This window comes from Streptomyces endocoffeicus, assembly GCF_016741935.1.
Classification (GTDB): domain Bacteria; phylum Actinomycetota; class Actinomycetes; order Streptomycetales; family Streptomycetaceae; genus Streptomyces; species Streptomyces endocoffeicus.
Genome location: NZ_JAERRG010000009.1, coordinates 1 through 54,545, shown reverse-complemented (window position 1 = coordinate 54,545; position 54,545 = coordinate 1). Strand labels below are relative to the sequence as shown.

Genomic DNA, 54,545 nt, shown 5'->3' with positions numbered 1-54,545 from the left:
CCGGGACACCACGAGCGCGGAGACGCGTGAGCGGGAGTCGCTCGACGAGCGGTTGGCCGATGAGGAGCCGGAGGCGGGGGAGCCGGTCGGCACGGTGGCGGAACCGGCGGGGCTGCTGTACGACGAGCCGGACCCCGATCTCCCGCGTGAGCAGGATGTCTACTCTCAGGATGTCTACTCTCAGGAGGGCTCGACCAGCGGGCTGTCCGCCGAGGAGGAGGCGGTCCGGATCAAGAGCGATGAGCTCCGGGATGTGGACGATCTCTACGAGGAGGTCGACGACGAGGAGGTCATCGTGGATCCGGGACCGCCCTCCTGACGGGTCTGCCGGACGGTGAATTCACGGGCGGGTCACGCCGGATTCCGGTCGACATACTCGAAGATCGAGCCGTCGGGGTGGCGGGCCACCAGGGTGCGGCCCACGGGGGCGGGCAGTGGACCGGCGACGATCTGCCCGCCGACCGCCGTGAGATCGGCGATCGTCTCGTCCACGTCCTTCACCGCGATCGTCGCCGTGATCTTGCGGAGAATCGACATCTCCGACTCCGGTCCGCTCATCAGGAAGAAGCAGCCGACCGCCGCGACCGTGACGGGGCCGCGCTGGAAGCGCACCGCCTCGGCTCCCGTCAGCTTCTCGTAGACGGCGATCGCCGAGTCCAGGTCGTCGACGCACACGCGGAGTGAAGTCCCCAGAATATCCATGCGGGCGAGCCTAGTTGAACTGCTCAGACGCGGCAGAGGATCTCACCGTGCAGGACGGCGAACCAACCGTCCGGGGCCTCGCCCCACGTCCGCCACGCCTCCGCGATCGACCGCAGCTCCTCCTCCGTGGCATGGCCGCCGTCCACCGCGAGCCGGGCGTAGGAGGAGGCGACCGTGCGGTCCGCCCACAGACCGCTCCACCACGCCCGCTCCTCCTCGGTGGCGTAGCACCACGCCGTGGCGGTCGAGGTGATGTCGGTGAACCCCGCCTCCAGGGCCCAGGAGCGCAGCCTGCGACCGGCGTCCGGCTCACCGCCGTTGGCCCGCGCGACCCGGCGGTAGAGGTCCAGCCAGCCGTCCAGCCCGGGGACGGACGGGTACCAGGTCATGGCGGCGTAGTCGGAATCGCGCACCGCCACGATGCCGCCCGGCGCGCACACCCGGCGCATCTCGCGCAGCGCCCCCACCGGGTCGCCGACATGCTGCAGCACCTGATGGGCGTGGACCACGCAGAAGGAGTCGTCGGGGTGGTCCAGCGCGTGGACGTCGGCGACCGCGAAGGAGACGTTGGCCAGCCCGCGCTCGTCGGCCACCGCGCGGGCCCGCTCCAGGATGGCGCCCTCGGCGTCGACGCCCGTGACCTGCCCCTGGGGGACCAGCTCCGCCAGGTCCGCGGTGATGGTGCCGGGGCCGCAGCCGATGTCCAGGATCCGCATATGGGGCCTCAGATGGCCGGTGAGATACGCGGCGGAGTTGGCCGCCGTGCGCCAGGTGTGCGAGCGCAGCACCGACTCATGGTGGCCGTGGGTGTAGACGGCGGCGTCCTTCGGCATGGTGGAACTCCCCCTTCGGGACCGGTGAACGGGTGGCTCCACCGTAGAAGGCATCTCGCATCACGAGAAGAACCGTCTCAGTATGCGAGCGATGCGCGAGCGTTTCCGTAGAGCAGCGAAGGGGCGGTGGGGAGACGAAACCCCACCGCCCCTTCGGCGGAATGTGCCGCGTCAGACAGGCGGCTCCGTCACATCGCCCCGGCTGATCACGCCCAGTGCGCGCCCCGCCTCGACCACCGGGAGCCGCCCCACCGCATGCCGCCGCATCAGCGCGGCCGCCTCGGCCACCTCCTCGTCCGGCCCGATCGTCACCGGGTCCGGGGTCCATACGGCATGGCAGGTGACGGCGAGAGGGTCTACGCCCTCGGCGACCGCGCGGAGGGTGATGTCGCGGTCGGTGAGGACGCCGAGTACCTCCCCGTCGCTGGCGACCAGCACATCGCCGATGTCCTGTGCGCGCATCAGTTGCGCGGCCTCCACCAGCGAGGCATCGGGGCGCACCCAGATCGCGGGCCGCGTCATGGCCTCCCGGACGGGGCGCGTCGGATCGCGCGGTGGGTCCTGGGACACCTGTCCACCTCCCCTTCCTGGGTGATGTGCTGCCCGCAGTACCCACGTGCGTCGGGGCTATGCGCGGCGGATATGCGCCGTCCGCGATCCCTGGGCGATCCCCTACGTGCTCGGGTGCGGCCCCGGCTACGTACTCGGGTGCGGCCCCAGCTTCGTGCTCGGGCGCGGCACCAGCTACGTACTCGGGCGCAGCCCCAGTGCCGAGACCACCTCCTGCACCGTGTGGAACGTCCGGTCCGTGGGCAGTTCCTCGGCCAGAGCGATCAGCCCGTCCGGTGTGTGCCGGTCCTCCAGGACGCGCAGCAGCCCCTCACGATCCGCCGGGAACGACGTACGTCCCAGCCGGCGGCCGAACTCGAACCGCACCGCCTCGGCCTCACCGGTCGTCCCCCGCGCCGGGACCGGCCCCAGGGCGACGTCCGGGTCGTCGTCGGCGGCCGGCTCCGGGTCGTGCCACTCCTCGGCCCGGGTCGGATGCCCGGAGCGGATCAGCCCCTGGAGCTCGTGCTTCATCTCGTCGTCCTTGTGGACGCTCAGCCGGTCGCTGCCTCGCTGCATGTCGGTCCCCTTCCTCAGCGGGTCCGGGTGTCTCCCGGGTCGGTCATCTCCCGGGATATGCCAATCGGTTCCGGGACGGTCGAATCCGCTCCCGGGATGTTCGGTCCGCGGATGTTCAATCCGCGGGCGCGGGCGCGGGCCGTCCCCGGCCCGCGCCGGGCGGCGGCGCGGCCGGCCTCGCGTACATCGCACGGCAGGTGGTCTGGTCGGCGCCCTGCCCTTCCAGGCGGCGGCTCGCCTCGCGGGCGGCGCGTTCCTGCTCCTCGGCCGCTGACTCGTCCGGGTGCGTGGTGTCGACATGGACGCCGGCCCAGGGGCCCGGACGGTCATAGAGCGGTTGGAGATGTCCGAGTCGCATGTACTCCCTCCAGATTTCGCGTCCCCCACGCGTACCCATGACGACGGCATCGACACGAGGTCGTCGGGACGATTGGGGGGTGAGGTTCCGAAGCCGACGTTTGGGGCTCGTGGGGGAGGGGGACCCGTTGGCCGGCCGAGCGGCCCGTAGGGAGTGAGGAGCGGCGCCGGACGCGGGACATCAGGGGCCGGGTCCGGCGCCGTGCCCTGTCCAGATGCCCTGCGGAAGTGCCCGCGTACCCGTGGTCCGCTCGCGTTGACGAGAATTCCTGAGGACTCCCGAGGACTCCTGAGGACTGTTAACGAGCGTGGGGCACGGGTACCCGGCGGCGCATGACTGATAAATCGGCCTATCCGAAGGCGGGCATACCCGCGGCCGGGGACCTGGCGGAGCCGGTCGCACGAGCCGTCCGCGAAGAGGTCCGCCGGGAGCTGCGCGAGCAGTCCGGGCGGCGCGCGGTCCGCCTCTACGGTGGCGCGGCGGCGGCCGCGCTCTATGCGGGGGGTGCGCTGACGGCGTGCCTTGTGCTGCTGTTCGCGTTGGCGCTTCCGGGGTGGGCGGCGGCGCTGGTCGTCTTCGCGCTGTTGCTGGTGGTGGCGGGGTGGCTGAAGAACGCGGCGGGGCAGGGGGCGGGGCGACGGCCCGGCGCGCCTTCTTCGGCGCCTTCCGCCCCTGCGGCCCCTTCCGCGCCTGCCGCGCCTTCCGCCCCTTCGGGGCCCGTGGCTCCTCCCGGTCCTTCTGGCGGCCCCGCCGGTCCTGAAGGGCCCACCGGTCCTGGCAGCCCCACCGGTCCTGGCGGGCCCGTCCCCGGTCCTGGCGGGCCCGTCGCGCCTCCGACGCCCCCGGGGACGCCGGGGCCGGGGGCGCCCCCTCAGCCCCCTCATCCTCCTCATACGGGGTGATCGCCCATGGCGGAGAATCCGCTGCTGACCAGGCACGGCGAGGCGCTGGACCTCTTCACCGAACGGGTGCACGCGATCCGGCCCGATCAGTGGGACGACCCGACGCCCTGCACCGAGTGGACCGTACGCGACCTGGTGAACCATCTCGCGGTCGAGCAGATGTGGGTGCCGCCGCTGGTCCGGGAGGGGGCGAGCGCCGGCGACCAGAGCGATGCGCTGGAGGGCGATCTGCTCGGTGATGACCCCGTCGCCACGTGGGACGTGGTGGCGACCGCGGCGCGGGACGCGTTCCGCGAGCCGGGGGCGCTCGACCGGATGGTCGGCCTCTCGTACGGGGAGAGCCCCGCGACGCATTACTGCGCGCAGATGACGGCTGATGCGGCGGTGCACGCGTGGGATCTGGCTCGGGCCATTGGGGCGGACGAGCGCATTCCCAAGCCGCTGGTGGACTTTTCGGTGCGGGAGGTCGCGCCGTATGCGGCGGATTTGGAGGAGAGCGGGCTGTTCGCGGCGCCGGTTGAGCCTCCGGCGGGGGCGGATGCGCAGGCCCGGCTGCTGGCCCTGCTGGGCCGCGAGCCGTAGGCAGATTCCCCACCCCGCCCCTTCCCGAAAGAGGAGGCTCCGCCCCCTCACCCCCACCGGGGCTCCGCCCCGGACCCCGCTCCTCAAACGCCGGAGGGGCTGATTCGGGCGGGGGTGTGGGCGTCGCCCACACCCCCGCCCGCATACCGGCCCACCGCGCCCCGCGGAATTCAGCAGCGGACCCGGGGCCGGTCCCAGTGGCGGTGGGCGGATATGGCTTCGGTGAAGGCTTGGGTGAATTCCTCGCTTGCCCTGCCCGTCGTGGTGTCCGTGACGACGCCGCGGTCGGTGCAGACGTGGCCGTGGCCGGAGGCTATGTGGAGGCCTTCCGGGGCGAGGGAGGAGAGGATGCCGACGCCGGAGCCGAGGGCGCCGATGGGTTTGCCGTGGCGGTAGGCGTCGCGGACGAAGCGCATGGCCTCGTTGTCGGAGGCCAGGCCGGGGGTGCCGGTGGGGCCGCCGGGGAGGAGGACGGCGTCGTAGAGGACGGAGGCGACCGTGGGGAGGGCGCGGTCCACCGCGTAGCCGTTGCCGTCGGCGCCGAGGACCTTGCCGTCGTGCGGGGCGAGGGCCTCGACGATGGCGCCCTGGGCGGTGAGCGCCTCCTGGGCCTGGGTGAGCTGGCCGGTGTCCACACCGTCCATGACCAGTACCGCGATCTGGCGGGTGCGGATCGAGCCGTCGCCGTGGAGGTTCTCGATGCTCAGCGCGGGCGAGGCCTGGGGTTTGTGGTTGTTGGCGCCGGGTTCCGGCAGTGCCACGCCGATGCCCTGGGCCACCTGCGAGGCCAGGTCGTAGTCGACCTGGGCCAGTTGCTCGACCGTGCGTTCCCGCACATGCACCGCGCCGACCTTGCCCAGCTCGAAGCGGAAGGCGTCGACGATATGGCGCCTCTCCCAGTCGCTCATGCTGTTCCAGAACAGCGCGGCCTGGCTGTAGAAGTCCTTGAAGGACTCGCTCCGCTTGCGGATCTTGTGGCCCTCGACCCGCTCCGCGTAGTGGGAGAAGGCGTAGCCGTCCGCTCCGGCGAGGGCCGGGCAGCCGCCGCCGAGCGAGTTGGGGGAGTAGTTGGTGCCGCGGTGGATCGCGGTCTGGTGGTAGCCGTCCCGCTGGTTGGTCCGGGCGGGGGTGACCGGCTGATTGACCGGGAGCTGCGCGAAGTTGGGCCCGCCCAGCCGGATCAGCTGGGTGTCCAGATACGAGAAGTTGCGGGCCTGCAGCAGCGGGTCATTGGTGAAGTCGATGCCGGGGACCACGTTGGCGGTGTGGAAGGCCACCTGCTCGGTCTCCGCGAAGAAGTTGTCCGGGTTGCGGTTCAGGATCATGTGGCCGATCGGCCGCACCGGCACCTGCTCCTCCGGAATGATCTTCGTGGCGTCGAGCAGATCGACCTCGAAGTTGAACTCGTCCTCCTCCGGGATCAGCTGCACCCCCAGCTCGTACTCGGGGTACTGACCCGCCTCGATCGCCTCCCACAGATCGCGCCGGTTGAAGTCCGGGTCGCGGCCCGCGCACTCCTGCGCCTCGTCCCACACCAGCGAGTGGACGCCCAGCTTCGGCTTCCAATGGAACTTCACGAAGGTGCCGCGGCCCTGGGCGTCCACGAAGCGGAAGGTGTGCACCCCGAAGCCCTGCATCATCCGGTAGCTGCGCGGAATCGCCCGGTCCGACATCAGCCACATCATCATGTGCATGGTCTCGGGCTGGAGCGACACGAAGTCCCACAGGGTGTCATGGGCGGAGGCGCCGGTCGGGATGTCGTTCTGCGGCTCCGGCTTGAGCGCGTGCACGAAGTCGGGGAACTTGATCCCGTCCTGGATGAAGAAGACCGGCATGTTGTTGCCGACCAGGTCGTAGTTGCCCTCCGAGGTGTAGAACTTCGTCGCGAAGCCCCGTACGTCCCGCACCGTGTCCGCCGACCCCCGGGGCCCCTGCACGGTGGAGAACCGCACGAAGACCGGGGTGCGCACGGACGGATCCTGGAGGAAGGCGGCGCGGGTGAACTCCGCGCAGGACTCGTACGGCTCGAAGTAGCCGTACGCGCCCGCGCCCCGCGCGTGCACCACCCGCTCCGGGATGCGCTCATGGTCGAAATGGGTCAGCTTCTCGCGGAAGTGGAAGTCCTCCATCAGGGTCGGGCCGCGCTCGCCCACGGTGAGGGAGTCATCGGTGTGGTCGACGGCCACGCCCTGGTCGGTGGTCAGCGGCCCTTCGGCGGGGTCGGGCGCGCGGTACATGTCGCGCTGCCGCTCCTTGCGGTCCTCCGTCATCGTGCCGATCCCTTCGTCGTCTTCGCGAACTCCTCCAGGAACGCCTCGCGGAACGCCTTGAGGTCATCCGGCTTACGGCTGGTGATCAGGGTGTTGGGGCCGCCGGTGCAGATCTTGACCTGCTCGTCCACCCAGGTCCCGCCGGCGTTGGTGATGTCGGTGCGCAGACTCGGCCAGGAGGTCAGGGTGCGGCCGCGTACGACATCGGCCTCCACCAGCGTCCAGGGGGCGTGGCAGATCGCGGCCACCGGCTTGCCCGCGTCGAAGAAGCCCTTGGCGAAGGCGACGGCCTTGCGGTCCAGGCGCAGGAAGTCGGGGTTGGCCACTCCGCCGGGCAGCACCAGGGCGTCGTACTCCTCGACCGTCGCGTCCTTCACGACCTGGTCGACCTCGAAGGTGTCCGCCTTGTCGAGATGGTCGAACGCCTGGATACGGCCGGGCTTGGTGGACACCAGACGCGGGGTGCCCCCGGCGTCCCGGACCGCCTGCCAGGGGTCGGTCAGCTCGACCTGCTCCACGCCTTCCGGGGCGACGAGAAAGGCGACCTTCATTGCTGCTCACGTCCTTCCGGTCTCTACCTTCCGGCCTCTTCCGGTCCGGTTCCGGTCTCTTCCGGTCCGGGTATCGCATCCGTCCGGTGCGGCGGGTAGCCAGCGCGGACGGGGTCGAAACGGGAACATCACGCGCGTCAGGCGTCGTCCGGCGTCTTCTTCCGGTGCGGCAGGAACTCCCGCGCCTTCGCCTTCAGGCCCTGGCGGACCATGCCCGCCCGGTCCGGGTCGCCCTTGATGATCGACTCGGCCGTGGCCGCCATCTGCTCCCGGGTGGCGTGCGGCGGGATCGGGGGGACGTCCGGGTCGGTGAGGAACTCCACGACCGCCGGGCCGTCCGCGCTCAGCGCCTCCCGCCACGCCCGCTCGACCTGCTCGGGCTTCTCCACCCGGATGCCGGTCATGCCGAGCGATTCGGCGAACCGCGCGTAGGAGACATCGGGGATCGCCTGCGAGGGCGGGAACTGCGGTGCCCCGCCCATCGCCCGCATCTCCCAGGTGACCTGGTTGAGATCCTGGTTGTTCCAGATGGCGACCACCAGCTGGGGGTCCTCCCACAGCCGGCGGTACTTGGCCACCGTGATCAGCTCGGCCAGGCCGTTCATCTGCATCGCGCCGTCCCCGACCAGCGCCACCGCCAGCCGGTCCGGGCGGGCGAACTTGGCGCCGATCGCGTACGGCACCCCGCAGCCCATCGTGGCCAGCGTGCCCGACAGCGAGCCGCGCATCTCGCCGCGCATCCGCAGATGGCGGGCGTACCAGTTGGCGACGGAGCCGGAGTCGCAGGTGATGATGGCGTCGGAGGGCAGCAGCGGGTCCAGGCAGTGGGCCACGTACTCGGGGTTGATCGGGTCGGCGGACACCTCCGCGCGGGAGCCCATCACCTCGCGCCAGCGCCGTACGCCCGCGACGATCTCCTCCTGCCAGTCCCGCGCCTCCTTGCGCTGCAGCAGCGGCAGCAGCCGCAGCAGGGTCTCGCGCGCGTCACCGACCAGATTGACCTCATACGGATAGCGCATCCCGATCATGTGCGGATCGAGATCGATCTGGACCCCGCGGGCCTTGCCGAACTCCGGCAGGAACTGGCTGTACGGAAAGCTGGAGCCGATGGTCAGCAGGGTGTCGCAGTCCCGCATCAGCTCGTACGAGGGCCGGGTGCCCAGCAGCCCGGTGGACCCGGTGACATAGGGCAGTTCATCGCTGAGCACATCCAGGCCGAGCAGCGCCTTGGCGACCCCGGCGCCGAGGGTCTCGGCCGTCCGCTGGACCTCCTTGCGCGCCCCGGCGGCGCCCTGGCCGACCAGGATCGCCACCCGCTCGCCCGCGTTCAGCACCTCCGCGGCCCGCTCCACCGCGCTGTTGGAGGGCACCGCGGACCAGCCGCTGCGGTCCAGGCTGGAGGGCACCATCTTGAACTCATGGGTGGGCGCGGAGTAGTCGAGGTCCTGCACATCCGCCGGGATGATCACGGCGGTGGGGGCGCGGCGGGCGTAGGCGGTGCGGATGGCCCGGTCCAGGACGTTGGGCAGCTGCTCGGGGACGGTGACCGTCTCCAGGAAGTCGGAGGCCACGTCCTTGAAGAGGCTGTGCAGATCCACCTCCTGCTGGTACGAGCCGCCCATCGCGCTGCGGTGGGTCTGGCCGACCAGGGCCACCACCGGGACGTGGTCCATCTTGGCGTCGTACAGCCCGTTCAGCAGGTGGATCGCGCCGGGCCCCGAGGTCGCCGCGCAGACGCCGAGGCGGCCGCTGAACTTGGCGTAGCCGACGGCCTGGAACGCGGCCATCTCCTCGTGCCGGGCCTGGATGAACCGGGGCTCGTTCTCGGCCCGCCCCCATGCGGCGAGCAGGCCGTTGATTCCGTCCCCCGGGTAGCCGAACACATGCTCGACACCCCACTCCGACAGTCGGGCGAGGATGTAGTCGGCCACTTTCATGGTCATGGTGGGTCATCGCTCCTCTCGGCGATCGCTGTCAACCGGCGACCTGCGGCAGCACCTTGGTGCGGTAGAAGTCGAAGAATCCGCGCTGGTCGGGGCCGATCTGATTGACGTAGACGGTGTCGAACCCGGCCTCCGCGTACGCGTTCAGCGCGGCCACGTGCGCCTCCGCGTCATCCCCGCAGACCACTTCCCCGGCCACCCGCTCGGGGGTGACGAGCCGGGCGGCCTGCTCGAACTGGCCCGGGGTGGTCAGCGTCGACAGCACCTCGCCGGGCAGCCCCTCGGTCGGCCACAGCCGGTGGGCGGTGCGCAGCGCCTCGTCGGGGTCCGGGCCGTAAGCCACCTTCAGGCCGCCGCGGGCCGGTTTGCTGTTGCCCCCGGCGCCGCTGCCGCGCCGGAACCGCGCCACCAGCTCCGCGTCCGGGGTCATGGTGATGAAGCCGTCGCCGACCCGGCCGGCCAGCGCGGCGGCGGCCGATCCGAAGGCCGCGATGTCGATGGGCACCGGCTCCTCGGGCACGGTGTACAGCCGCGCGTTCTCCACCGTGTAGTGCTTGCCGTGATGGATGACGCGGCGCCCCTCGAACAGCTGGCGCATCACCATCACGGCCTCCTCCAGCATCTCCAGCCGGATCGGCGCGGGCGGCCAGCGGTCGCCCAGCACATGCTCGTTCAGCGCCTCGCCGCTGCCCACACCCAGCCGGAAGCGGCCCTCCAGCAGCACCGCGCTGGTCGCGGCGGCCTGGGCCACGATGGCGGGGTGGATACGGATGGTGGGGCAGGTCACCGCGGTCTGCACGGGCAGGCTGGTGGCCTGGGCGAGGGCGCCGATCACCGACCAGACGAATGAGCTCTGGCCCTGGGCGTCGTTCCAGGGGTGGTAGTGGTCCGAGATCCACAGATGACTGAAACCGGCCTGCTCCGCCATCCGGGCCTGCTCGACCAGGTCCGCGGGCCCGTGTTCTTCGGCGGCCAGGAAGTAGCCGTACTCGGTCATGGGCCCTCCTCGAGCGCGGACACCGGCGGATGCGACGAGTAACCGGGGCCAGGGGAAGGAAACCTCGTTTGATCCGGGCCGGGACGGGCACGCGCCCTGTGTGCCGGATGGACCGTCGAAGGAGGCCCCGCGCCGGGACGTCGTCCGCGCCTGGACGCCCATGGCCGAGCGGCTCGCCGGCCAGTTCCGCGACCGCGGCGAGGTCACCGAGGATCTGCGGCAGGTCGCCATGGTCGGCTTGGCCAAGGCCGTCTCCGCGGCGAGCCCCAGAGCCGGATCGCCGGCCGGCTCGGCATCTCCCGGACGCGGGTCTCCCGCCTGCTCAGCGACACCCGCGCCCGGCTGGGCAGACCGGCACGGCCCGGTGCGGCCTGAGCGGGGGCCGGTGCGGCCCGAGCGGGTGCCGCGGCCGGCTCACGCCCCGGGGGCCGGGGCGCGCTCGGCCGTGCGCGCCATGGCCAGGGCGACATGGCGGGAAATCCGGTCCGCCACGCCCGCCTCCGCCATCTCGAAGGCACCCCGCCCGCCCGTACGGAAGAGCGTGAGCGACCCCAGGACCGGGCCCGCGCCCGCGCGCAGGGGTATGCACAGCAGCGAGGTGACCTCCTCCCGCACCAGCACCGGAGCTCCCGTCGCGTCCCGGCCGAAGGCGTCGGCGTCGACCGGGCTCACCCACAGCGTGGAGGCCCCGTCGTACAGCGCGTCCACCACCAGGGGGCAGTCGGCCGGATCCTGCTCGGCCAGGGACGCCGTACGGTCGCCCACCGCGTCCCGCGGGCCGAGGGCCGCCACCCGGCGCGGGTTGCCGGGACCGGCCTCCGGGGCCAGATCGGCGATCACCCAGTCCGCGAACCGGCCGTGCAGCACCTCCGCGGCCGCGGTCAGCGCCGCCTCCGGGCCGTCCCCGGCCGGGTCCACCCGCAGCAGCGCCGCCGTCATGTCGTCCACCAGGTCCAGCAGCTCGGCATGGCGGGACACCTCGCCCAGATCCGGCCGGGACTCCTGGGCCCACACCCCGGCCGCCCCCTCGTCCGCCGACGGGCCGGCCACCCCGGGCTGGAACGCCGCCAGCACCGCCGGATGGGGCTCGCCCGGCGGCCGCAGCGCGGCCAGGGTCACCCGCACCTCACCGTGGACGGGCGGCTGCGACAGCCACACCGTCAGACTGCGGTCGCCCTCGCCGCGCGCGACCGCGGCGACCTGCGAGCGCAGCGCCGCCTGCCCGTCGCGCCGCAGCGCGGCGGTGAGCGGGCGGCCGGTGGCGTATCCGGCCCGGGTGTGGAACAACTGGGTGGCGGTGAAGTTCATGCGCCGCACCACGGCGTCGCGGTCCAGCAGCACCGTGGCGATCGGCAGCCGCTGGAACAGCGCCCGCAGCAGCTGCTGTTCCTGCGGGTCGCCCCGGCCGCCGCCGGGGCCGCGGGGTGAGGCGGCCGTCAGTTCCTCGTACCGTGGCCACAGCACGTCCACCACATGCTGGAGTTCGAAGAGGGCGGCGTCCAGCAGGGAAGGCCGCTCCTGGGAGGGCAGCGCCCGCGCGGTCCGCAACTCTTCCACCCGTCTGCGGAAGTCCGCGAGCTCCGCACCAAACTCCTGCGCCTCTGGCATGGGCACACCGTAGCCTGACCGCACTCACCGGGCCGCACGGGTGGTGTTTTCCACTCAAGTGCGGGGAGACCCGAAGAAATCGGGGCCCCGGAAGGACGGGGCCGGACAGCACATCGCACCGGAGCGAAAGGAGTGAACTCGGCGATGACCGACCGTACGCACATCCGCGCGGCCTTCCAGCCCGACGCACCCTCCCTCGGGCGCGGTCTGGCCGAACTGGCGGAGCAGGCCGCCGCGGGCACACCCGAGAGCTGCGGGGCCACCGCCACCGCCGTACTCGCCGAGGAGCCCCCCGGCGGCGTGGACGCCGACCGGACCACGGCGGCCACCCACCCCGATCTGTCCGCGCTGGTGTCGGTCCAGCTGCGGGTCGGGGAGGGCCCGATCCTCGCGGCGCTGAACACCGGCCGCCCGGCGGGCGCCGACGACCTGCTCCACGACGACCGCTGGCCGCGCTACCGGGCGCGGGCGCTGGACGCGGGCATCCGGTCCTCCGCCGCCCTGCCCTTCGCCTGCGACGGACTCACCGTGACCGTCTCGGTCTACGGGCTGCGCCCGGGGCCCCTGCGGAGGGCCGCTCAGGGCGCCACCGGGCTGCTCGGCGACCTGGCCACCGAGAGCATGGCCCGCGACCGGCTCTACCGGGCCGCCCTGGTCCAGGTCGACCAGCTGGACACGGCGCTGCGCAGCCGGCCGGTGGTGGACCAGGCGTGCGGAATCGTCATGTACGTCCTGGGCTGCGACCCGGACCAGGCGTTCGACCTGCTGCGCCGGCTCTCCCAGCGGACCAACCGCAAGCTGGCGGAGCTCGCCGAGACCGTGGTGCGCACCCGCGGCCGCGGTCTGGAGCGGAACCTCATCGAGTTCGGCCGGTCAGCCGCTCCCGGACCCGATCGGCCAGCGTCCGGCCCGGACCGGGACCTTCCGGGCTGACCGGGGGCACCCCTTGCGCCGCGGCCGCCGCCTCGCCGACCCGCAGGCCCAGCGCCATCCGCTCCTCGGGGGTGAGCCGCTCCCGCAGCTCGGGGAAGACCAGGTCCTCCTCGCCGCGGATATGCATGGACACCACGTCCATCAGCTCCCGGACCAGCGGGTCGAACCGCCGGTCCCGGGGGTCCACGGCGTCCAGGTCGGACAGGATCCGCTCGGCCTCGGTCAGCTCCTCGATCTCCTCGTCGGCGATCCGGTCGCCGTTCGGCAGCGCCTTGCGGACCGTGGGGTACAGATGGACCTCCTCGGTCACGGAGTGCCGCACCACCGCCACCGTCATCCGGTCGACCAGCTGCCGCCGCCGCTCCGGGTCGGTGGCGGCGCGGTACCCCTCGAAGAGGTCGCGCACCGTGCGGTGGTCCGCGGTGAGCAGGGCCACCACATCGTGTTGTTCCGGCGTCGCTGTCATGGCGCCCGGGTCCCCCGGGCCCCTTCCGCGAAACGGCGCCGGAGATCTGCGAAGGTGGACATACGTGGGCGGTGACCCGCCGGACACGGGCGGAGGTGTGGACGGAATGCAGCGGCAGTGGACCGCTCCGGCACCGGCGGACCGGGACGACGGCGGACTGCCGGTCCTCCCGGAGCTGCTCGACAGCTTCGTCGCGGCGGCCGGTCACACCGCGCCGGGCCCGGTCGGCGGCTCGGCCGGGCTGCGCTCGGCGGCCTGTGGCTACTGGTCGCGGCGCGGGCTGTGGACCGACCCCGAGCATGTCGTGGTCGCCCCCGGCGCCGAACCGCTGCTGCTGGCGCTGCTCGCCTCGGCCCCCGGCGGCGATGTGCTGCTGCCCCGCCCCTGCGCCGCCTGGTACGCGCCGCTGGTGCGGCTGGTGGACCGGCGCGCCCACCACGCGCCCGTCCCGGCCGAATGCGGTGGGCTGCCCGATCCGTTCGCGCTGCTGGAGATCGTGCGCAGGATCCGCGCCGAGGGCGGGGTGCCCAGGGTCCTGCTGCTGTCGGCGGCCGACGACCCCACCGGCACCGTGGCCCCGCCCGAGCTGCTGCACGAGGTGTGCGAGGCGGCCGTGGCCGAGGGGCTGCTGATCGTCAGCGACGAGACCTGGCGGGACACCGTCCACCATCCGCGGGGCACGGTGCTGCTCAGCCCGGCCGAGATGTCCCCCGAGAACGTGATCGTGCTCTCCGATCTGGCGGGCGCCTTCACCCCGGCGGGCTGGCCCGCCGCGATCGCCCGGTTCCCCGCGACCGAGCGCGGGGCGGAGCTGCGCGGCCGGGTGCTGTCGCTGCTCACCGCCGTACGGTCCGGGCTGCCCGCGCCCATCGCGGCGGCCGCCGCGTACGCCCTCGACGAGCCCGAGCCGGTACGGGACCGGCTGGCGGCCGCCGTCCGGGCGCACGGGGCCGTGGCCGCGGCCGCCTACCGCGCGCTGACCGCCGTCGGGGCGCTGGCCCGCCCGCCGCAGGCCGGCCGGCATCTCTACGCCGACCTCGACGAGCTGCGCGGGGTGCTCGCCGCCCGTGGCATCACCGACTCGGTGGAGCTGGAGCGCGAGCTGGTGCGGCGGATCGGCCGGAGCGTGGCCGGGGGCCACCGCTTCGGCGACCCTCCGCACACCCTGCGGCTCCGGCTGGCGACCCTGCCGCTGCTCGGCGCGGCGGAGGAGTCGCGGCTACGGGCGCTCCGGACGCCGGATCCGCTGGAACTGCCCCATGTGGCCACGGCGTTGGGCGCCTTCGAGGCGGCCTTCCGCGACCTGATCGAAAGCAGTCCGGTGAGCTGAGCCGCCCCGGACCCCAGCCACGGACCTCCGAGGCGCGCCGGCACCGAGGGGCCGGCCCGGACACGGCCCGGATAGATACGGAAGACGGCCCAGATACGGAAGGGAGCCAGGCCATGACGGACCACGCCGAGCAGGCGGAACCGGCGGAGCCGACGGAGCCCGCGGAACCGGCCGAACCGGCCGGGCGGCGCCGCGCCCGGCCCGGCGCCACCCGGCCCCGGCTGGCCCCGGCCGTCCCTGAGCCGGGCGGCCTGGAGCCGGGCGGCCTGGAGCCGGGTGGCCCCCAGCCGGGCGGCCTGGAGCCCACCGTCCCCGCGCCGGGCGCCCCGCGTCCGCCGGGTGAGATCCGCAGTTGGCCGCCGTCGTTCGCCGACCGGCTCACCTCCCCGCTGCCGGGGGTGCGGGCGCTGGCCCGGCTGGCCCGGGAGGGGTGGCTCAGACCGTCCGTGGAGACGCTCCGCGACATCCCCGAGCTGCCCTTCGAACCGGGCCCGCTGCCGCTCATCGGCCCCGGCTTGACCGCGCTCACCTGGGCCGGGCACGCCAGCTGGGTGGTGCGGATCGGCGGGCTCACCGTGCTCACCGACCCGGTCTGGGCCCGCAAGATCCTCGGCACCCCGGCCCGGGTCACTCCGGTGGGGGTCCGCTGGGAGGACCTGCCGCCCGTGGACGCGGTCGTCATCAGCCACAACCACTACGACCATCTGGACGCGCCCACGGTCAAACGGCTGCCGAAGGCGACGCCGGTCTTCGTGCCCGCCGGGCTCGCCCGCTGGTTCCGGGTGCGCGGATTCACCCGGGTGACCGAGCTGGACTGGTGGGAGGCGGCCGAACTGCCCGGCGAGGACGGCCCGGTCCGCTTCGACTTCGTCCCGGCCCACCACTGGAGCAAGCGCACCCTCACCGACACCTGCCGCTCGCTGTGGGGCGGATGGGTCATCACCGCGCCCGACGGACAGCGGGTGTACTTCGCCGGGGACACCGGTTACGGCCACTGGTTCCGGCAGATCGGCCGCCGCTACCCGGGCATCGATGTCGCGCTGCTGCCCATCGGCGCGTACGAGCCGCGCTGGATGCTGACCGGGGTGCACACCGATCCGGAGGAGGCCGTACAGGCGCATCTGGACCTGGGGGCGCGGGTGCTGGCGCCCATGCACTGGTCCACCTTCCTGCTCGCGGCCGAGCCGCCCCTGGAGCCGCTGCACCGGATCCGCGCGGCCTGGGAGGCCACCGGGCGGCCGCGCGAGGAGCTGTGGGATCTGCCGATCGGGGCATCCCGCGTACTCGGATAAGGCGGCCAAGTGGGTTAATCCAGGGCATAAGTGACGGGTAGCACATAAGTGGCGAGTGATGCGGAGCGCACCTAACTTCCTTTTCATGCGCACACCTAAACTTCGCCACCTCGCCGGCCTCACGGCCGTCCTCGTCATCGAACTCGCCCAGCTCCCCGGAGCCCACGCCGCCCCCGTCGACCAGGCCGCGACCCGTCATGTGGTCCAGCCCGGCCAGTCCATCCAGGCCGCCGTGGACGCCGCCGCGCCCGGCGACACCATCGAGATCAGGCCCGGCACCTACCGGGAGAACCTCCAGATCACCACCGACCGGCTGACCCTGGTCGGCGCGGGCGAGTCCACCGTGCTCTCCCCGGCCGAGGAGCCCTCGGACAACGCCTGTGGCGAGGCCGGCCACGGCATCTGTGTCACCGGGACGGCCGAAGACCCCGTCTCGGATGTGCGGATCGCCTCACTGAAGGTCACCGGCTTCGCGAAGAACGGCATCTGGGGCTCCGGCACCGACCGGATGACCGTACGGAACACCACCACCGAGGACAACGGCCAGCAGGGCATGGGCCAGGAGATGTCCACCCGCGGCACCTTCGTCGACAACGTCTCCCGGAACAACAAGCAGTCCGGCGTCTTCCTGGCCAACACCATGGACGCCGAGGGCGGCGCCACCGACGCCCTGGGCACCGTGGTGGCCGGAAACCAGCTCAGCGGCAACCGGACCGGGGCCGTGGTCCGCCGGCTGCGCGACCTCTCGGTCGAGGGGAACACCATCACCGCCAACTGCGCCGGGGTGTTCATCGTCGGCGACGAGTCGACCCCGCGCGCCGGGGACCTGAACGTCCGCAACAACTCCGTCTACGAGAACAACGCCTACTGCGAGGCCACCGACCGGCTCCCGTTCATCCAGGGCGCCGGCATCGTGCTCACCGGCACCGAGGGCACCCGGGTGACGGGCAACCAGGTGAACGACAACGTGGGCACCTCGCCCATGTCCGGCGGGATCGTGCTCTTCACCAGCAGCGTCGGCGCCCCCAACGCCAAGAACGCCATCAGCCGGAACGTGATGAGCGGCAACAAGCCCGCCGACCTCGCCGACCGGGACAACGGCCCCGACAACACCTTCACCGACAACGTGTGTGAGCTGTCCGCGCCCACGGGCCGGTGCTGAGAGGCGGCGACATGACCACTGTGGACACCGACAGAGCCGCCGCGGCACAGCCCCCACCGGCCGCGCTCCCCCCGCCCATGCGGCTGCGCGAAATCGTCTTCGGCGCCGCACGGGCGGCCTCGGTGCGTGCCGCGGTCCGGCTGCGCGTCGCCGACGCGCTGGGCGACCGGCCCGTCTCCATCGGCGAGCTGGCCTCCGCCGTGGACGTCGAGCCCGATCCGCTGCGCCGGCTGCTGCGCTCCCTGGCCTGCTGTCAGATCTTCGCCGAGACCGAGGACGGCCGCTTCCGGCACACCGAGATGTCCCGGCTGCTGCGCGAGGACACCCCGGGCAGCCTGCGCAACATCGCCCTGTGGTGCACCGAGCCATGGACCTGGGAGGCGTGGCCGCTGCTGGACCGGGCGGTGCGCACCGGCGGCTGCGTCGTCAACGAGATCTACGGCAAGGACTTCTTCGCCTATCTCCATGAGGACGCGCCCGAGTCGGCCCGGGTGTTCGACGCCGCGATGACCACCTCCAGCCGGCAGTCCGCCACCGACGTCGCCGCCTTCCTCGACCTCGACGGGGTCAAGGAAGTGGTGGACATCGGCGGCGGCCAGGGGCATGTGCTGGCCGGCCTGCTGGAGAAGCATCCGGCGCTGCACGGCGCGCTGCTGGACCTGCCGCAGGTGGTGGCGCACGCCGACCCGCGGCTGCGGGACGGCGGGGCGCTGGCCTCGCGGGCCACGCTCGTGCCCGGCGACTGCCGCCGCGAGGTCCCCGTCGAGGCCGACCTCTACATCATCAAGAACATCCTCGAATGGAACGACGAGAGCACCCGCCGGACACTCGCCAACGTGGTCGCGGCGGCGCGCCCCGGCGCCAGGGTGGTCGTCATCGAGAACCTCGTCGACAACAGCCCCAGCTCCTTCACCACGGCGATGGACCTGTTCCTGCTGCTCAATGTGGGCGGCCGGAAGCACACCGAGGAGAGCATGGTGGCGCGGATGACCGAGGCCGGTCTGAACGTGACCGACATCCGGCCCGTCAACGGCGCACTGCACGCCTTCGACTCCACGGTGCCCACCAAGGCCCGCCGCTAGGGGCGCGTCGATAAGGGGCTCCGCCCCTGGACCCCGGGGTCCAGGGGCGGAGCCCCTGGCATTGCGACAAGCTCAGCTGTAGCGGTACGAGGAGAGGTGTGCGAACACCACCACATTGGCCGTGTAGTCCTTGGCCGTGTGGTCATAGGCCCCGCCACAGGTGATCAGCCGCAGCTGGGCGTTGGGGGTGTCCCCGTAGACCTGCTTGTCCGGGAAGGCGTTCTTCTTGAACGTCTTGACCTTGTCCACCACGAAGGTCGCCACGATCCCGTCCTCGCGGGTGATGGCCACCTTGCTCTTCGGCTTGAGCTGGCCGAGGGGGTAGAACACCGCCGGGCCGATCTTGGTGTCCACATGCCCGGCCACGATGGCGTTGCCGCGCTCACCGGGCGAGGGGCCGCCCTCGTACCAGCCCACCAGGTTCTGGTCGGTGTCCGGGGGCGGGACCAGCACGCCCCCGGCGTCCAGCGACAGCGGGATGAAGGGCGCGCTCACGCCGATCGAGGGGATGTCCAGATGGGAGGCGGGGGAGCGCGGCAGCGCGGGTCCCGGACGGGACTCGGGGGCGGTCGTCGACTCCGGGGAATCCGCGTACGCGTCCTCGTTGGAGGTGTCGCTCTCCGGTTCGGAGATGGACGCGGGGGCGCTGGCCGCGGGCCGGGCCGACTGGGTGTTCTGGGAGGAGGCGGCGTCGACGGAGTTGTAGATGAGGAATACGCCGATGAGGGCCGACGCGGCGGCCCAGCGGAGAATGCGGGTGTTGCCATCGGCAGCGCCCTGCTTGGCCGGCTTTCCCATGGGGGTGTTCGCCTTTCTTACAGCGCCTTGTCTCATGGCGCCTCAGCTCAAGGCGCCTTTCTCACGGCCGCTTTTCTCGCAGCGCTCGTGGAACTGCCGTGGCACCACCGCTGGGCGGAGGTGCCACGGCAGCACGGAATACGAAGAGTCAGGCTCAGATCGCGGTGCCGGTCGGCTTGCGGCGACGCAGGGCGTAGGCACCGGCGCCGAGGCCACCGAGGAGCAGGACCGAGCCGGCGGCCATGCCACTGCCCGTGGTGGCCATGCCGCCACCACCGGTGTGGACGCCACCGCGCGGCTTCTCGCCCTTCTCGTGGTCCTTCCAGTCGCCACCCGACCAGTCGTGGTCCTTCTTGCCGGACCAGTCGCGGTCTTCGTGCTCCCGGCCGAAGTCGTGCTCCCGGCCCTCTTCCTTGCCCTCCTCCTTGCCCTCTTCCTTACCCTCTTCCTTGCCGTGGGAGGAGGACCAGTCGCGCTCGCCGCCCTCGTCCTTGCCCTTCATCTCCTCCTTGCCGTGCTCTTCTTCCCTGCCGTGGTCTTCCCGGCCTTCCTCGCGGCCGTGGTCGTCCTTGTCCTTCCAGGAGCTGCCGCCCTGGCCGTAGCCCTCCTCGGAGGACTCCTGGCTGCTCGAGTACCCGCCGTGACCGCCCGGGTCCGAGACGTCGGCGGCGAACGCGGCGGCGGGGGCGCCAAGGGTCAGGGTGGCGGCAATCGCCGCCCCGGTGAAGAGTGCGCGAGTAGATCGCATGAGCCATTCCTTCCGGCGCCGTCGCGATACTGACTATTTGCCAGATAAAGGGATCGCAGCGGCGTCTTGTCCACCGTCAGCGAAGAGGGCTCCCCCTGCCACTCGGCGCGGCCTGCGATCTGCTGGGTTGTAAGCCCTCTGGGTGGAGATAAGCGCAATGATCACTCATTTGCCGCGCGAATGGACTGATGCCCTTTCACCTTTTCGGCAGACATCATTCCGATGAGCCCAGTAGTGTGAGATTTTCGCGCCCGGTGCATAACCGGTTCACGATGCCATACGAAAGACGCCATACGAAAAGGGCCGCCGGGAGTCGGACTCCGTCGGCGGCCCCGTGCGGCGCGATGCGTGCGCTAGCCCTGGTCGCGGTCCCAGCGGTAGAACTCGTGGGCCATGGCGTCCTTGGGCTCGCGCCAGGTCTCCGGGTCGTACGCCTGCATATACGGCTGGAGACGGGCGCTGACGTCGCGGAACTCCGGGTGCTTGGAGTACCTGGTGACCTCCGTGGCCGGCGGCCGCTCCGCCTCGATCAGATGCAGATACACATCGCCGAACTGGAAGAGGCTGCGGCCGGTGACGCCGATCAGCTTGGGCAGTTCGCCGCGGTCGGAATCCGCGAAGATCTTGGCGACCTGCGGCGCCGCGTCCCGCTGCATCTTGGCGACGATCATGGTGCGGTACATGGTCATGCCCCCACCGTCTCCCGGGCCCGCTGCTCGATCTTGTCGCGGATCAGATCCATCTGGATACGGGAGTTGCGGTTGATGTGGTCCGTCATTGTCGGGTCGTCGACCGGCGCGTCGGGCCGCATCTCGAAGTCCTGGGTCCAGCGCATGCGGGTGCCCTCGGACTCCTCCTCGTACTCCCAGCGGATGTTCATGTAGGCGAAGGGGCCGGGCTCCACGCGGCGCGCCCAGACCGTGCGCACATCGCGGGCCGTCTCCCGCTCGGAGACCCAGGACCAGACCTTGCCGTCCTCGTCGGGGTGCATGGTCAGCCGGAAGGTGGTGGTGTCCCCGGTCCGCTGGAGCACCTCGACCGAGGCGTACTCGCTGAACAGCTGCGGCCAGTTCTCCAGGTCGTTGGTCATGTTCCAGACGAGGTCGAACGGCGCCTTGATCATGACCTCGTTGTCGGTGTGGCCTGCCATCTTCATGCTCCTGAGGTAAGTGAGGTGTTGATGACGTCGAGGAAGTCGCAGGGGGTCTTGCAGCTCTCGGCCCCCGGTTCGATGGGGGTGCCGTACCGGTTCTCCAGCTCGCCGACGATGGCGAGCAGACCGAGCGAGTCCAGGCCGTACTCCTCGAAGGTGGAGTCCGGCCGGGTCCGCATCATGTCCGGGTCGACGGTGAGTCCGGCGCACCGCTTCATCAGCGTGGCCAGTTCTCCGTAGGACAGTTGACTGGACATCAGTAATCTCCTTCCGGTCCGCGGAGCACGAGCGCCGCGTTGCAACCCATGAGTCCTCTGCTGAGCACCAGCGCCGTCCGCGGCTCGGCGGGGCGGGAGCTGCGGGTGACGAGGTCGAGGTCATGGCAGACGTCGGTGACGTACGGGGTCGGGGGGACCACCCGGTGCTCCATGGAGAGCAGCGCGGCCGCCACGTCCAGCGTGGGAGCCGCGCAGTGCACCCGGCCGAAGCCGGTCTTCGGCGCGGTCACCGGGACCCGGGTGCCGTGCGGCCCGAGGGCGTCGGCGATCGCCAGCGCCTCGGCGCGGTCCGCCTCGGGCACCCCGAGCGCGTCGGCGAAGACCACGTCGATCTCCTCCGGTGCGCATTCCGCGTCCTCCAGGGCCACGCGGATGGCCTGGGCGAGCCCCTCCCGGGACCGCTCCCACCGGGACGGCCCGGTGAAGGTCGAGCCGTAGCCGGCGATGAAGCCCCGGATCCGCACCCCGCGGCGCCGGGCGGCCCCCTCCTCCTCCACGACCAGCATCGCCCCGCCCTCCCCGGGCGCGAATCCGCAGGCGTCCTCGGTGAACGGCAGATAGGCCCGGCCCGCGTCACGGGCCTGGCTGAGCTCGTCCCAGCCGAGCATGCAGACGATGGAGTACGGCGCCAGCGATGCCTCGGAAGCGCCCGCCACCACCGCGTCCGCCCCCCGCCGGATGGACCGGCGGGCGTGCGCCAGCGCGTCCAGACCGCCGGCCTCGTCGTTCGCCACCACCCCGCAGGGGCCCTTGAACCCGCCGCGGATGGAGACCTGGCCGGTGCTGGCCGCGTAGAACCAGGCGATGGACTGGTACGGGCCCACATAGCGCGGCCCCTTGCTGTACAGCTGCTGCAGCTCGCGCTGGCCGAACTCACCGCCCCCGGAACCGGCGGCGGTCACCACGCCCACGGCGAACGGCGACATGTCGTCCACCGGCAACTTGGCGTCGTCCAGCGCGAGATCGGCCGAGGCCATCGCGAAGTGGGTGAAGCGGTCGGTCTGGACGAGGAACCGCTCCTCGATCATCGAGCCCGGATCGAAGCCGCGTACCTGGCCGCCGATCCGGACCGGGAAGTGATCACTGCCCTCCCGGGAGATCCGGTCCAGGAAGGTGATCCCCTCCCGGGTGGCCTTCCAGAAGGCGTCGGTGCCCACTCCGTTGGGGGCGATCACACCGAGGCCCGTGACGGCCGCGCCCCGGTTCCGGGTGCTCTTCGCGGATGTCATGCCGCACTCCCGTCCGCCCGGCTCAGCACCACCGCGGACTGGAAGCCGCCGAATCCGCTGCCGACCGACAGCACATTGCGCAGCGGGAGGGCGCGGGCGGTGCGCGGGACATAGTCGAGGTCGCATTCGGGGTCGGGGGTCTCGTAGTTGGCCGTCGGCGGCACCACGCCATGGGCGAGGGCCATGGCGCAGGCGACCACCTCGATGGCGCCGATCGCCCCCAGGGAATGGCCCACCATGGACTTGATCGAGCTCATGGGGGTCTTGTACGCGTGCTCGCCCAGGGACCGCTTCACGGCCGCCGTCTCATGCCGGTCGTTCTGCTTGGTGCCCGAGCCATGGGCGTTGACGTAGTCGACGTCGGAGCTGTTGACGCGGGCGTGGCCGAGGGCGTGGTCGATCGCCTCGGACATCTCCAGACCCTCACGGGTCAGACCGGTCATGTGGTAGGCGTTGCCGTAGGTGGCGAACCCCCGGAACTCGCAGTAGACCCGCGCTCCCCGGGCCCGGGCGTGCTCCAGCTCCTCCAGGACCAGCACGGCGGAGCCCTCGCCGAGGACGAAGCCGTCCCGGTGGGCGTCGAACGGCCGGGACGCGGTGGCCGCGTTGTCGTTGTTCGCCGAGGTCGCCTTGATCGAGTCGAAGCAGGACACGGTCAGCGGGGTGATCGGCGAGTCCGCGGCCCCGGCGATGCACACATCGGCCCGCCGCTCCTCGATCGCCTGGAAGGCGTACCCGATCGCGTCCAGACCGGAGGTGCAGCCGGTCGAGACGGACTGCACCGGGCCCTGCGCCCCGGTCAGCTCCGCCACCCCGGAGGACAGCGCGCTCGGCGAGAACGCGTGCTGAAGGTGCGGGCCCGCCTTGCGGTGGTCCACGGCCCAGTGCTCACCGGCGTCGCTGACCTTGACGTAGTCCTGCTCCAGCCGGGTGGACGCGGCGACGGCGCTGCCCAGCGAAACCCCTATCCGCCAGGGGTTGAGTGCCTGGAGGTCGAGACCGGAGTCCCGTACCGCCTCCTGGGCCGCCACCAGCGCGAACTGCACATAGCGGTCGGAGCGTTCGATCTGCTCGAAGCTCAGACCGCCGGCCAGCGGGTCGAAGTCGCATTCGGCGGCGATCCGGGAGCGGAACCGCTCCGCGTCGAAGAGCGTGATGTTGCGGGTGGCCGTACGGCCCGCGGTGAGCATGTCCCAGAACGCCGGGACGCCCAGCCCCCCGGGGGCGACGACACCGAGCCCGGTGACCACCACCCGTCGGGTCACGACGTCGCCTCGGCGGGTTCGGCGGCCTCCGTGTCCACGTGACCGAGCTCGGGGCGCGGTGCCAGCGGCCCGAGGTGGAAGACCATCCGGGCCTCGGTGCTCCCCACGTTGCGGAATCGGTGCCGCATGTTGATGGGGATCAGGATCGCCTGGTCGGGGCGGAGCGGATGCGCCTCGCCGTCCAGGTCCACCTCCATGTCGCCGCTGACGACGTACACGAACTCCTCGGAGTACGGGTGGTAGTGCTCGGCGACCCGTTCACCGGGCCCCACGATGGCCATCCCCATGAAGCCGCTCGTGGCGCCCACCAGAGGCGGGGTGAGCATGGCGCGCACATCGCCACCGCGCCGGCGGTTGGGGGCGACCGCGGCGAGGTCGACGACGAGAGGGGACTGCGTGGTCATGATGAGTTCCTCCAGGTAGCGTTGCGCGGTCCGCGCCACGGGGGGTGGAATGGTGCGAAGGGGGAGAGACGCCGTCAGTGGTCCGCGTCAGGGGTCCGCGTCAGTGGTCCGCCGACTCGCGGTCGGTGATCGGGGTCATGTCGCAGTCGGCGAGGAAGCGGCGCTGCCCGATGTCCATGGACAGGTCGATCACCGCACCGTCCGCTCCGAGGTCCAGCAGACGGCCCAGCACGGCGGCGGCCCGGCGGCCGCTCACACCGGCCGCCATGGCGGGGTTCCGGTCCAGCGGCACGGCCAGGTCCACCAGCCGCACCACGATGTCGTCACGCTGGAAGATGGTGCTGCTCAGCAAGGTCTTGGGGGTCTGCTCCGCGGCCATCTCCTTGTTCACCGCCAGCTCGTCCTGCCGGGCCAGCAGACTGGCCACCGCCGGGCCGCAGCCGGTCTTGACCGGGTAGAGCAGGGCGTGCCGGTGGACGCCCTGGGCGGGGCGCGGCCCGCCGGCCGTCATGTGGTGGACCACCGGAAGGGAGGCGCGGGCGAAGAACTCCCGTGCCGAGCTGGGGTCGTCGAGGTTGCGGTCCTCCTCCAGATACGGATTGAGGGATTCCTCGGCCGCCCTGATCTCCGGCTGCCGGGCCACGTAGCGCAGCGCCGCGGTCAGATCGCCCTTGACCTCCACGGCCCGCACCACCCGGTTGCCGCTCATGAACACCGAGGTGCGGGAGAGCCGGGTGGTCTCGTCGACCCGGGCCTGGGGCGAGGCGTAATCGGCGAGGATCTTGGCGACGGCGTCCTCGCTGCCGGACTTCACGGTGAAGGTGAGCGCCTGCCGGACCAGCCCGTCGCCGACCCGTAGCGCGGCGTCGACGCCCCGGGTGGTGACATCGACCGGCGCGGACCCGGCGGTCAGGGTCTCCCGCAGAATGCTGAACCGCAGTGAGCGGGTGTCCTCCACACAGCCGTGGAAGGGCTTGACCATCTCCCGGTGCGCGGGGGAGTCCACCCAGGCGAGGAACGGAGGGGCGCTTTCCCATTCGCTGGTGATCAGCCACTGCGAAGGGTTCTCGATCGACTGGCACAGCTGGTCGCTGATGTGCCCGGGCACCGCGGCCACCTGCTGGGACAGCTGATCGTAGGCACGCAGAAAGCGCTGCTCGGCACCGCTGTTGACCTGCACCAGCAACACGACGCGCAATCTGGTGTCGGTGAGAGCGGATTCCACGGTCGTCGGCGACTGGGCCACCGTGGTCTCCGGCGACCCGCTCACCGTGGTCTCCGGAACGTCGGACAGGGTGCTCATATTCCACTCCTCATCTCGCGGACGCGTCCTTCCGGGCATCGAGGACACCCGCCCGTTAGACGATCGTGAAGTGCTCCCACCAATGGCGCGAGATATGTGAGCCATCCGAGCGAACGCCTGGTCAGCGCCCCGGAGCAGCCCGGAAACACCGGGCATAGCAGCACAATGAACCGTCTTGCCGACAATGCTGAGCGTGTGCCCGTCCTCATCGCGGGCGGCTCCCTGGTGGGCCTGTCCGCCTCACTGTTCCTGGGCCGACTGGGGATCGGTCATCTACTGGTCGAAAAACACCCGCGCACCTCGCACCACCCGCGCGGACGGGGGAACAACATCCGGACGATGGAACTGTTCCGCACCGCCGGAGTGGAGTCCGCGATCCGCGAGGCCGCGTCCGTCCTGGCCGACAACCACGGAATCCTGCAGACTCCGTCCCTCACCGGTACCGAGGGCAACTGGCTCTTCCGGGAGATGGATCCGGGTGGCAAGGCCGCCCGGATCAGCCCTGCCGGATGGTGCCTGTGCAGCCAGAACGACCTGGAGCCGGTGCTGCTGAGCGCGGCCCAGGGGCTCGGTGGCGAGCTACGGTTCTCCACCGAGCTGATCTCCTTCGAGCAGGACCCGGACGGGGTCACCGCCACCCTCCTGGACCGCAGGTCCGAGCGGCGCTCCACGGTCCGCGCCGACTACCTCATCGCCGCCGACGGCCCCCGCAGCCCGGTGCGCGAGGCCCTTGGCATCGGGCAGAGCGGACGCGGAGAGCTGTTCCACAACGTGTCCATCACCTTCCGCGCCAAGCGGCTCGCGGACGCGGTCGGGGACCGCCACTTCATCGCCTGCTACCTCACCAACCCCGAGGCCGACGGGGCGCTGCTGCCCGTCGACAACCAGGAGAGCTGGGTCTTCCACGCCCCCTGGCACCCGGAGCACGGCGAACCGCTGGAGGCGTTCGACGACGAGCGCTGCGCCCAGCACATCCGCACCGCCGTCGGCATGCCCGACCTGGAGGTCGAGGTCACCGGAAAGGCGCCCTGGCACGCGGCCGAGCGGGTGGCGGACCACTACTCCGACGGCCGGGTCTTCCTCGCCGGGGACTCCGCGCACGAGATGTCGCCCACCGGCGCCTTCGGCTCCAACACCGGAATCCAGGACGCCCACAACCTGGCGTGGAAGCTCGCCGCCGTCATGGGCGGCTGGGCGGGCCCCGCGCTGCTGGAGACCTACGGCATGGAGCGGCGGCCGGTCGCCCAGGCCACCAGCGCCCGCGCCGCCGCCCGTTCGGCCGAGCACAGCCACCCCGGCTACTCGGCACCGGCCACCGAGGGCCGGGGCCCGCAGTCCAACGTCATGGCCGTCGCCATGGGCTACCGCTATGTGCGGGGCGCGGTCGCGGGCGCCGACCCCTCCGCCCCCGCGGTGCCCGACCGCTTCATGGTCTCGGCCGAGCCCGGCAGCCGCGCCCCCCATATGTGGGTGCACCGCTGCGGGGTGCGGCTGTCCACCCTCGATCTGTACGAGCGCACCTGTGTGCTGCTCACCGGGCCGGGCGGCGCCGCCTGGCACGAGGCCGGCCGCCGCGCCGCCGACGCCCTCGGCGTCCCCCTGGACTGCTACCGGGTGGGCGAAGGACCGGACCACGAACTCGCCCCCGAACCGGGCACGGACTGGGCCGAACTCCACGGCACCGCCCCCGACGGAGCGGTCCTGGTCCGCCCCGACGGCTTCGTCGCCTGGCGGGCGGAGCGCTCGGTCCCCGACCCGGAGGCGGCGATGGCGCGAGCGCTGCGAGAGGTGCTGCGGCTGGACGGCTGATCCCGCTTTTCCCGGAGGCCATCGGCGTCCGGACGCCACCCCGCTTCCGGGTACCACCCGCCCGGGGTCGCGGGACGCGGCGCCGGGCGCCGGGCAGGGGTGTCCTCCTCGTCCGCCGGGGGCGGCTGTTCATCGGGCTCGCCCTGGTCCCCGACTGAGGACGCCTGGACGCGCTATTTTCGTGATCGTGGACTTTCTGACGGGCACCGCCACCGACCAGGCGCCGGCCGATCCGGCCGCCACCGACGACATGCTGGCCAGCCAGCCCATCGGCTACTGGAGTGGTCAGGCGCACGCGGTCGTTACCCGCCAGCTGCGTGACGCCATGGCTGGGATCGACGTCACGCAGCCGCAGTACTGGGTACTCAACAGCGTCAAGTACGGGCCCGCGGCGCCGAGCCGCGACGAGATAGCCGCCCAGCTGCTACCCCTCGCGGACGGGCAACACGAGATCCCCCGTGTCGTCGCCCAGTTGCTCCACCGCGGCTGGCTGCGGACCGACGCCGGACATCGTCTGTACCTCACCGACGCAGGAGAAGCCGCCAGGATGCGGCTGCGCGAACTGGTCACCGAACTTCGTGCCGTGGTCCACGACGGCATCAGCGACGAGGAGTACGTGGCCGCCCTCAAGGTGCTGCGCAGGATGATCTCCAACGTCGAGGGCGCCAGGAACCCGTAGGTCGTCCGAGGTCGTGGCTGCGGTTCGTCCGCTGACGGCGATGCTGGACCGCGAGCCGGAAGCGGTCACCGGGTGGCCTGGTCTGCTACTGACTGCCGAAGAGAGCTTCGCCTCCAACCGGCCTTCGTCAAAACATCACTGAGCCCCGCGCCTAACAGTTGGGGCGGGGCTCAGTGGCAGGTCAGTCGACGTCTGCTCCTTTCAGGAGGAGTTCGTCCCCGGCGGGGAAGCGGGCCGTGCCGCCCTCCTCCCAGGTGACCACGACGGCTAACCCGCCCATTGGCCCCTGGGCGGTCGATGCCTCCTTGACCGTGCGCCATTCGCCGTCGTAGCCGATCACGTCACCCGGACTGATCAGGGCAGCGCGCTTGGTGGGCAGGCTTAACCGTTCTTGTCGGCGGGCCTGATGCGGTCCAAAGGGGCTTCCCATTCGAGGCCACCTCCCTTCGGTCGCATGTACGCCGTTTGGCTGAACAGCTTTCCGGTGCCCTTGACGCGCTCCTCAATCACGCCTTGCAGCTCGCCTGTGCAACCGGTCTCGGTGTCTTCGACAAGCGTGCCCTTTGGGTACGGCAGATCGCCGTGGCCGAGCACCGTCGGTGGCTTCTCTTGTGTCTGTGTCATGATTCCTCGTCCCACCTGCGCATATGTGTCTCACACAAGAGAACTGCCGCCGTGCGAAGCGAACTTGCACACCTCTTGCACAGGGCGCAAGCGCATGAGTGCTGAGAGTGAGACGATGGATGAGAGGTAACGCCAGTCGAGTGGGGAAGACGCACACTATGAGCGCGACCAAGATTCCCGGACCCGGTGCGAATGTGGGTGTCTGCCGCAAGGCGCGCGGCTTCAGCCAGGTTGCCCTTGCCCGGCGTGCAGGTGTGTCGGTCTCGCTGCTCAGCAAGATCGAGGTAGGTGACCGCGCGCTGACCCAGGGCATTGCCGCCGCTCTCGCTCAGGCCATGGGTTTGACGCTGGATGAGCTCCTGGGCACGGCCCCCGTCGAGCGCACCGACGAGAAGAGCCTTGCCGCCCTCAACTACGCCATTCGGCGGTTCGACATCCCCGACACGCCACCGTCACACCCTGAGGACCTTCCGCGCGAGCTGGCCGAGCTGAACGAGCACCGCTACCGCACGGAGCTGTCGGCGGTCCTCCAGAAGCTCCCTGGCGTGCTGGCCGACGCCACCAACTGCGCGCACGCCACCCAGTCGCCCGACGCCTGGACTCGCGTCGCCGATGCGTACTCGGTGGTCTATTGGCTGGCCGCTCGACACCGCTGGATGCACCTCGCCGAATTGGCCGTCATGAAACAGCGGCTGGCCGCCGAACGTGCGCACCCGATTGCCGCCACGGTGGCCGCCCGGGATGAGGCCGGAGCCTTCCTCAACTCCGGTGATTTCGCGGGCGGGTTGGCGATCGTGGACCGGGCAGTGGTCGAGGCCGAGACGACGCTGCGGGGACGTGACCGCGCGTACGGTCTGGGCATCCTGCACCTGCGTGGGCTTACGCTGGCCGGTCGGCTCAAGGAGAAAGCCACCGCCGAACGGCACATCGAGGCAGCCTGGCAGGTGGCCGAGGAGTTCCCCGAGGACATCGAGGACCACGGCATTCACTTTGGGCCCGAGAACACGGCCGTACATGTCATCTCGACGGCTTCCGACATGGAGGACTACCGCGAGTCCCTCAACACGGCGGACGACTTGGTCCGGGGTGGGTTGACGCTTCCGGCCACGCGCGTTGGTCCGCTACACATGAACATCAGCCGGTCAAAGCTCGCGCTGGGCGACAGGAGCGGCGCCCTTGAATCGCTCGAAGCGGCTTGGGACGTCGCACCGGAGATGGCCCGCGTCCACCCGACCAGCCAAGAGCTGATGCGCGTGCTCACCTCGCTGCACCGCCGCAGCAACCCCAGGCTGACCAAGCTCGCCAAGCGTGCTGGTGTGCCCTTCTGACTGCTGCTGGCATTACTCTGAACTGGGTTGGCATAGCGCCGGTTGGCGGATCGGGGGCGGATGATGGCGACGAATTCGAACGGTGGAGCCGAACCGCCAGAGGAGAGGAACCTCAGCTCTCCGTTTGCGTTGCCTCCGGAGGTCATGGCGAAGATCGTGGAGCCCATCACCTCAACCATGTTCAAGAACGTGGCCAAGTCCCTTCGGGAGCGCCCGGAACCCGCGCCGCAACAGCAAGTAACTCAGCACGCGGGAGAAGTCCATAACGTCTTCATTGGCGATCACGCCGCAGGGAATGTGTATCCGCCTGCCGCAGGCCAATCTCACGAAGGCCGCCGAGGAGAACGAGAAGAAGATCGACATCGATCACAAGCTTGAAGTGGCGACAACCTTTATCGACCGTGTTGAAGACCGGGAGGCGAAGGACCGTCTCAATTCGGCTGCCGCGATGAAGGGTCTGGGTATGGAAGCGAAGCCAGAGACGATGGTTGACCGTCTTCTGCCGGGTGAGCAGCTCAAGGAGATCGAGTCAGGGGATTCGACAGGCTGAGTCTCCTTGGGCCCGGCGTTCGCCGAAGCGGTCGGGGCGGGGCGTCACGGTCGGAAGGAGTGGAGCCGGCTGGCCGCCGCGGCGGCCGGCGTTGTGGCCGGTGCGACGGCGGCTCCGCCCGGCTGCGACTCTCAGCTTGTTCTTTATCTACCAGGATCTACCGGGTCTGCCGATGGCCTTGAGGGTCTCGGCACGTTTGACGGTTTTGCCGACGTCGTAGCGGGTGGCGGGCCGCCGGTTCTTTGAGCCGAGGGGGCGTCCGGGACCGGTTCCGGTCGGTTGAGGAACACGGGCCGGGCAGAGCAGGCGGGCGCGGATGTTCCTGAACCCCCTACGGATCCGGGCCGGGGTGAGGTGTTCGGGTTTGGTCGGCTTCTCCCAGGGCCGACGGAGATCGGTGGCCAGCGGACGGGCGAGGCGGAGCTGGGTGTGGGCGACGACCAGGAGCCAGGTCCAGCGGTCCGCCGCCTCGGGAGTACGGATCTTCGGTGTGGTCCAGCCGAGCGTCTGCTTCCCGAACCGGAAGGTGTGCTCCAGATCGAATCTCCTGAGGAACACTTGCCACCACAGGTCCACGTCCGCCGGGACGGCGCCGGTTTTCGAGGACCACAACCACACCGGCGGGGCCTCCCGGTCTTTCGACAGGTGTTCGACCTTGAGGCGGACCAGGCTGCCCTCAACGACGGGGAGTTCGCCGTCGTGTTCCAGCCAGGCCGAGCGGTGGGTCAGCCTCGGGTGGACCAGGTCCCACGCCTGGGCTTCGGCCTTGCCGTACTTCACGGCGTCGGTGGCCGTGGTGATCTCCGGTTCGGGCCAGGTCTCGGGCTTGGCGAAGCGGAACTCCGGCCCGTGCTTGGGAGGGCGCCCGCCCTTGGGGTCGTAGATGCGGGGCTTCGGCAGGCGCATCACCCGGTCGCTACGGATTCGGCCGACCAGTTCAACGGGAAGAGCCCGCAGCACCCAGGCCAGACGGGTGACGTCATAGCCGGCGTCCATGACGATCGTGATGTCCGGGTCCCCGGACTGCCACTGGCCGGCCGCAACGAGCCGCTTGACCACGGCCCTCAGCTGGGCTGCAGTGACCGCGGTCGCGTCGTCCTCGGGCCCGAGCCGGACCACGTCCAGGATCCCAGTCCATGACGTGGCCCCGGGCTCCAGGACGGCGACGAAGGAGTACGGCCAGCCCGGAATGAACTGCGACGCGGACTTCGCCCGCCCGTAGACATGGCAGAACAGCCTGTCCGCCGAGCACGGTGCGTCCGACCGCAACCATGGCGACACGTCGACCGCCAGCACCAGGCGCCGCCCCTCGAATCGGGGCAGCGGCAGCCCGGCCAGCAGGGTCCGTAGCCGCTCGATGTCGATCTCGCCGTGGTTGAGGGCTCCGTACAACGCTCCGTGCCCACGGCGGTGTTCGGGCACCATCGTCAGATCGACCGGCGAGACCACCGGGCCGTCCACGCACAGCACCGCGTCGGTGAGCTCGAACAGCTCATCCCGTCGGGCGGACAAGCACGCGTAGAACTCGCCCCGGAGGCGTGACGCTTGCGCCAACGCATCCCTCCTGAGCCCGGATAGGAGCACACTCATTGCCACGGCCTTCGCACGGTCCAGATGCCTACTCGACTTGGCACACGATCGCGTGAAGGCCGCCCTACGTGCTCGACGAACGAGGCAAAAGGGCCTCAAGTTCGAGACTTATTCGAGCCCGAGTCAAGGCACGGGTTCATCTGCAGAGCTGGGTACATGCTGAGTCAAGGGTTCAGGTTGCCCTCTGGTCGAGGGGCAACGGTGATCGAGATGGCATGCGTACAGGCGGAGATTCCGAGGGAGTCGGGGCATGAACGACAACGGCGCGTTGTATGGGCTGCTCGGGGTGCTGGGGGGAGCTGGAATCGCCGGCCTCGCGACGGTCTACGGCCCGGCACTTCTGCATCGGCGACAGTCAGAGCAGAGGACGAGTGAGGAGCAGACTCGTCGAAGGGAAACAGAGATCACTCGCCTACTGAAGATGCGAACCACGGGTCGAGCATGGGTCGATGCGCTGGAGCGCACCGTCCAAGATCTGGAAGCCCACCGTCCTGTGGACGTCGACCGATTCGATGAGAACATCGACCGAGTCAGCGCAGAGGCTACCGAGGCTGGGCATGCCCTCGCTCACAGTGGTCTTTGGCTCGAATCGCAGGACACGCCACCACACGGCATCCCTGTGGTCCAGGCTCCCCCTGGCCGTTCGGAAGCGGACAATGTAAACGGTTCAACCTCCGCAGCCCTGTCCCAGCTCCTGGGCTGGTTGCGAGAGGCGACCCGCGAAGTCCGTGCCGAAGTCCTGCAGAGCCCTGCCCGGCAAGAGGTCCCGGTACGTCGCGAGATTCTGGAGGCCCTGGAGCGGGTCAGGGCCGCGCGTGCACAGCTGAATGCTGTTCTCCTCGAACAGATCGACCACATCAACGGAGGTCGCGCACGCCGGGCATAGCAGTGGGATGGCCTGTTCCCTGTGTGGGGTATGCAAGACCGCTGACTGACTCCGGCAAAGCCACCTTTCAGGGTGGCGGCTTCAGGCAGCCTCTGGCGTATGCCGCCTGCACCCAGCCAAGTACATGATCTTGTCGCCGACCGCCCCAGAAGATAAAGAACAAGCTCAGAAGCTGTTTCTGAACCTCCTGTTGAGCAGCCCCCGTTCTGCTGGTGGGCTCGTGATTACGCTGCGGGCATGAGGGCGGTGGAGAAGAGCGATCTGACAGGGCGGGCGCGGTTGCGCGAGGCTGCGCTGGAGCTGTTCGCCGAACGGGGGTTCGAGGCGACGTCGACGCGGGCGGTGGCAGCGGCTGCGGGGCTGTCGCCGGCGTTGGTTACCCGGCACTTCGGGTCGAAGGAGGGACTGCGCGCCGCGGTCGATGAGTACGTGCTGGAGCGGATCGGCAAGGAACTGTCCGAGATGGATCCGGATGCCGGGCTTATGGAGTCGCTTGGCGAGGTGTCGGCCCGGCTGTTCGGGGAGGACCTGGTGCTGCGGGGCTACCTGCGGCATGTCCTGCTGGAGGACAGCGCGGCAAGTTCGGACCTGTTCGGGCGGATGTTGAGTGGTGCCCGGGCAGAGCTGGGGCGGTTGTCTGCGGCGTACGGCAAGCAGGCACCGAACAGCGAGTGGGCAGCGTTTCAGGTGCTGTGCCTGGTCCTTGGGCCGCTGCTGCTGGAGCGGGTGATGCAGCCTCACTGTGATGAGCCGATGTTCGATCCGGCGGTGCTGGCGCGACGCAGCGCGGCCAATCAACGCCTGCTCTTGCAGGGACTGTACGGATACCTGGAGGACGGGACGGGGGGATAACCCCAGTGCGAGGTGTACACATGTTGAGCATCCTGAACAGATGCACACACTCAATTCTGGTACATCCCCCTCTGCAGTGCGCCCCGACCGCCGTCTGGACTGGCTCGACAACTTACGGATCGCGCTGACGGTCCTAGTCGTGGTCCACCACGCTGCCCAGCCCTACGGGCCGGACGACTGGTGGTATGTCGAGGGACAGCCGCGCACCCCGGGCCTGGCCACGCTGTCCGCGGTCGACGGGGCGTTCTTCATGAGTCTGTTCTTCTTCGTCTCCGCGGCGTTCGTGCCCAGCTCGTACCAGCGGCACGGAGCCTGGCGTTTCCTGAAGAGCCGCATGGTCAGGCTGGGTATCCCGGTGGTGGTCGGCGCACTGACGATCGTGCCTGGCCTGATGTACACGTACTACGTTCACTACCGCGGCTACCCGCCTATCTCCTTCCCGCGTTACTTCTGGGACGTCTACCTGGGCCTGGCGGAGAAACCTGCGGGCTGGACGGGGCCTTCCTGGCCGGACCTGCAGTTCGGGCACCTGTGGTTCATCCAGAACCTGCTCGCCTACACCGTGTTGTACGTCATCTGCAGCCGGGTCGGCCGTCTGCTGCAGCGCCCTCGACGCGACGAGCGGGTGCGTGGTGAGCGCCCCGCGCCGGGGCACGGGGCGCTGCTGTGGCTGACGGCGGCGATCACCGCCGCCACCTTGCTCATACGGCTGAGGTACCCGCTGGACAAGTGGATCCCGGTGCTGGACTTCCTACAGGTCGAGCCCGCCCGGGTACCGCAGTACGCGGCCTTCTTCACCCTCGGCGTGCTCGCACACCGTCACCACTGGCTGGAGAGGTTCGATGCCCGCATCGGATGGGTGTGGCTGGGCGTCGGGCTGGCGGCAGTCGCCTCGCTTTTCGCGATGGGAGCGGACTCCGACTGGTTCGCCCCGGGGGGCTTCAACGGGCCGGCCCTGGCCTGGGCGGCGTACGACAGCGCCTTGTGCGTGTCCCTGTGCGTCGGGCTGCTCACCCTGTTCCGTGAGACGGTCACCAGTACAAGCCGCCTCTCCAAGGAACTGGCAGCGGATTCGTACGGCGTGTACATCCTTCATGTGCCGCTGGTGGTGACCGTGCAGAATTACCTGACGGGCCGCAATCTGTCCGCGATCGGTGCATGGGCGACGTCCAGCGTGCTCGCCATCGGGACTGCCTTCGCACTCGCTGCCGGACTGCGCCGCTTGCCTGGTGTCCGCCGGGTTCTATGAGCTGGGCCAGGTCGGCCGACCACGAGAATCGATTCAGGCCGCCGGTGCGAGCTGATTCTGACGGGCTGGTCCGCTCGTGAGGCGGCGGGTCATGAGAGTGATCGCGGCCCAGAACACCGCGTCAGGCCGGGCCTCCGGCCTCAGCCGCTCGCCACAAGCCCGACAGATCCTCTCCCCGGCCCGCCGGGAGCCCTCGGACACCCCGCCAGCGTAGGGGCCAGGCTACTCAGAACTGGGGGATGAGAAACAGCTTCTCAGGGTGTCGCCGTCAGCCCGCGGCCTCGCTCTGGGCGTCGCGGGCGGTTCGGCGGCGCAGACGGCGCCACAGCGCGGGGGCCGTGCTGATCACGACCGTCAGGACCACCGCCGCCGCCACGCCCTCCCAGGGCTCGGCGAAGAGTGAGCCGCCCAGGATCCCGATCAGCTGATACGTCACCGCCCAGGCCAGCGCCGCGGGTCCGGCGCCCCGGGCGAACCTCCGCAGCGGCCAGCGCGCCAGCAGGCAGGCCAGCATCACCGGTATCCGCCCCGCCGGGATCAGCCGGGACAGCACCAGAACCGCCACCCCGTGCTCGTCCAGCCGCGCCTGTGCCTGGTCCAGCCGCTCCGGCGCCGCGTGGTCGTGGATCCGCTCCAGCCACCGCGAGCCGTTCTTCGAGCGCACCCCGCGCAGCCCGAGCCAGTACAGCATCACATCGCCGGAGAAGGCCGCCAGCGAGGCCACTCCGAAGACCACCAGCAGGGACAGCGGGGCAGCGGTCTGGTGGATGGCGACCACCGCCGCCGAGGAGACCACCGCCCCGGTGGGCACCACCGGCACCAGCGACCCGAACACCACCAGCAGGTACAGCGAGGGGTACCCCACCGCCTGCTGTGTCGACTCGGACGGCACGCTCCGCGCCAGATCCGCCAGATCCCCTATCACCTGGCGGGCTCCAGCCGCACGCACTCCCCGTGCACCAGCCGGTGCACCACCGCTTCGGGGGCGAGCCGCCCGGCGTGGCGCACGAAGTCGTCGCCCGGGGCGTGGAATTCATGCGGACGGATCGCGTCCATCCCGATCGGCCAGTACGTCCCGTAGTGCACCGGCACCGCGCAGCGCGCCCCCAGCCGGGCCAGCGCCTGTGCCGCGCGGCCCGCGTCGAGATGGCCGGGGCCGAGGTACGGGCCCCAGCCGCCCACCGGGAGCAGCGCCACATCGCAGGCGCCCACCGCCTCCGCCATCCCGTCGAACAGCCCGGTGTCGCCCGCGAAGTACGTGGTCGACTCGCCGCTCAGTACGTACCCCAGCGCGGGCACCCGGCTCGGCCCGTACGGCAGCCGCCGACCGTCGTGCGCGGCCGGCACCGCCCGGATCCGCACCTCGCCGACCGCGCACACGTCCCCCGGCGCCATCTCGGTCACCCGCAGCCCCCGCGCCGCGACCACCCGCCGCAGCCCGGGCACCGCCCGCCCGGCCCCGCGCGGCACCACCAGCCGGGTGCCGGGCGGCAGCTTGGCCAGCGAGCCGAGGTGCAGATGGTCGGCGTGCAGATGCGAGACCAGCGCCACGTCCGCGACCGCCGCGGCGGCCGGTGGCACGGCTCCCCGGCGGCGCCGCAGATGGGCCAGCCGCCGTACGAAGAGGGGGTCGGTCAGCACCCGCACACCGGAGTCCCGCACGGTCGCGGTGGCATGCCCCCACCAGGTGATCTCCACCGACATCTCCCGCCGCCTCCCTCGGGTCGTCCCGCCCCGATCCTCTCACCCCGCCGGGCGGCCGCCGTGGCGGCGGTGGCGGGCGCGCTCGGCACCTTGGCGACCATCCTCTATCTGCTCGCGACCCGGCGGGAGTCGCTGTCCGTCGCCGTGGTGCTGTCCGCGCTCTATCCGGCGGTGCCGGTGCTGCTCGCGCTGACGTTCCTGCGGGAGCGGATCACCCGGCCCCGGGCCGTCGGGCTGCTCGGCGCGGGGCTGGCCATCGGTCTGATCGCCCTCAACTGACCGCGTACCGAGGGGGTGTCCGGCGGATCGTGACGCCTGCGGCGGGCTGCTCCCCGCCCCGCCCCTTCCCGAAACTGGGGCTCCGCCCCAGCCCCCGGAGCGGGGCTTCGCCCCAGACCCCCGGTCGGGTCCCTGCTCCAGGCCTCGGACCGGGGCTACGTCCAGACCCCGGGCTCGGGCTTCGCCCCTTCCCGAAGCATCGATCTGCGGCTCCGCCGCGTGGTGGGGCTCCACCCCAGACGCCCGGGGTCCAGGGGCGGAGCCCCAGGTAACGGGAAGGGGCGGGGAGGGGAAAGACCCGCCGGGCGAAAATCCGTGGACCGGCGGGCGGCCCGTACGCCACGATGACCGCCGCCGACCCCGGCGCCCGGGGTCCCGGTCACACGAAAGGGCACCGCCGTCCGTATGAGCCGTATGAGCCGTATGAGCCGTGCACTCCACCGGCGCGCCGTCGTCGCCGACGCCCACAATGACCTGCTGATCGCCGTCACCGCCCGCCCGCCGCACCGCTGGGCGGGCTACTTCCGCGAGCGCTGGCTGCCGCAGCTGCGCGAGGGCGGGGTGGATCTCCAGGTGCTCCCGGTCTTCATCGACGACCAGTTCCGGCCCGAGGGCGCGCTGCGCGAGACGCTGCGGATGATCGAGTGCGCTCACACCCTCGCCGAGGGCAACGCCGACGAGGTGCGGCTGTGCCTGGACGGCGACGACATCGACGCCGCGCTCGCCGACGGCCGGATCGCCCTGGTGCTGGCGCTGGAGAGCGCCCCCGGGCTGGACGCCAACGTCGAGCTCCTCCCGACCCTCCACCGCCTCGGGGTGCGCATCGCCTCGCTCGCCCACTGGGGGCGCACCGCCCTGGCGGACGGCAGCGGTGAGGACGCCACCGGAAGCCGGCTCACCGAGGCCGGGGTGCGGGCGTTGACGGAGATGGAGCGTCTGGGCATCCTCTTCGACGTCTCCCATCTCGGCGCCTCCGGGGTGGCCCATGTGCTGGAGCTGGCCACTCGCCCCGTGCTGGCCACCCACTCCTCCGCCCGCGCGCTGCTGGACCACCATCGCAACCTCACCGACGAGCAGCTGCGCGGGATCGCGGCCACCGGCGGCACGGTGTGCGTCAACTTCCTCGGCGAGTTCCTGGCCACCGCCCCGGCCGACCGCACGGTGGACCGGCTGGCCGATCACATCGTCCACATCGCCGAGGTGATCGGCGTCGGCCATGTGGGTCTGGGGCCGGACTTCATCAAGGAGGTCAGCGCGGACACCACCCCGCCCTGCTGCGAGGACGTCGAGTACGCCCGGCTGGTGGTCCCCGGCCTCGAAGGCCCCCGCGGACTGCCTCTGGTGACCGAGGCGCTGGTCCGAAGGGGCCTTCCGGAGGGGGATATCGAGAAGATCCTCGGCGGCAACGTGCTGGAGCTCTTCCGCAAGGAGCTGGGGCGCGCCGGCTGAGGTTTGGCCGTTACCGCCCGGCGGCGGCCAGGAACGCGTCGATCGCGGCGAACGTGGCCTCCGGGGCCTCCCGGGTGGGGAGGTGGCCCGCGCCCGGGATCAGCTCGAAGCGCGCCCCGGGGATGGCGGCGGCGTACGCGCGGCCGTAGTCGGGCGGGACGACGGTGTCGTTCTCGCCCCACACCGCGAGGGCGGGCACCGTCACCCGGGTGAGCCGGTGCAGCAGCTTCGGGTCGGACTTCGTCGGCCCGGCGTAGGCCGTCAGCGCCTGGAGGGCGGCGGGTGAGGGCCCCCGGCGCGGCGCGGAGGCGCCGGAGCCTTCCCCGGGTCGGGGGCCTTCCCCGGGTCGGGGGCCTTCCCCGGGTCCGGAGCTTTCCCCGGGTCCGGGACCCTGGCCGGGTCCGGGACCCGCACCGGGCGGTGGGCCGGGCGGGGCCGTGGGGAACCGCACCTCGTGCCCCTCGATCCGCGGCCCGAACGCGCCCATGACGACCAGTCCGCCGATGCGGCGGCCCCGGTCGCGCACGGCCATCTCCGCGGCGATCCAGCCGCCGAAGGAGCTGCCGAGGACGAGGACATCGCGCAGATCGCGGTCGTCCAGCAGATCCAGATACGTCTCGACGAGGTCGTCCACGCCCGCGAACCACTCGGGCCGAGGGGTGTCCTCCCAGCCCGGGTGGGTCGGTGCCAGCACCCGGGAAGTGGCGGCGAAGTGGTCCACCACACCGCTCACGCCGGCGGGTCCGGCGCCGCCGTGCAGGACGAGCACGGGCCGGCCCGCGCCCACGTCCCGCACCGTCAGGGGCAGACCGGGGTAGGGCTCAACAATGCATTCGGTGGGCGTGGTCATCGGTCCGCACCTCCGGCGGTCATCGTGGTGAAGGCGTCCCGCAGGATCCGCAGGGCGTCCGGCTGGAAGAAGTCGACGAGGTGGTCGGCCGATTGCGTGGCCGCCGCCTCGGCGCGCGGGAACATCGCTGTCTCGTAGGCGTTCAGAGCCGTCTCCAGGTCGTCGTGGGCGGCCAGGGCGAGGGCGAGTTCCGCGCCGTCGAGCATGGCGAGGTTCGCGCCCGCCCCGGCGAAGGGGGACATCAGATGGGCGGCGTCGCCCAGGAGCGTGACGCCGGGCACGCGGTCCCAGCGGTGGCCGGTGGGCAGGGCGTGGATGGGCCGGGGGACGAGCGGGCCTTCGGTGTCGGCGATCAGCGCGCGCAGCCCCTCGTCCCAGTCGGGGAAGAGGTCCAGCAGCCGCTTCCTGGTCGCCGCCGGGTCCGTCGGGTCGATGGGGCCCGAACGGCTCCACTCCTCCGGCGCCTTGACCGCGACGTAGACGCGGATCCGGCCGCCGCCGTTGCGCTGGGCGAACAGCCCCTTCTCGTCCGCGAGGGCGAACATCGAGCCCCGGCCCACGAGTTCGGCGACGGCCGGGTGCCGGGTGTCCACGTCGTTCAGGAGGCCGTCGACGAATGACACCCCGGTGTAGACGGGATCGGCGTCGGACAGCAGGGGCCGGACCCTGGACCACGCCCCGTCCGCGCCGACCAGCACATCCGCCGCTACGGTCGTGCCGTCGGCCAGGGTGAGCGTGGGCCGCCCCGCCGCGCCGATGGCGACCGCCCGCACCTTCTGACCCCAGCGGACGGTCCCCTCCGGCAGCGACCCCAGCAGCAGCTCCTTCAGCACCCTGCGGTCGATCTCGGGACGGTCGTTGCCGTCACCGTCCTGCGGCGGGGGGACGTGGAAGCCGACGTCGGCGTCCTTGCCGAGCAGCCGCAGCTCCCCGCCTTCGGGGCGGCTCAGCGGCCGGAACTCCTCGAGCAGCCCGGCGTGCAGCAGCGCCCGCTGGCCGGACTCCTCGTCCAGGTCCAGCGTGCCGCCCTGGTCGCGTGAGGTCGCCGACGCGTCCAGTTCGTAGACGGTCGAGGGGATGCCGTGGACGTGCAGAACGCGCGCCAGCGTCAGCCCTCCCGGCCCTGCTCCGACGATGGCGATACGGCGTTGACGGCGTTGTGTGGACATGGCGGTGGACATGGCGATGGATGCCTCCCTGGGCCTCCCTGGCTCGGCGCGGGTGCGCCGTGGATGGGAGGAGCGTAGGACGACGAACGCGTTCGTGGCAAACATGTTCGTGGCGAACGCGTTCGTCGCCCGGTACGATGGCGCCATGACAGCGCACCCCACCGCCCCGCGGAGCCGCCGGGAACGTCCGGCGAAACCGGCCCTGACCCGGGAAGGCATCATCGCCACCACGGTCGACCTCATGCGTGCCGAGGGCCTGGAGCGGGTGACGATGCGCCGCCTGGCCAAGGAGCTGGACACCGGGCCGGCCTCGCTCTACGTCTACGTCCGCAACATGGCCGAGCTGCACGCCGCCGTCCTGGACGAGCTCCTCGGCGCCGTCGACCTGAGCCCGGCGACGGCGGACGGAGAGTGGCGCGACCGGCTGGTGCGGATCCTCACCTCGTACACCTCGGTGCTGTTCGAGCACCCCGGTCTCGCCCAGTCCGCCCTGGTGGCGCGCCCCTTCGGCAAGCACTATCTGAAGCTGGTGGAGGCGCTGCTGGCGCTGCTGGGCGAGGGCGGCCTCGAGCCCGACCGGGCCGCGTGGCTGCTCGATCTGCTGCTCCAGTTCGCCACCGCGACCGCGGCCGAGCACGCTCACCGGGCCCCCGGCGACACCCCGCAGAGCGAGGCGGACTGGCAGGCGCTCGCCACGGTGGTTCGGGACGTCTCACCGCGGACCCATCCGCATATCGCCGCGCTCGGCCCACGGCTGCTGTCCGGGTCCCCCCAGGACCGGCTGGCCTGGGGCTTCGACGTCCTCATCGCCGGGGCGCGGCACACCCCGCTGCCGGAGGTACTCGCCCCGTCCCCGGTGGACCCCGAGGCGACCCAGGCCGCCGGGGGCTGAGGTGACCGCGTTCAGCCGCGCCCGCGTCCGGCGGGCCGCTCGCCGGTGGTCATCCGGGCGATGTTGGACCGCTCGCCGTAGGTGAAGGGCCGGACCCGGTAGGAGGCCCGCTTCTCGTTCGGCAGGGTGATCAGCCCGAAGGAGTTGATGTCCGGGTCGAGTACGGCTACGGGGTGGAAGGAGCCGCCGCCCCGGGGCCGGTCCTCCAGCAGATAGCCCCGCTCGCCCTCGGCGTGGTCGGTCCAGGTGAACCGGATGCCGTTGGCGTGCATGACGGTCGCGCGCAGATCGGTCGGGGCGGCCGAGGGCCGCCGGACGGGGCTGGTGCGCACCCCGGCCCGTCGGATGGTGCGCGGCGGCGCCCAGGTGTGCTCCCGGCGCTGCTCCGCCTTGGTGAACGCCCCCTTGGGCAGGGTGACGTCGACCGGCCGGGACGCGGGGCCGTAGTACGGCCGCACCCGGTAGTAGAAGTGGGTCTTCGGGATCAGATCCGGGTGCCGGTAGGTGGTCTGACCGAGCGGGGCGTAGGTGAGGACCGTCCAGGGTCCGCCGGGCTCGGTCGCGAACTCCACGATCCGCCCCGCGGCGCCCGGCGCCTTCCCGTGCCAGCTCAGCTCGGCGTCGACGGGGGAGACCCGGGTGACGCTGAGCACGGTCCCGGTCCCGGTCCCGGTCCCGGTCCGGGCCGCGCCGGAGGCTTTCGGGGCGTTCGCGGCTTTCGGCGTCGCTTCCGTGGACGCCGCGCACCCGCTGATTCCGGAGAGCCCGGCGGCGACGAGAACCGCCGCCGCCAGGCCGCGTACCGAGCCGCTCACTTGCGCCAGAACTTCACGTTGCTCCACTCCACGGTGGCCGGGCCGTTGCCGCTGCCGGTGCGGTACGCCCCGAACTTGTCGTAGAAGCTGCCGCCGGGGCTGTCCACGGTGTGCTTGAGCGAGCCGTTGATGTACGTACGGTGCTCCTTGCCCACCTGGTGCACCGTGTTGACGCGCACCGTGGCGCCGACCGTCCCCGCGTTGGACAGGGTGTCCCCGCCGTGCACGGCGTACAGCCGCCCGCCGCGCTCGACCGCGAGCATGAAGTACGGACCGGCGTCGCCGTCGGTGTCGTTGAACGTCTGCTTCAGGCTGATCCGGGTGCCGCCCATGCTGGTGACCCGGAAGTAGCCCTCGAACTGATGGGTCCCGCCGGTGTAGGTGTCATAGCGCCGTTCGGCCCGCTGGTCCCCGCTCGCGGTGGAGCAGGTGAGCTTGAAGGTGAGGTTGTCGACCTCTCCGCACCCCCGCTCCTGCACCTTGAACCCCGGGGACTCGGACGACCAGCCGCCCGGTTCGACCTCGGCGTGCGCGACGCCCGACGCCGCCAGCAGCAGTCCGCAGGCGGCGGACATCCCGGCGATCACACGGTGTTTCCTGGGCACGGTTCCACTCCTCTACTTGACCCAATAGCGGATGTTGCGGAACCGGGCCTCGGCCCGGCCACTGCCGTGGTGATAGACGCCGTTCTTGAAGTAGCGCGTCGCCGGTCCCCGGTCGTCGACCGTCAGCACCAGCTTGTCGTCGGCGTAGACCTGGATCTTTCCGGTGTCCGCGTCATGGGCCACCTTCAGGTTCCACCAGGTGTTGTAGATACCGGTCTTGATGACGGAATCCGTATAGCGCTTGAGCGTCCCGCCGTTCGCGCTGGACGCCCGCAGCATGATGTCGGTGGCCGGTGTTCCGCTGGGGTGCTTGCCCCGCAGGATCTGCATGATGTCCGCGCCGTTCGTCCCGGACGGCACATACACATCGGCGTCCCACATGTGCTTCCCCGAGGAGTACTCCTGCTTCCACCGCATCTCGGTGCGCGGATCGGTGTCGCTGCCCTCTTCGAGCGGCTCGTCCGTGGAGTTGACCCACATGGTGTGGGTCTTCGTGCTCGAGTTGTAGCTGTAGCGCTCGCTCAGGTCGAGATTCCACGGCTTGTGCATCGAGTATGTGAACGACGTCTGCGTCCATCCATCGGTCGGTGACGCCGCGGCCTCCTTCGCCGCGGCCGTCCCCCCGGACGCGACTCCCGCCGACAGGACTCCGGCGAGCGCGGCGAGCGCCAGAGCCGTCCTGAAGCTGGGGGTGCGTCTGGTGTGTCTGGTGCGTAATGCGGGCATACGGGCCCACCTCCGGTCTGTTCCGTTCCCTTGTTGGATCATGGTCTAGACCAAGAGTCAAGGTAGGGCAGAGTCGATGGCGTGTCCATATCAATGAACAGAATTCACGACTGTGGTGCGGAGCGTGGCGGGTCGGGTCAACTCCGCCGCAGCGCCTTCACCATGACCAGCTCCCTGGTCACGCCGTCGGCCAGCAGATCGCCCGGTTCCCGGGTGGCGGCGAAACCATGCCGCTCGTAGAGGGTGATCGCCGGTGCGTTGCCCGGGATCACCGCCAGCCGCAGCGCCGTGGCGCCCGTCCGCAGGGCCCAGGTCTCTACCGCCGCGATCAGCCGGCCGCCGACGCCGTGGCCGCGTGCCTCGGGGCTGACCCAGACCGACCTCAGCTCCGGCGGCCGTCCGTCCCCGTCCCCTGGCATGCCGCCCGCCATCCCGACGGCCCGGCCGTTCAGCAGGGCCACGACGTGGTAGGCGTCCGGCATCTCCAGCCGGGCTCGCCACCGCTCCTCGCCGCCGCGGTGCCAGTCGGCGAGCCGGGACTTGAAGGCGTGCGGCGCCTCGGCCAGCGCGGTCCGGCGTGCGTCCCGCCACAGCGGCCAGTCGTCCGTCGTGACCACCCGCAGCCGCACCATGCCGCCCAGTCTCCCGCACCGTCGATCGCCGTTGACCGCCGCCGATCACCATCGACCGCCGTCGAGCCGGGTCGAGCCGCGTCGAGCCGCGTCGAGCATCGTCGCCCCCGAGGGGAGATGGCCGGGTTCACCCCGCTGTGCCATGCTTTGAGGAGAGGCGCCATCCCTTTCGAGGGGGCGCGGCAGCGAAGGCCCCGCCGGTGGTCGTGACCGGTCGCCGCGCGGAGGCCGATCAAGGGCCCGGGTACGCCCACGAGACCGGCGGTCCACGCACGGAGGCGGTGCAGGCGTGCTGTGACCGGGCATGTGCTGACGTTCACGGGGACCGCGTTGGTGGCTGTCTATGTGCTGGACGCGGAGGGTGCCGAGCTGCGGTTGGCCGAGACGGTGCGCGGTGCCGGACGGTCGTACGCGCTGTCGGCCCGCTACCCCCTGTCCGGGCGCTCGCCCGTCGCCGACGCCTTCCGCGCCGGACGCCCCCTGTGGCTGACCCCCACCGAACTCGCCGCCTACGGCCCCATCGGGCCCACCACGCCCGAAACCCCCACCACGCCCGGCGTCTCGCTCGGGGCGCTGCCGCTCGGCGGGGACGGCAAGGGGCTGGGGTGTCTGGTGGTGGTGGACGAGGCGCCCGACGGGATCGACGCCGACCGCCGCGGTTTCATCGAGCTCTACGCCCACCACGTGGCCGCCGGGGTCGAGGCGGCCGGGCCGCAGGCGCTCACCCAGCGGAGACCCGAGCTGCCCGGCCTCACCCTGGACCGGCTGCGGGTCGGCTCGTTCGTCCTGCACCTCGACAGCGGGCGGATGACCGCCGACACCCAGGTGCTCGACCTCTTCGGCATCCGCGGGGAGGACTTCGACGGACGGGTGGAGACCCTGCTGGCGGTCGCCGTCCCGGACGACATCCCCGCCCTGATGTCGGTCCTGGAGCCCGACCTGCTGACCTCCGGCACCGCACAGTTGGAGTTCCGGATCCGCCGGCCGAACGGGGAGCTGCGCTGGCTGGGACTGCGCGCCCGGGTCGAGACGGGGGCGGACGGCACGCCCTGGCGCATGCTCGGCGTGATCGCGGAGACCTCGCACCTGCGGCCCAGCGCCGACGAGGTGTCCCTCGTGCAGCGGCTGTCCGCCGCCCTGGCCGGGGCCACCACCGTCCGCGACGTGGGCCGGGCCGTGGTCGGCGCGCTGCGCGATCCACTGGGGGCGGGCCGGCTCGCGGTCGCCGAACTCCAGGCCGATCAGCTGGTGGTCGGCGTCCTCGCCCCCGCCGAACCCGCCGCCTGGCCCGAGGTGTGGCGGGCCGCCTGGCGCTCCGAATGGCCCGAGCCGCCCAGCCATGCCCTGCCCACGCTGGCGGAGGCGCTGCGGGAGGGGCAGGTCAGCCTCTGGCCCGAGGGCGCCGGTCTCGAACCCGGGCTCGCCGGTATCGGCCCCGGCGGCCTCGCCGTCCTCCCGCTCCCGGCGGACGGCCGAATCGTCGGCGTCTGCCTGATCGGCTGGGAGCAGCGGCATGAGTTCGGCCCGGAGGAGCGCTCGCTGCTGACCGCGACCGCCGGTCTGGTGGGCCAGGCACTGGTGCGCGCCCACGCCCTGGACGCCGAGCACGAGCTGGCCACCATGCTCCAGCGCAGCCTGCTGCCCCGGAAGCTGCCGGAGCTGCCCGGCGGGGTGGCCGTCACCCGCTATCTGCCCGCGACGATGGGCCTGGAGGTGGGCGGCGACTGGTACGACGTCATCCCGCTGCCGGACGGCCATGTGGCGCTGGTCATCGGCGATGTGCAGGGCCACAGCGCCGCGGCCGCCACGATCATGGGCCAGATGCGCACCGCCATCCGGGCCTACGCGGTGGAGGGCCACCCGCCCGATGTGGTCGTGGCGCACGCCAACCGCCTTCTCGTCGGCATGGAGACCGATCTCTTCGCGACCTGCTGCTACGCCGACCTCGACATGGAGGAGGGCGAGGCGTGGTTCGTCCGGGCCGGACACATCCAGCCGCTGCTGCGCCAGCCGGACGGCACCACCGCGGAGCTCGACGTCGAGGGCGGCCCGCCGCTGGGCGTGGTCGCGGACGCCGAGTTCCCGATGACCGCGGCCGGGCTGTCCGCCGGCACCCTGATCGCGCTGCTCACCGACGGCCTGGTCGAGTCCGCCCGGCTCGACCTGGACGACGGGGTGCGCCGGGCCTGCCAGGCGCTGGCCCGCGCCGACCCGTCCGACCCCGGCGGGGTCGCGGACGCGCTGCTCGGCGGGGACAGCCGCCGGGACGACGACGTGGCGCTGCTGCTGCTGCGCTACGACGGGATGCGGGTGCGGCCCATCCGGGCGAGCTGGACGGTGTGGCGGCTGCCCGACGCCGTGATGCACGCCCGCCGCTTCACCGCGCGCACCCTGCGCAACTGGGGGCTGGCGGACGAGCTGGACGTGGCCCTGCTGGTCACCTCCGAGTTGGTCACCAACGCCCTGGTGCACACCCGTGGCGAGGTGCGGCTGAATCTGACGCTGACCGCGGACCGGCTGCGGATCGCGGTGAACGACCCCTCGCCGCGTACCCCCGTCAAACCGACGACCGTGGACTGGGAGGCCACCGGCGGGCGGGGGCTGCTGCTGATCGAGGCGATGTCGCAGACCTGGGGCTCGGTGCCGCTGAGCGGGGGCAAGCAGGTCTGGGGCGAGATCAGCTTGTCGTCCCCGCGGGAGGAGCCCCGGGGCGCACCCCCGGAAGGGCCCTCGCCCCCGGAGGAGCTCCCGGCGGAGCTCCCGGAGGAGCCGCCCGACGCGGGGCCCGGGGAACGGACGGAGGGGGACGAGGGGGCCACGGGGAGGAGAGGGCCGAGAAGGAGGAGGGCGAGGCGATGAGCCGTTTCCGTACGCGCTGGGCGGTGAGCCGTTCCCGTACGCGCTGGGCGATGATCCCCACCCGTACGCGCTCCCGGGCGCACCCCCCGACGCGTTCCCGTACGCGCTCCCGTACGCGCTTCCGTACGCGCGACCGCCTTCGCGCGGCCGTCGCCGTCGCGGTCGGCCTCGTCCTGGCCGTGTCCCTCGCCGCCTGCGGCAAGGCGGCCCAGGTCGGCGAGACGGTAGGCGCGGCCGGGACCCACCACGGGCCGCTGCGGATCGGCCTGCTGCTCCCGGAGAACGAGATCGTCCGTTTCGAGCGCTTCGACGCACCCCTGATCCAGCACCGGGTCAGGCAGCTCTGCCCGAGCTGCACGGTGAGCTACTCCAGCGCCCAGCACGATCCCACCTCCCAGCGCAGCCAGATCGACGCCATGATCACGAACGGGGTCGATGTCCTCATCCTGGACGCGGTCGACACCAAGGCCGTCCGCCACTCCGTGATCCAGGCCCGCCGCGCCGGTGTCCCGGTCGTCGCCTACGACCGTCTGGCCGAAGGGCCCATCTCCGGCTATGTCTCCTTCGACGGCGGAAGGGTTGGCAAGCTCCAGGGCGAGGCGCTGCTGAGGGCGCTGGGACCGCATCCCGCGAACCGCCAGATCGTCATGATGAACGGCTCGTCAACCGACCCCAACGCGGGCTGGTTCGAACGGGGAGCGCGGTCCGTCCTCCAGGGCAAGGTCAAGATCGCCAAGTCCTACGAGACCGTCGGCTGGCGGCCGGAGAACGCCAACCGCAACATGTCCGCCGCCATCGCCGCCCTGGGCCCCTACGGCATCGACGGCGTCCTCGCCGCCAACGACGGCCTGGCCTCGGGTGTCATCACCGCCCTCAAGGCGGCCCGGATCCATCCGATCCCCCCGGTCACCGGCCAGGACGCCGAGGTGGCGGGCATTCAGCGGATCCTCGCGGGCGAGCAGTACATGACCGTCTACAAGCCGTTCAAGCCCGAGGCGTACACCGCCGCGGAGATGGCCATCGCGCTGGGACGGGGCAGATCGCTCAACGGGATCGCGACGCGGCGGGTCAACAACTCCACCACCCGTGGCATCCCCGCGGTGCTGCTCGAACCGCTGGCCGTCACCGTGCACAACATCAAGAGCACCGTCATCAAGGACGGTCTGTATCGCGTCGATCAGATATGCACCAAGAAGTACGTGGACGACTGCCGCAGGGCCGGGCTCACCGACTCGAACGGCTCATCGCACAACGCCAAATGAATGGCACGACGCGGAATGAATGGCACGACGCGAAATGAATCGCACGAGGCGGAATGAAGGGAGGCGCGGATGGCCCGACCGTCGGCCCCGCCCCTGCTGGCGCTGAGCGGCGTCTTCAAGCGCTTCGGCGCGGTCCAGGCGCTCAGGGACGTCGAGCTGGAGATCCACGCCGGTGAGGTCATCGCCCTGGTGGGCGACAACGGCGCGGGGAAGTCCACCCTGGTCAAGGTGATCGCGGGCGTCGAACCGGCCGACACGGGCACCCTCGAATGGCAGGGCCGCCCCATCCACATCGGCCGTCCGCACGACGCCCAGCACCTGGGGATCGCCACCGTCTACCAGGACCTCGCGCTCTGCGACAACCTCGACGTCGTCGGCAATCTCTTCCTCGGCCGCGAGCTCACCCGGATCGGGGTCCTGGACGAGGTGGAGATGGAGCGCCGCACCCGCGATCTGCTGGCCACCCTCTCCATCCGCATCCCCGACGTCCGCAGGCCCGTCGCGGCCCTCTCCGGAGGCCAGCGGCAGACCGTCGCCATCTCCCGGGCGCTGCTCGGCGCACCGAACCTGGTGATGCTGGACGAGCCCACCGCCGCCCTCGGCATCGAGCAGACCGCTCAGGTCCTCGACCTGGTGGAACGGCTCCGTGACCGCGGGCTCGGGGTGCTGCTGGTCAGCCACAACCTGGGCGACGTCAAGGCCGTCGCGGACTGGGTCGCGGTGCTGCGCCTGGGCCGCAACAACGGGTTCTTCGACGTCACCACCACCTCCCAGGAGCAGATCGTCTCCTCCATCACCGGCGCGTCCGACAACGCGGTCACGCGGCGCGCGGCGCGGGAGGGGGAGCTGTGAGCATCCCCGGCGGATCCAGCGCCCACGCTGCCGAACGCTTCACCAGCGCGTTCGGGCGCCGAGTGGGCGGCGGTACGTTCGGCGCCGTCCCGGTCCTGCTCGGGCTGCTCGCGATCTGGATCACCTTCCAGATCCTCAACCCGCACTTCCTCTCCCCGCGCAACCTCTCCAACCTCAGCGTGGACATCGTCGGCACCGGCATGATCGCGGTCGGCGTGATCTTCGTGCTGCTGGTCGGCGAGATCGATCTGTCGGTGGGTTCGGTGAGCGGCCTGGCCTCCGCCCTGTTCGCCGTGTTGAACGTCAACTTCGGCATGCCCGAACCACCCGCCATCATCCTGGGCGCCCTCTGCGGTACGGCGGTCGGCTTCGTCCACGGCTTCTTCACGGCCGTGGTCGGCGTCCCCGCGTTCGTGGTCACCCTCGCCGGACTGCTGGGGTGGTACGGCCTGATGCTCGCCATCATGGGCGCGTACGGCACCATCAACCTCGACGATCAGGGCCTGGTCGCCCAGCTCACCAACTACTACTTCTCCGATGTCGCCGCCGCCTACGCCCTGGCGGCGGTCGGCACCGCCGGGTACTTCCTCACCGCCTGGCGCGATGTCCAGCGCCGCCGCGCCGCCGGAGTGCCCACCCGCCCCCCGGCCTGGATCGCCGTCCGCACGGGCGTGCTCGCGGTGCTCGCCTTCGCCGCCGCGTATGTGCTCAACCAGTTCCAGGGCCTGCCGCTCGCCCTCCTGATCTTCGTGGTCGTCCTCGTCATCCTCGACTACGTCCTGCGCCGCACGGCCTACGGCCGGATGATCTTCGCCCTGGGCGGCGGCGTCGAAGCGGCCCGCCGCGCCGGGATCAACGTGGCCTGGGTGCGCACCTCCGCGTTCATGATGTCGAGCACGATGGCCGCCATCGGCGGTCTCTTCCTGGCCTCCCGGATCAACTCGGTCAGCCAGACGTCGGTCTCCACCGACCTGCTGATGAACGCCATCGCCGCGGCCGTCATCGGCGGCACGAGCCTCTTCGGCGGCCGCGGCAGCACCTGGTCCGCCCTGCTGGGCGTGCTCGTCATCCAGTCGATCGCCTCGGGCGTCGCCCTCATGGACATCCAGACCGCCGTCCAGTTCATGATCACTGGCGGGGTGCTGCTGCTCGCCGTCGTGGTCGACACCCTCTCCCGCCGGGCGCAACGGGCCCACGGCCGGGCCTGATTTCCGGCGCGGGTCCATTCGCACTAAGGCGTCGTGTCGTTCTTGCCGCTGATCGCGGCCGTTGGGCAGGCTGCGGGCAACATTGCCGACCGATTTATCGAGTCTTTCGAGAAAGGTGGTCTGGTGAAGAAGGTCATTCGCCTGGCGGTGCTGGGTGTATCCGTTGCCTGCGCCCTGGTTTTCGGCGGCGTCAACGCGGCACAGGCCCAGAAGTGGCCGATCCTTCCCAAGGAGTTCTTCAGCGGCCTTACCGGCCCGGGGACGAATCAGGATAACGAATGTGACTCCAAACTGTCGCTCGGAGCCCCCGGAACGAGTGGTGGAGGCAGCAGTAGCACCCCCGCCCAGCCGGGGCCGCCCGGCGGTTTTGGATCCAACTGCCAGAACACCCGCGGCTAGGGGGACCGTGTCCGTGGCCGACACGGGAGGGACCGGCCCCGGCCGGTCCCTCCCGTCCCTCGTGGTTCTGGCGGTGACCGCCGCGGTGTTGCTCGGCGCCGCGTGCTGGCACCTCGCCACGCTCTTTCTGGCCGTTACGCCGGACAACCCGGTCCGGAGCCGGTATGCACATCTGATCAACGGGCATGTCTATCCGGAATTCACCCAGGGCTGGCAGCTGTTCGCGCCCGAGCCGCTCCATGAGAACGTCGTCGTGGAGGCCAGGGTCCGCACCGACCGGAATTCCGAAAAGCCCCGCGCGGGGCACTGGGTCAACCTGACGACTCAGGATGTCGCCGCTATCCGGCACAATCCCGTTCCCAGCCACGCACATCAGAACATGCTCCGGCTGGCATGGGACTTCTATCAGAATTCCCACAGCCGGCGGAACGCTCCGATCGGTGTGCGGGGAATCCTCTTCGGCGAATACGTCAAGCGGATCGCCCTCCAGCGCATCGAGGGGCGACGTGGCGGGCTTGATGGTGAGCGGGTCGTCGCCGTGCAGGTGCGCGTCACCGCCAGGCCGGTGGCCCCGCCCCGTTGGAGCGACCGGGCGTCGTCCGCGTCCGTGCAGAGTGCCCGCCACCGTACGTTGCCGTGGTGGTCGGTGAAGGACCAGGACCGCAGGGGGCTGTGACATGAGCATCGACCACCTCGACCACCTCGGCCACCCCTCGACGCGGCCCGCCACCGCTCCATGGGCGAGTGCCGCCGGCGGGCGATGGCGGCAGGCGGCGGCGAGACCGATCGCCTTCGCCTGCGATGCGCATGCGCGGTATCAGTGCGCCCTGTTCCGGATCGGCCTCAGCGGCCTCGTCCTGGCCTTCCTGCTGCGCGAATGGCCGCACCGGCGGGTGCTCTACGGCGACCGCAGCCCCTGGGCGCTGGACCTGGCGGCCCGCCTGGTCGCGGAGAACCACGCCTTCACCGTGCTCACCTGGAGCGCCGGACGCTGGTGGTTCGAATGCGTCTACCACGGCGCGATCCTGGTGGCCGCCCTGCTGATGCTCGGCTGGCGGACCCGGGCCACCTCCGTTCTCTTCCTGGTCGCCGTTCTCTCGCTCCAGAACCGCAATCCGCTCATCGGGGACGGCGGGGACAACGTGATCGGCGTGATGGCCATCTACCTGGCCTTCACCCAATGCGGAGCCGTCTGGTCCGTCGACGCCCGCCGCGCCCGCCGCAACCGCAGGGACGGCCGGGTCGACCGGGCCGGGTTCGTGATGTGGCAGATCCTCGGCGTGGCCCTCCTGTGGGTGTCGGACGGCTTCCAGGGAACCGCCTGGGCGGCGGTCCTGTGGGCCTTCTGGATCTGCCAGGGCCTCTGGTACGCGGCCCGCCGATGGTCACGGGGAGCGTGGTCGCGCGAACTGCTCGACGCGGCCGCCACGATGCTGCACAACTGCGCGATGCTCGTAATCGCGGCCCAGATCTGCCTCATCTACGCCACGGCCGGCTGGTACAAGATCCAAGGCACCCGCTGGCAGGACGGCAGCGGGCTCCACTACGCCCTGCACCTCGACTACTTCAGCCCCTGGCCCGGACTCGGCAGCCTGCTCGCGAGCCATATGCTCCTGATCGTCCTGCTGGGCTACGGGACCGTGGTGATGCAGGTGGCCTTCCCCTTCCTGCTCGGCTACCGACGCCTCAAGACCGCGCTGCTGGCGGTGATGATCCTCGAACACGCCGGAATCGCCGTCCTGCTCGGCCTGCCCTTCCTGTCGGCCGCGATGGTCGTCTGCGACGCGGTGTTCCTGCCGACGGCTCTGCTCAGGCCGTCGCGAAGGTCAGGAAGTCGGCCCAGGCGGTAGCGGGTATGCGGAGGCGGGGGCCGTCGGGGTTCTTGGAGTCCCGTATGTGGATGGTGGTGGGGGTGGTGGCGACCTCGACGCACTCGCCGCCGGTGTTGTCGCTGTAGCTGCTCTTGAACCACACGAGTCTGCTCATAACTCACCCATCAACTTCTCGATGAAGCGCACGGATTCCTCCGGCCTGAGGGCCTGGGACCTGATCATGGCATAGCGGCGGGCCAGGACACCCACCTCTTCCGGTTTGGACAACAGGATGCTTTGGCCATGGCCCTCAAGGTAGGCCACGGGCGTCTCCTCGGGTGTCTCGATCAATGTCATCGGGCCAGGAAGCCCGGCGTGCCCAGCTTGGCTCATGGGCATGACCTGGATGACGACATTCGGGCGGGCGGTGCACTCGGTGAGGTGCGTGTATTGGGTGCGCATGACCTCCGGCCCGCCGATGTGGCGCCGTAGCGCGGCCTCTTCGAGGATGACATTGACCACGGCTGCTGGTTTGCGGTCAAAGAGCGCCTTGCGGTCCATGCGAGCGGCGACGAGCTTCGTGACCTCCTCTCTGTCGAGCGGAGGGAATGCGTAGTCGAACAGCGCGGTGGCGTACCCCTCCGTCTGCAGCAGGCCATGGAGCAGATGCGTACAGTACGACGACAGACTGAGCGCTTCTTGTTCCAGCTGGGCGAGACCCTGAAAGTGAGCGGGATACCGCTCAAGCCGCAAATACTTGATCGCAGAACGAAGCAACCCGCCCGCGTCCAGTGCCTTCTCGGCCGCGTCGATGAACTCGTCCGTCGGCGGCTTCGCGCATGTCTCGACGGCGCTCACCGCCGACCCGGTGTAGTTCATCAGCGCACCCAACTCGTCCTGGGTCAGCCCCGCCCGTTCCCGCAGAAGCCGCAGGACAGCGGCGAAGTACTGCACGGTCGGCGGAGCGGAGTCCTTCTTCTTCGACTGGGCCACGCAGGCCACCCCCTCAACAACTCTCAACGCCAATCAACCTGCGTTCGACCAGAGTTGCCGGTCGCCGCAGTCGACGCTCTGTTACTGGTGAAGGTAGTCGCCTGCACTGACAGTGGGAGGATGAACGCGGAAAGTCACGACGTAAATCCACTCCATGGCTGGAAGCAGAGGTTTACGCCCGTCCCCCCATCCGTCCCCCACGCCCGCCGCGCCGCAGATGTCGCTCTCCGCGCCTGGGGCCTGGACCGGAGCTCGGCGGCCCTCGTCCTGCTGGTCGTCTCCGAGCTGGCGACGAACGCCATCCGCCATGGACGCGTACCGGGGCGGTACTTCGAGGTGCGTATCGCATATGACGCAGAAAAAATGGTCGGGGTCGAGGTGTCCGATCCCCGCGAGGGGCACCCCGCCCTGGCGGACCCCACACCGGACGACGAATCCGGACGCGGCCTGGCGATCGTGGATGCCCTCGCCGAGGCGTGGGGCGTCCGGGAGCGCATCGTCGGCAAAACGGTCTGGGCCCGGATCCGCCTCTAGAGGTGCTCGGTTGGGCGCGGCGCCGTCTCGCGCCTTCGGCGCAAATTGAGCATGGGTCGGGGGTGCCGGGGCGGGGGCCGCGTCGCCGGCCGCCGGGCCGGTGGGGGCGGAGCGAGTGGCGGCATCCGGGCTCGCGGGCCGGGGTCGATCCGGACTGCGGGCCCCTCCGGGTACCCCTCTCAAAAACGCTTGATCTAGCGCAACTAATAACAGATTCCACAGAATGGCCACCGTCATCGACATCGCCTCCCGCCGTCTGGCCGGTTGGGCGATCGCGGATCACATGCGCACCGATCTCGTCACCGACGCCCTGGCCGCCGCCGAACGCACCCGCGGCAGTCTCGCCGGGGCGGTCATGCACACCGACTACGGGGCCCAGTACACCAGCCGGGCCTTCGCCGACGCCTGCCGCCAGGCCGGCACCCGCCAGTCGATGAGCGCGATCGGCTCCAGTGCGGACAACGCACTTGCCGAGTCCCGGCTGGCTGCACCGCTACAACACCCGACGCCGTCACTCCCGCTTCGGACAACGCAGTCCCATCGCCTACGAAACAGCGTCCCGGACAACACCAACTACGCTGGCCCTAGCCGCTTAGCCCGTGTCCAAGACTCGGGGTCAAGG

At 71.0% G+C, this 54,545-nt stretch carries 59 protein-coding genes and 2 pseudogenes (1 of these 61 running past the window's edge); 28 read left to right on the top strand and 33 right to left on the bottom strand.

The annotated features are described in order from the left end of the window. Window positions 1–319, top strand: partial view of a hypothetical protein gene (locus JK364_RS22660; protein ID WP_201852987.1) — the 3' portion only. The gene continues 140 nt to the left of window position 1, outside the view; 319 of the gene's 459 nt are visible here — the last part of the coding sequence; its start codon lies off the left edge, out of view; it ends in the stop codon at window positions 317–319. Between the two features lie 32 nt (window positions 320–351). On the opposite strand, the gene JK364_RS22655 is transcribed toward JK364_RS22660, so the two are convergent. The 5 genes from JK364_RS22655 to JK364_RS22635 all read right to left on the bottom strand — a co-directional run bounded on the left by JK364_RS22655 (window position 352) and on the right by JK364_RS22635 (window position 3,021). Beyond that, a complete protein-coding gene (locus tag JK364_RS22655; protein WP_201852986.1) occupies window positions 352–702 on the bottom strand; it encodes a VOC family protein in 351 nt (116 codons plus the stop codon). Between the two features lie 23 nt (window positions 703–725). After that, window positions 726–1,535, bottom strand: coding sequence for a class I SAM-dependent methyltransferase (locus JK364_RS22650; protein ID WP_201852985.1), 810 nt, complete (start codon window positions 1,533–1,535; stop codon window positions 726–728). A 171-nt stretch (window positions 1,536–1,706) separates the two neighbouring features. After that, window positions 1,707–2,057: a CBS domain-containing protein gene (locus tag JK364_RS22645; protein WP_201853301.1), complete on the bottom strand. Its 351-nt coding sequence runs from the start codon at window positions 2,055–2,057 to the stop codon at window positions 1,707–1,709. A gap of 222 nt (window positions 2,058–2,279) precedes the next feature. Further along, a complete protein-coding gene (locus JK364_RS22640; protein ID WP_201852984.1) occupies window positions 2,280–2,663 on the bottom strand; it encodes a DUF2795 domain-containing protein in 384 nt (127 codons plus the stop codon). Window positions 2,664–2,778: 115 nt separating this feature from the next. Further along, window positions 2,779–3,021, bottom strand: a complete 243-nt coding sequence (locus JK364_RS22635) for a hypothetical protein (RefSeq protein ID WP_201852983.1) — start codon at window positions 3,019–3,021, stop codon at window positions 2,779–2,781. Between the two features lie 332 nt (window positions 3,022–3,353). Here JK364_RS22635 and JK364_RS57590 point away from each other — a divergent pair. The 3 genes and pseudogenes from JK364_RS57590 to JK364_RS22625 form a co-directional block, all read left to right on the top strand. Then, window positions 3,354–3,605: pseudogene (locus tag JK364_RS57590) on the top strand (hypothetical protein); the annotation flags it as partial. 17 nt (window positions 3,606–3,622) lie between these two features. Further along, complete coding sequence (locus JK364_RS57585) at window positions 3,623–3,781, top strand: hypothetical protein (RefSeq protein ID WP_230992435.1); 159 nt, start codon at window positions 3,623–3,625, stop codon at window positions 3,779–3,781. Between the two features lie 148 nt (window positions 3,782–3,929). Then, window positions 3,930–4,505, top strand: a complete 576-nt coding sequence (locus tag JK364_RS22625) for a TIGR03086 family metal-binding protein (protein ID WP_201852981.1) — start codon at window positions 3,930–3,932, stop codon at window positions 4,503–4,505. A 170-nt stretch (window positions 4,506–4,675) separates the two neighbouring features. Here the strand turns inward: JK364_RS22625 and JK364_RS22620 are convergent, their stop codons facing one another. The 5 genes from JK364_RS22620 to JK364_RS22600 form a co-directional block, all read right to left on the bottom strand. Further along, the gene (locus JK364_RS22620; protein ID WP_201852980.1) at window positions 4,676–6,775 is read right to left on the bottom strand and encodes a catalase; all 2,100 of its coding nucleotides are present in this window, start codon (window positions 6,773–6,775) and stop codon (window positions 4,676–4,678) included. Continuing rightward, the gene (locus tag JK364_RS22615; protein WP_201852979.1) at window positions 6,772–7,326 is read right to left on the bottom strand and encodes a type 1 glutamine amidotransferase domain-containing protein; all 555 of its coding nucleotides are present in this window, start codon (window positions 7,324–7,326) and stop codon (window positions 6,772–6,774) included. The genes JK364_RS22620 and JK364_RS22615 overlap by 4 nt, the downstream gene beginning before the upstream one ends. Window positions 7,327–7,463: 137 nt before the next feature. Next, window positions 7,464–9,269 carry a thiamine pyrophosphate-requiring protein gene (locus tag JK364_RS22610; protein ID WP_201852978.1) on the bottom strand — a complete coding sequence of 602 codons (1,806 nt, stop codon included), beginning with the start codon at window positions 9,267–9,269 and terminating at the stop codon, window positions 7,464–7,466. A 31-nt stretch (window positions 9,270–9,300) separates the two neighbouring features. Continuing rightward, entirely contained in the window at window positions 9,301–10,266 is a 966-nt protein-coding gene (locus JK364_RS22605) for a TIGR03557 family F420-dependent LLM class oxidoreductase (protein ID WP_201852977.1), read from the bottom strand. A gap of 414 nt (window positions 10,267–10,680) precedes the next feature. Continuing rightward, on the bottom strand, window positions 10,681–11,874 hold the full coding sequence (locus JK364_RS22600; protein ID WP_201852976.1) for a PAS domain-containing protein: 1,194 nt from the start codon (window positions 11,872–11,874) through the stop codon (window positions 10,681–10,683). A gap of 144 nt (window positions 11,875–12,018) precedes the next feature. Between JK364_RS22600 and JK364_RS22595 the strand changes: the two genes are divergently transcribed. Beyond that, window positions 12,019–12,807: an ANTAR domain-containing response regulator gene (locus tag JK364_RS22595; protein WP_201852975.1), complete on the top strand. Its 789-nt coding sequence runs from the start codon at window positions 12,019–12,021 to the stop codon at window positions 12,805–12,807. Here the strand turns inward: JK364_RS22595 and JK364_RS22590 are convergent. Next, window positions 12,731–13,273, bottom strand: coding sequence for a hemerythrin domain-containing protein (locus tag JK364_RS22590; protein ID WP_201852974.1), 543 nt, complete (start codon window positions 13,271–13,273; stop codon window positions 12,731–12,733). The two genes, JK364_RS22595 and JK364_RS22590, sit on opposite strands and share 77 nt — an antisense overlap. 106 nt (window positions 13,274–13,379) lie before the next feature. Here JK364_RS22590 and JK364_RS22585 point away from each other — a divergent pair, with 106 nt between their 5' ends. From JK364_RS22585 to JK364_RS22570, 4 genes are all read left to right on the top strand, one after another. Further along, window positions 13,380–14,603 (top strand): aminotransferase class I/II-fold pyridoxal phosphate-dependent enzyme, encoded by a 1,224-nt coding sequence (locus JK364_RS22585; RefSeq protein WP_201853300.1) that lies wholly within the window; start codon window positions 13,380–13,382, stop codon window positions 14,601–14,603. Window positions 14,604–14,716: 113 nt separating this feature from the next. Beyond that, on the top strand, window positions 14,717–15,895 hold the full coding sequence (locus tag JK364_RS22580; protein ID WP_230992372.1) for an MBL fold metallo-hydrolase: 1,179 nt from the start codon (window positions 14,717–14,719) through the stop codon (window positions 15,893–15,895). An 85-nt stretch (window positions 15,896–15,980) separates the two neighbouring features. After that, the gene (locus JK364_RS22575) at window positions 15,981–17,057 is read left to right on the top strand and encodes a right-handed parallel beta-helix repeat-containing protein (protein ID WP_201852973.1); all 1,077 of its coding nucleotides are present in this window, start codon (window positions 15,981–15,983) and stop codon (window positions 17,055–17,057) included. An 11-nt stretch (window positions 17,058–17,068) separates the two neighbouring features. After that, a complete protein-coding gene (locus JK364_RS22570; RefSeq protein WP_201852972.1) occupies window positions 17,069–18,139 on the top strand; it encodes a methyltransferase in 1,071 nt (356 codons plus the stop codon). A 72-nt stretch (window positions 18,140–18,211) separates the two neighbouring features. On the opposite strand, the gene JK364_RS22565 is transcribed toward JK364_RS22570, so the two are convergent. The 9 genes from JK364_RS22565 to JK364_RS22525 all read right to left on the bottom strand — a co-directional run bounded on the left by JK364_RS22565 (window position 18,212) and on the right by JK364_RS22525 (window position 25,317). Further along, entirely contained in the window at window positions 18,212–18,937 is a 726-nt protein-coding gene (locus tag JK364_RS22565) for a class F sortase (protein WP_201852971.1), read from the bottom strand. A gap of 154 nt (window positions 18,938–19,091) precedes the next feature. Beyond that, complete coding sequence (locus tag JK364_RS22560) at window positions 19,092–19,685, bottom strand: hypothetical protein (RefSeq protein ID WP_201852970.1); 594 nt, start codon at window positions 19,683–19,685, stop codon at window positions 19,092–19,094. A gap of 353 nt (window positions 19,686–20,038) precedes the next feature. After that, on the bottom strand, window positions 20,039–20,368 hold the full coding sequence (locus JK364_RS22555; protein WP_201853298.1) for a TcmI family type II polyketide cyclase: 330 nt from the start codon (window positions 20,366–20,368) through the stop codon (window positions 20,039–20,041). Between the two features lie 2 nt (window positions 20,369–20,370). Beyond that, entirely contained in the window at window positions 20,371–20,835 is a 465-nt protein-coding gene (locus JK364_RS22550) for an SRPBCC family protein (protein WP_037962524.1), read from the bottom strand. 2 nt (window positions 20,836–20,837) lie between these two features. Next, entirely contained in the window at window positions 20,838–21,095 is a 258-nt protein-coding gene (locus JK364_RS22545) for an acyl carrier protein (protein ID WP_201852969.1), read from the bottom strand. Then, on the bottom strand, window positions 21,095–22,345 hold the full coding sequence (locus JK364_RS22540) for a ketosynthase chain-length factor (RefSeq protein WP_201852968.1): 1,251 nt from the start codon (window positions 22,343–22,345) through the stop codon (window positions 21,095–21,097). The genes JK364_RS22545 and JK364_RS22540 overlap by 1 nt, the downstream gene beginning before the upstream one ends. Further along, complete coding sequence (locus JK364_RS22535) at window positions 22,342–23,610, bottom strand: beta-ketoacyl-[acyl-carrier-protein] synthase family protein (RefSeq protein WP_201852967.1); 1,269 nt, start codon at window positions 23,608–23,610, stop codon at window positions 22,342–22,344. The genes JK364_RS22540 and JK364_RS22535 overlap by 4 nt, the downstream gene beginning before the upstream one ends. Further along, complete coding sequence (locus tag JK364_RS22530; RefSeq protein WP_201852966.1) at window positions 23,607–24,014, bottom strand: cupin domain-containing protein; 408 nt, start codon at window positions 24,012–24,014, stop codon at window positions 23,607–23,609. The genes JK364_RS22535 and JK364_RS22530 overlap by 4 nt, the downstream gene beginning before the upstream one ends. Before the next feature lie 100 nt (window positions 24,015–24,114). Then, window positions 24,115–25,317 (bottom strand): SchA/CurD-like domain-containing protein, encoded by a 1,203-nt coding sequence (locus JK364_RS22525; protein ID WP_201852965.1) that lies wholly within the window; start codon window positions 25,315–25,317, stop codon window positions 24,115–24,117. Window positions 25,318–25,482: 165 nt separating this feature from the next. On the opposite strand from JK364_RS22525, the gene JK364_RS22520 reads away from it, so the two are divergent. Further along, a complete protein-coding gene (locus tag JK364_RS22520; RefSeq protein WP_201852964.1) occupies window positions 25,483–27,126 on the top strand; it encodes an FAD-dependent oxidoreductase in 1,644 nt (547 codons plus the stop codon). 187 nt (window positions 27,127–27,313) lie between these two features. Beyond that, the gene (locus tag JK364_RS22515; protein ID WP_201852963.1) at window positions 27,314–27,805 is read left to right on the top strand and encodes a MarR family winged helix-turn-helix transcriptional regulator; all 492 of its coding nucleotides are present in this window, start codon (window positions 27,314–27,316) and stop codon (window positions 27,803–27,805) included. Window positions 27,806–27,986: 181 nt separating this feature from the next. Here JK364_RS22515 and JK364_RS55360 read toward each other — a convergent pair whose 3' ends face one another. Beyond that, a complete protein-coding gene (locus JK364_RS55360) occupies window positions 27,987–28,145 on the bottom strand; it encodes a hypothetical protein (protein ID WP_230992434.1) in 159 nt (52 codons plus the stop codon). Window positions 28,146–28,186: 41 nt separating this feature from the next. Beyond that, window positions 28,187–28,429, bottom strand: coding sequence for a hypothetical protein (locus tag JK364_RS22505; RefSeq protein WP_201852961.1), 243 nt, complete (start codon window positions 28,427–28,429; stop codon window positions 28,187–28,189). A 158-nt stretch (window positions 28,430–28,587) separates the two neighbouring features. On the opposite strand from JK364_RS22505, the gene JK364_RS22500 reads away from it, so the two are divergent. Beyond that, a complete protein-coding gene (locus JK364_RS22500) occupies window positions 28,588–29,757 on the top strand; it encodes a helix-turn-helix domain-containing protein (RefSeq protein WP_201852960.1) in 1,170 nt (389 codons plus the stop codon). Window positions 29,758–30,031: 274 nt separating this feature from the next. Next, the gene (locus JK364_RS22495; protein ID WP_230992371.1) at window positions 30,032–30,307 is read left to right on the top strand and encodes a hypothetical protein; all 276 of its coding nucleotides are present in this window, start codon (window positions 30,032–30,034) and stop codon (window positions 30,305–30,307) included. A gap of 147 nt (window positions 30,308–30,454) precedes the next feature. Here the strand turns inward: JK364_RS22495 and JK364_RS22490 are convergent, their stop codons facing one another. Next, window positions 30,455–31,897, bottom strand: coding sequence for an NF041680 family putative transposase (locus tag JK364_RS22490; protein WP_201852959.1), 1,443 nt, complete (start codon window positions 31,895–31,897; stop codon window positions 30,455–30,457). A gap of 250 nt (window positions 31,898–32,147) precedes the next feature. Between JK364_RS22490 and JK364_RS22485 the strand changes: the two genes are divergently transcribed. The 3 genes from JK364_RS22485 to JK364_RS22475 all read left to right on the top strand — a co-directional run bounded on the left by JK364_RS22485 (window position 32,148) and on the right by JK364_RS22475 (window position 34,884). After that, on the top strand, window positions 32,148–32,783 hold the full coding sequence (locus JK364_RS22485; RefSeq protein ID WP_201852958.1) for a hypothetical protein: 636 nt from the start codon (window positions 32,148–32,150) through the stop codon (window positions 32,781–32,783). A 237-nt stretch (window positions 32,784–33,020) separates the two neighbouring features. Further along, on the top strand, window positions 33,021–33,635 hold the full coding sequence (locus JK364_RS22480) for a TetR/AcrR family transcriptional regulator (RefSeq protein ID WP_201852957.1): 615 nt from the start codon (window positions 33,021–33,023) through the stop codon (window positions 33,633–33,635). Between the two features lie 76 nt (window positions 33,636–33,711). Next, complete coding sequence (locus JK364_RS22475) at window positions 33,712–34,884, top strand: acyltransferase family protein (RefSeq protein WP_307841362.1); 1,173 nt, start codon at window positions 33,712–33,714, stop codon at window positions 34,882–34,884. A gap of 268 nt (window positions 34,885–35,152) precedes the next feature. On the opposite strand, the gene JK364_RS22470 is transcribed toward JK364_RS22475, so the two are convergent. Together JK364_RS22470 and JK364_RS22465 are read right to left on the bottom strand one after the other, a co-directional pair. Beyond that, window positions 35,153–35,809, bottom strand: coding sequence for a DedA family protein (locus JK364_RS22470; protein WP_201852955.1), 657 nt, complete (start codon window positions 35,807–35,809; stop codon window positions 35,153–35,155). Further along, window positions 35,806–36,588: an MBL fold metallo-hydrolase gene (locus JK364_RS22465; RefSeq protein WP_201852954.1), complete on the bottom strand. Its 783-nt coding sequence runs from the start codon at window positions 36,586–36,588 to the stop codon at window positions 35,806–35,808. Before JK364_RS22465 ends, JK364_RS22470 begins: the two co-directional genes overlap by 4 nt. Here JK364_RS22465 and JK364_RS22460 point away from each other — a divergent pair. Further along, a complete protein-coding gene (locus JK364_RS22460) occupies window positions 36,487–36,867 on the top strand; it encodes an EamA family transporter (protein WP_307841361.1) in 381 nt (126 codons plus the stop codon). The genes JK364_RS22465 and JK364_RS22460 overlap by 102 nt on opposite strands. Before the next feature lie 423 nt (window positions 36,868–37,290). Then, window positions 37,291–38,316 (top strand): dipeptidase, encoded by a 1,026-nt coding sequence (locus JK364_RS22455; RefSeq protein WP_201852953.1) that lies wholly within the window; start codon window positions 37,291–37,293, stop codon window positions 38,314–38,316. Between the two features lie 10 nt (window positions 38,317–38,326). Here JK364_RS22455 and JK364_RS22450 read toward each other — a convergent pair whose 3' ends face one another. Both JK364_RS22450 and JK364_RS22445 read right to left on the bottom strand, forming a co-directional pair. Then, entirely contained in the window at window positions 38,327–39,166 is an 840-nt protein-coding gene (locus JK364_RS22450) for an alpha/beta fold hydrolase (RefSeq protein ID WP_201852952.1), read from the bottom strand. After that, window positions 39,163–40,347 (bottom strand): FAD-dependent oxidoreductase, encoded by a 1,185-nt coding sequence (locus JK364_RS22445; protein WP_230992369.1) that lies wholly within the window; start codon window positions 40,345–40,347, stop codon window positions 39,163–39,165. Before JK364_RS22445 ends, JK364_RS22450 begins: the two co-directional genes overlap by 4 nt. Window positions 40,348–40,480: 133 nt before the next feature. Here JK364_RS22445 and JK364_RS22440 point away from each other — a divergent pair, with 133 nt between their 5' ends. Further along, window positions 40,481–41,227, top strand: a complete 747-nt coding sequence (locus tag JK364_RS22440; RefSeq protein WP_201852951.1) for a TetR/AcrR family transcriptional regulator — start codon at window positions 40,481–40,483, stop codon at window positions 41,225–41,227. Window positions 41,228–41,238: 11 nt separating this feature from the next. Here JK364_RS22440 and JK364_RS22435 read toward each other — a convergent pair whose 3' ends face one another. The 4 genes from JK364_RS22435 to JK364_RS22420 all read right to left on the bottom strand — a co-directional run bounded on the left by JK364_RS22435 (window position 41,239) and on the right by JK364_RS22420 (window position 44,005). Continuing rightward, window positions 41,239–42,042 carry a fibronectin type III domain-containing protein gene (locus JK364_RS22435; protein WP_307841360.1) on the bottom strand — a complete coding sequence of 268 codons (804 nt, stop codon included), beginning with the start codon at window positions 42,040–42,042 and terminating at the stop codon, window positions 41,239–41,241. Beyond that, window positions 42,039–42,647, bottom strand: a complete 609-nt coding sequence (locus tag JK364_RS22430; RefSeq protein WP_201852950.1) for a hypothetical protein — start codon at window positions 42,645–42,647, stop codon at window positions 42,039–42,041. The genes JK364_RS22435 and JK364_RS22430 overlap by 4 nt, the downstream gene beginning before the upstream one ends. A 12-nt stretch (window positions 42,648–42,659) precedes the next feature. Beyond that, the gene (locus JK364_RS22425) at window positions 42,660–43,373 is read right to left on the bottom strand and encodes a polysaccharide lyase family protein (RefSeq protein ID WP_230992368.1); all 714 of its coding nucleotides are present in this window, start codon (window positions 43,371–43,373) and stop codon (window positions 42,660–42,662) included. 137 nt (window positions 43,374–43,510) lie between these two features. Continuing rightward, window positions 43,511–44,005 carry a GNAT family N-acetyltransferase gene (locus JK364_RS22420; RefSeq protein WP_201852949.1) on the bottom strand — a complete coding sequence of 165 codons (495 nt, stop codon included), beginning with the start codon at window positions 44,003–44,005 and terminating at the stop codon, window positions 43,511–43,513. Between the two features lie 294 nt (window positions 44,006–44,299). Here JK364_RS22420 and JK364_RS22415 point away from each other — a divergent pair, with 294 nt between their 5' ends. From JK364_RS22415 to JK364_RS22385, 7 genes are all read left to right on the top strand, one after another. Beyond that, entirely contained in the window at window positions 44,300–46,864 is a 2,565-nt protein-coding gene (locus tag JK364_RS22415; protein WP_201852948.1) for a SpoIIE family protein phosphatase, read from the top strand. Next, window positions 46,861–48,126, top strand: a complete 1,266-nt coding sequence (locus tag JK364_RS22410) for a sugar ABC transporter substrate-binding protein (RefSeq protein WP_201852947.1) — start codon at window positions 46,861–46,863, stop codon at window positions 48,124–48,126. Before JK364_RS22415 ends, JK364_RS22410 begins: the two co-directional genes overlap by 4 nt. A 69-nt stretch (window positions 48,127–48,195) precedes the next feature. Then, window positions 48,196–48,978 (top strand): ATP-binding cassette domain-containing protein, encoded by a 783-nt coding sequence (locus JK364_RS22405; RefSeq protein ID WP_201852946.1) that lies wholly within the window; start codon window positions 48,196–48,198, stop codon window positions 48,976–48,978. After that, window positions 48,975–50,186, top strand: coding sequence for a sugar ABC transporter permease (locus JK364_RS22400; RefSeq protein ID WP_201852945.1), 1,212 nt, complete (start codon window positions 48,975–48,977; stop codon window positions 50,184–50,186). The genes JK364_RS22405 and JK364_RS22400 overlap by 4 nt, the downstream gene beginning before the upstream one ends. A gap of 33 nt (window positions 50,187–50,219) precedes the next feature. Then, entirely contained in the window at window positions 50,220–50,585 is a 366-nt protein-coding gene (locus JK364_RS22395) for a hypothetical protein (RefSeq protein WP_201852944.1), read from the top strand. Between the two features lie 13 nt (window positions 50,586–50,598). Next, a complete protein-coding gene (locus JK364_RS22390) occupies window positions 50,599–51,261 on the top strand; it encodes a DUF5819 family protein (protein ID WP_201852943.1) in 663 nt (220 codons plus the stop codon). A 1-nt stretch (window position 51,262) separates the two neighbouring features. Then, window positions 51,263–52,435: an HTTM domain-containing protein gene (locus JK364_RS22385; RefSeq protein ID WP_201852942.1), complete on the top strand. Its 1,173-nt coding sequence runs from the start codon at window positions 51,263–51,265 to the stop codon at window positions 52,433–52,435. Here JK364_RS22385 and JK364_RS22380 read toward each other — a convergent pair. Together JK364_RS22380 and JK364_RS22375 are read right to left on the bottom strand one after the other, a co-directional pair. Further along, complete coding sequence (locus JK364_RS22380; RefSeq protein ID WP_201852941.1) at window positions 52,395–52,571, bottom strand: DUF397 domain-containing protein; 177 nt, start codon at window positions 52,569–52,571, stop codon at window positions 52,395–52,397. The two genes, JK364_RS22385 and JK364_RS22380, sit on opposite strands and share 41 nt — an antisense overlap. Continuing rightward, entirely contained in the window at window positions 52,568–53,389 is an 822-nt protein-coding gene (locus JK364_RS22375) for a helix-turn-helix domain-containing protein (RefSeq protein ID WP_201852940.1), read from the bottom strand. Before JK364_RS22375 ends, JK364_RS22380 begins: the two co-directional genes overlap by 4 nt. Before the next feature lie 120 nt (window positions 53,390–53,509). On the opposite strand from JK364_RS22375, the gene JK364_RS22370 reads away from it, so the two are divergent. Together JK364_RS22370 and JK364_RS22365 are read left to right on the top strand one after the other, a co-directional pair. Continuing rightward, window positions 53,510–53,923, top strand: a complete 414-nt coding sequence (locus JK364_RS22370; protein ID WP_201852939.1) for an ATP-binding protein — start codon at window positions 53,510–53,512, stop codon at window positions 53,921–53,923. A 223-nt stretch (window positions 53,924–54,146) separates the two neighbouring features. Beyond that, window positions 54,147–54,519 (top strand): annotated as a pseudogene (locus JK364_RS22365) (transposase); the annotation flags it as partial. Window positions 54,520–54,545 lie beyond the last annotated feature (26 nt).

Excerpts from the sequence above, each read along its gene's own strand:
- JK364_RS22490 (WP_201852959.1), bottom strand. The coding sequence starts at position 31,897 with ATGAGTGTGCTCCTATCCGGGCTCAGGAGGGATGCGTTGGCGCAAGCG.
- JK364_RS22605 (WP_201852977.1), bottom strand. The coding sequence starts at position 10,266 with ATGACCGAGTACGGCTACTTCCTGGCCGCCGAAGAACACGGGCCCGCG.
- JK364_RS22530 (WP_201852966.1), bottom strand. The coding sequence starts at position 24,014 with ATGACCACGCAGTCCCCTCTCGTCGTCGACCTCGCCGCGGTCGCCCCC.
- JK364_RS22500 (WP_201852960.1), top strand. The coding sequence starts at position 28,588 with ATGAGCGCGACCAAGATTCCCGGACCCGGTGCGAATGTGGGTGTCTGC.
- JK364_RS22620 (WP_201852980.1), bottom strand. The coding sequence starts at position 6,775 with ATGACGGAGGACCGCAAGGAGCGGCAGCGCGACATGTACCGCGCGCCC.
- JK364_RS22385 (WP_201852942.1), top strand. The coding sequence starts at position 51,263 with ATGAGCATCGACCACCTCGACCACCTCGGCCACCCCTCGACGCGGCCC.
- JK364_RS22565 (WP_201852971.1), bottom strand. The coding sequence starts at position 18,937 with ATGGGAAAGCCGGCCAAGCAGGGCGCTGCCGATGGCAACACCCGCATT.
- JK364_RS22615 (WP_201852979.1), bottom strand. The coding sequence starts at position 7,326 with ATGAAGGTCGCCTTTCTCGTCGCCCCGGAAGGCGTGGAGCAGGTCGAG.
- JK364_RS22600 (WP_201852976.1), bottom strand. The coding sequence starts at position 11,874 with ATGCCAGAGGCGCAGGAGTTTGGTGCGGAGCTCGCGGACTTCCGCAGA.
- JK364_RS22480 (WP_201852957.1), top strand. The coding sequence starts at position 33,021 with ATGAGGGCGGTGGAGAAGAGCGATCTGACAGGGCGGGCGCGGTTGCGC.
- JK364_RS22455 (WP_201852953.1), top strand. The coding sequence starts at position 37,291 with ATGAGCCGTGCACTCCACCGGCGCGCCGTCGTCGCCGACGCCCACAAT.
- JK364_RS22590 (WP_201852974.1), bottom strand. The coding sequence starts at position 13,273 with ATGACAGCGACGCCGGAACAACACGATGTGGTGGCCCTGCTCACCGCG.
- JK364_RS22560 (WP_201852970.1), bottom strand. The coding sequence starts at position 19,685 with ATGCGATCTACTCGCGCACTCTTCACCGGGGCGGCGATTGCCGCCACC.
- JK364_RS22570 (WP_201852972.1), top strand. The coding sequence starts at position 17,069 with ATGACCACTGTGGACACCGACAGAGCCGCCGCGGCACAGCCCCCACCG.
- JK364_RS22555 (WP_201853298.1), bottom strand. The coding sequence starts at position 20,368 with ATGTACCGCACCATGATCGTCGCCAAGATGCAGCGGGACGCGGCGCCG.
- JK364_RS22655 (WP_201852986.1), bottom strand. The coding sequence starts at position 702 with ATGGATATTCTGGGGACTTCACTCCGCGTGTGCGTCGACGACCTGGAC.
- JK364_RS22405 (WP_201852946.1), top strand. The coding sequence starts at position 48,196 with ATGGCCCGACCGTCGGCCCCGCCCCTGCTGGCGCTGAGCGGCGTCTTC.
- JK364_RS22525 (WP_201852965.1), bottom strand. The coding sequence starts at position 25,317 with ATGAGCACCCTGTCCGACGTTCCGGAGACCACGGTGAGCGGGTCGCCG.
- JK364_RS22650 (WP_201852985.1), bottom strand. The coding sequence starts at position 1,535 with ATGCCGAAGGACGCCGCCGTCTACACCCACGGCCACCATGAGTCGGTG.
- JK364_RS22410 (WP_201852947.1), top strand. The coding sequence starts at position 46,861 with ATGAGCCGTTTCCGTACGCGCTGGGCGGTGAGCCGTTCCCGTACGCGC.
- JK364_RS22550 (WP_037962524.1), bottom strand. The coding sequence starts at position 20,835 with ATGGCAGGCCACACCGACAACGAGGTCATGATCAAGGCGCCGTTCGAC.
- JK364_RS22465 (WP_201852954.1), bottom strand. The coding sequence starts at position 36,588 with ATGTCGGTGGAGATCACCTGGTGGGGGCATGCCACCGCGACCGTGCGG.
- JK364_RS22505 (WP_201852961.1), bottom strand. The coding sequence starts at position 28,429 with ATGACACAGACACAAGAGAAGCCACCGACGGTGCTCGGCCACGGCGAT.
- JK364_RS22625 (WP_201852981.1), top strand. The coding sequence starts at position 3,930 with ATGGCGGAGAATCCGCTGCTGACCAGGCACGGCGAGGCGCTGGACCTC.
- JK364_RS22460 (WP_307841361.1), top strand. The coding sequence starts at position 36,487 with ATGGGCCAGCCGCCGTACGAAGAGGGGGTCGGTCAGCACCCGCACACC.
- JK364_RS22635 (WP_201852983.1), bottom strand. The coding sequence starts at position 3,021 with ATGCGACTCGGACATCTCCAACCGCTCTATGACCGTCCGGGCCCCTGG.
- JK364_RS22595 (WP_201852975.1), top strand. The coding sequence starts at position 12,019 with ATGACCGACCGTACGCACATCCGCGCGGCCTTCCAGCCCGACGCACCC.
- JK364_RS22450 (WP_201852952.1), bottom strand. The coding sequence starts at position 39,166 with ATGACCACGCCCACCGAATGCATTGTTGAGCCCTACCCCGGTCTGCCC.
- JK364_RS22575 (WP_201852973.1), top strand. The coding sequence starts at position 15,981 with ATGCGCACACCTAAACTTCGCCACCTCGCCGGCCTCACGGCCGTCCTC.
- JK364_RS22370 (WP_201852939.1), top strand. The coding sequence starts at position 53,510 with ATGAACGCGGAAAGTCACGACGTAAATCCACTCCATGGCTGGAAGCAG.
- JK364_RS22585 (WP_201853300.1), top strand. The coding sequence starts at position 13,380 with ATGCAGCGGCAGTGGACCGCTCCGGCACCGGCGGACCGGGACGACGGC.
- JK364_RS22380 (WP_201852941.1), bottom strand. The coding sequence starts at position 52,571 with ATGAGCAGACTCGTGTGGTTCAAGAGCAGCTACAGCGACAACACCGGC.
- JK364_RS22580 (WP_230992372.1), top strand. The coding sequence starts at position 14,717 with ATGACGGACCACGCCGAGCAGGCGGAACCGGCGGAGCCGACGGAGCCC.
- JK364_RS22440 (WP_201852951.1), top strand. The coding sequence starts at position 40,481 with ATGACAGCGCACCCCACCGCCCCGCGGAGCCGCCGGGAACGTCCGGCG.
- JK364_RS22520 (WP_201852964.1), top strand. The coding sequence starts at position 25,483 with ATGAACCGTCTTGCCGACAATGCTGAGCGTGTGCCCGTCCTCATCGCG.
- JK364_RS22645 (WP_201853301.1), bottom strand. The coding sequence starts at position 2,057 with ATGACGCGGCCCGCGATCTGGGTGCGCCCCGATGCCTCGCTGGTGGAG.
- JK364_RS22425 (WP_230992368.1), bottom strand. The coding sequence starts at position 43,373 with ATGCCCGCATTACGCACCAGACACACCAGACGCACCCCCAGCTTCAGG.
- JK364_RS22485 (WP_201852958.1), top strand. The coding sequence starts at position 32,148 with ATGAACGACAACGGCGCGTTGTATGGGCTGCTCGGGGTGCTGGGGGGA.
- JK364_RS22420 (WP_201852949.1), bottom strand. The coding sequence starts at position 44,005 with ATGGTGCGGCTGCGGGTGGTCACGACGGACGACTGGCCGCTGTGGCGG.
- JK364_RS22610 (WP_201852978.1), bottom strand. The coding sequence starts at position 9,269 with ATGACCATGAAAGTGGCCGACTACATCCTCGCCCGACTGTCGGAGTGG.
- JK364_RS22545 (WP_201852969.1), bottom strand. The coding sequence starts at position 21,095 with ATGTCCAGTCAACTGTCCTACGGAGAACTGGCCACGCTGATGAAGCGG.
- JK364_RS22540 (WP_201852968.1), bottom strand. The coding sequence starts at position 22,345 with ATGACATCCGCGAAGAGCACCCGGAACCGGGGCGCGGCCGTCACGGGC.
- JK364_RS22640 (WP_201852984.1), bottom strand. The coding sequence starts at position 2,663 with ATGCAGCGAGGCAGCGACCGGCTGAGCGTCCACAAGGACGACGAGATG.
- JK364_RS22445 (WP_230992369.1), bottom strand. The coding sequence starts at position 40,347 with ATGTCCACCGCCATGTCCACACAACGCCGTCAACGCCGTATCGCCATC.